The 55126-nt window shown below is 66.7% G+C and carries 56 protein-coding genes (2 of these 56 only partly in view); 37 read left to right on the forward strand and 19 right to left on the reverse strand.

The genetic code is table 11. From position 1 onward, the window contains the following. Positions 1-438, reverse strand: the 5' portion of a protein-coding gene (locus tag AC07OH_RS10330) for a GNAT family N-acetyltransferase (RefSeq protein ID WP_062473207.1). 36 nt of this gene lie to the left of the window's left edge; only the first 438 of its 474 coding nucleotides appear in the window; its start codon is at positions 436-438; its stop codon lies beyond the left edge, outside the window. A gap of 11 nt (positions 439-449) precedes the next feature. Next, on the reverse strand, positions 450-2615 hold the full coding sequence (gene scpA, locus AC07OH_RS10335; protein WP_369646668.1) for a methylmalonyl-CoA mutase: 2166 nt from the start codon (positions 2613-2615) through the stop codon (positions 450-452). A gap of 131 nt (positions 2616-2746) precedes the next feature. Between scpA and AC07OH_RS10340 the strand changes: the two genes are divergently transcribed. After that, a complete protein-coding gene (locus AC07OH_RS10340; protein WP_095947169.1) occupies positions 2747-3394 on the forward strand; it encodes a GntR family transcriptional regulator in 648 nt (215 codons plus the stop codon). Positions 3395-3522: 128 nt separating this feature from the next. Here the strand turns inward: AC07OH_RS10340 and AC07OH_RS10345 are convergent, their stop codons facing one another. Together AC07OH_RS10345 and dusA are read right to left on the reverse strand one after the other, a co-directional pair. Beyond that, entirely contained in the window at positions 3523-4308 is a 786-nt protein-coding gene (locus AC07OH_RS10345) for an IclR family transcriptional regulator (RefSeq protein ID WP_495300534.1), read from the reverse strand. Positions 4309-4473: 165 nt separating this feature from the next. Continuing rightward, positions 4474-5442: a tRNA dihydrouridine(20/20a) synthase DusA gene (gene dusA / locus AC07OH_RS10350; RefSeq protein WP_495300535.1), complete on the reverse strand. Its 969-nt coding sequence runs from the start codon at positions 5440-5442 to the stop codon at positions 4474-4476. Between the two features lie 302 nt (positions 5443-5744). Between dusA and AC07OH_RS10355 the strand changes: the two genes are divergently transcribed. Both AC07OH_RS10355 and AC07OH_RS10360 read left to right on the forward strand, forming a co-directional pair. Continuing rightward, entirely contained in the window at positions 5745-6518 is a 774-nt protein-coding gene (locus tag AC07OH_RS10355) for a site-specific integrase (RefSeq protein ID WP_495300536.1), read from the forward strand. 184 nt (positions 6519-6702) lie between these two features. After that, positions 6703-8430 (forward strand): reverse transcriptase domain-containing protein, encoded by a 1728-nt coding sequence (locus tag AC07OH_RS10360; protein WP_495300537.1) that lies wholly within the window; start codon positions 6703-6705, stop codon positions 8428-8430. Positions 8431-8618: 188 nt separating this feature from the next. Here the strand turns inward: AC07OH_RS10360 and AC07OH_RS10365 are convergent, their stop codons facing one another. Together AC07OH_RS10365 and AC07OH_RS10370 are read right to left on the reverse strand one after the other, a co-directional pair. Further along, a complete protein-coding gene (locus tag AC07OH_RS10365) occupies positions 8619-9434 on the reverse strand; it encodes a helix-turn-helix transcriptional regulator (RefSeq protein WP_495300538.1) in 816 nt (271 codons plus the stop codon). Between the two features lie 46 nt (positions 9435-9480). Then, positions 9481-10275: an acetoacetate decarboxylase family protein gene (locus AC07OH_RS10370; RefSeq protein WP_495300539.1), complete on the reverse strand. Its 795-nt coding sequence runs from the start codon at positions 10273-10275 to the stop codon at positions 9481-9483. A gap of 236 nt (positions 10276-10511) precedes the next feature. Between AC07OH_RS10370 and AC07OH_RS10375 the strand changes: the two genes are divergently transcribed. Further along, positions 10512-10895, forward strand: a complete 384-nt coding sequence (locus tag AC07OH_RS10375; protein WP_062473196.1) for a response regulator — start codon at positions 10512-10514, stop codon at positions 10893-10895. 4 nt (positions 10896-10899) lie between these two features. Here AC07OH_RS10375 and gabT read toward each other — a convergent pair whose 3' ends face one another. Genes gabT through AC07OH_RS10390 form a run of 3 tightly spaced genes read right to left on the reverse strand, consistent with a single transcriptional unit; the run spans position 10900 to position 14427 of the window. Next, complete coding sequence (gene gabT / locus AC07OH_RS10380) at positions 10900-12189, reverse strand: 4-aminobutyrate--2-oxoglutarate transaminase (RefSeq protein ID WP_495300540.1); 1290 nt, start codon at positions 12187-12189, stop codon at positions 10900-10902. A gap of 35 nt (positions 12190-12224) precedes the next feature. Beyond that, on the reverse strand, positions 12225-13463 hold the full coding sequence (locus tag AC07OH_RS10385) for a serine hydrolase domain-containing protein (protein WP_495300541.1): 1239 nt from the start codon (positions 13461-13463) through the stop codon (positions 12225-12227). A 16-nt stretch (positions 13464-13479) separates the two neighbouring features. Continuing rightward, on the reverse strand, positions 13480-14427 hold the full coding sequence (locus tag AC07OH_RS10390) for a GntR family transcriptional regulator (RefSeq protein ID WP_487849427.1): 948 nt from the start codon (positions 14425-14427) through the stop codon (positions 13480-13482). 164 nt (positions 14428-14591) lie between these two features. Between AC07OH_RS10390 and aptA the strand changes: the two genes are divergently transcribed. The 10 genes from aptA to AC07OH_RS10440 all read left to right on the forward strand — a co-directional run bounded on the left by aptA (position 14592) and on the right by AC07OH_RS10440 (position 27224). Next, entirely contained in the window at positions 14592-15950 is a 1359-nt protein-coding gene (gene aptA / locus AC07OH_RS10395; protein ID WP_495300542.1) for an omega-aminotransferase AptA, read from the forward strand. A gap of 53 nt (positions 15951-16003) precedes the next feature. Beyond that, positions 16004-17101 carry a C45 family autoproteolytic acyltransferase/hydrolase gene (locus tag AC07OH_RS10400; RefSeq protein ID WP_495300543.1) on the forward strand — a complete coding sequence of 366 codons (1098 nt, stop codon included), beginning with the start codon at positions 16004-16006 and terminating at the stop codon, positions 17099-17101. A 38-nt stretch (positions 17102-17139) separates the two neighbouring features. Continuing rightward, a complete protein-coding gene (locus AC07OH_RS10405; RefSeq protein ID WP_495300544.1) occupies positions 17140-18738 on the forward strand; it encodes an ABC transporter substrate-binding protein in 1599 nt (532 codons plus the stop codon). Between the two features lie 15 nt (positions 18739-18753). Next, on the forward strand, positions 18754-19698 hold the full coding sequence (locus tag AC07OH_RS10410) for an ABC transporter permease (RefSeq protein ID WP_062473187.1): 945 nt from the start codon (positions 18754-18756) through the stop codon (positions 19696-19698). Beyond that, on the forward strand, positions 19695-20510 hold the full coding sequence (locus AC07OH_RS10415; protein ID WP_159271486.1) for an ABC transporter permease: 816 nt from the start codon (positions 19695-19697) through the stop codon (positions 20508-20510). The genes AC07OH_RS10410 and AC07OH_RS10415 overlap by 4 nt, the downstream gene beginning before the upstream one ends. Continuing rightward, positions 20507-22168, forward strand: coding sequence for an ABC transporter ATP-binding protein (locus tag AC07OH_RS10420; RefSeq protein WP_495300545.1), 1662 nt, complete (start codon positions 20507-20509; stop codon positions 22166-22168). Before AC07OH_RS10415 ends, AC07OH_RS10420 begins: the two co-directional genes overlap by 4 nt. Then, positions 22165-23154: an alpha/beta hydrolase fold domain-containing protein gene (locus AC07OH_RS10425; protein ID WP_495300546.1), complete on the forward strand. Its 990-nt coding sequence runs from the start codon at positions 22165-22167 to the stop codon at positions 23152-23154. Before AC07OH_RS10420 ends, AC07OH_RS10425 begins: the two co-directional genes overlap by 4 nt. Before the next feature lie 10 nt (positions 23155-23164). Beyond that, entirely contained in the window at positions 23165-23803 is a 639-nt protein-coding gene (locus AC07OH_RS10430) for an FMN-binding negative transcriptional regulator (RefSeq protein WP_495300547.1), read from the forward strand. A 23-nt stretch (positions 23804-23826) separates the two neighbouring features. Beyond that, positions 23827-25548: a hypothetical protein gene (locus tag AC07OH_RS10435; RefSeq protein WP_495300548.1), complete on the forward strand. Its 1722-nt coding sequence runs from the start codon at positions 23827-23829 to the stop codon at positions 25546-25548. 440 nt (positions 25549-25988) lie between these two features. Continuing rightward, positions 25989-27224 carry an NHL repeat-containing protein gene (locus AC07OH_RS10440; protein WP_495300549.1) on the forward strand — a complete coding sequence of 412 codons (1236 nt, stop codon included), beginning with the start codon at positions 25989-25991 and terminating at the stop codon, positions 27222-27224. 104 nt (positions 27225-27328) lie between these two features. Here the strand turns inward: AC07OH_RS10440 and ilvB are convergent, their stop codons facing one another. Continuing rightward, on the reverse strand, positions 27329-29116 hold the full coding sequence (gene ilvB, locus AC07OH_RS10445) for a biosynthetic-type acetolactate synthase large subunit (RefSeq protein WP_495300550.1): 1788 nt from the start codon (positions 29114-29116) through the stop codon (positions 27329-27331). Between the two features lie 65 nt (positions 29117-29181). Between ilvB and AC07OH_RS10450 the strand changes: the two genes are divergently transcribed. The 17 genes from AC07OH_RS10450 to AC07OH_RS10530 all read left to right on the forward strand — a co-directional run bounded on the left by AC07OH_RS10450 (position 29182) and on the right by AC07OH_RS10530 (position 43278). Continuing rightward, positions 29182-29676: an Lrp/AsnC family transcriptional regulator gene (locus AC07OH_RS10450; RefSeq protein ID WP_495300551.1), complete on the forward strand. Its 495-nt coding sequence runs from the start codon at positions 29182-29184 to the stop codon at positions 29674-29676. Positions 29677-29759: 83 nt separating this feature from the next. Then, the gene (locus AC07OH_RS10455) at positions 29760-30287 is read left to right on the forward strand and encodes a P-loop nucleotide/nucleoside kinase family protein (RefSeq protein WP_495300552.1); all 528 of its coding nucleotides are present in this window, start codon (positions 29760-29762) and stop codon (positions 30285-30287) included. Between the two features lie 4 nt (positions 30288-30291). Next, positions 30292-30615 carry a hypothetical protein gene (locus AC07OH_RS10460; protein WP_495300553.1) on the forward strand — a complete coding sequence of 108 codons (324 nt, stop codon included), beginning with the start codon at positions 30292-30294 and terminating at the stop codon, positions 30613-30615. A gap of 22 nt (positions 30616-30637) precedes the next feature. Continuing rightward, positions 30638-31171: a GNAT family N-acetyltransferase gene (locus AC07OH_RS10465; RefSeq protein WP_495300554.1), complete on the forward strand. Its 534-nt coding sequence runs from the start codon at positions 30638-30640 to the stop codon at positions 31169-31171. A gap of 124 nt (positions 31172-31295) precedes the next feature. Beyond that, complete coding sequence (locus AC07OH_RS10470) at positions 31296-31544, forward strand: DUF1272 domain-containing protein (RefSeq protein ID WP_495300555.1); 249 nt, start codon at positions 31296-31298, stop codon at positions 31542-31544. 367 nt (positions 31545-31911) lie between these two features. Beyond that, positions 31912-32778: a tetratricopeptide repeat protein gene (locus AC07OH_RS10475; RefSeq protein WP_495300556.1), complete on the forward strand. Its 867-nt coding sequence runs from the start codon at positions 31912-31914 to the stop codon at positions 32776-32778. Further along, on the forward strand, positions 32775-33179 hold the full coding sequence (locus AC07OH_RS10480; RefSeq protein ID WP_495300557.1) for a hypothetical protein: 405 nt from the start codon (positions 32775-32777) through the stop codon (positions 33177-33179). Before AC07OH_RS10475 ends, AC07OH_RS10480 begins: the two co-directional genes overlap by 4 nt. 20 nt (positions 33180-33199) lie before the next feature. Then, positions 33200-33850 (forward strand): hypothetical protein, encoded by a 651-nt coding sequence (locus tag AC07OH_RS10485; protein ID WP_495300558.1) that lies wholly within the window; start codon positions 33200-33202, stop codon positions 33848-33850. A 170-nt stretch (positions 33851-34020) separates the two neighbouring features. Next, positions 34021-34680, forward strand: a complete 660-nt coding sequence (locus AC07OH_RS10490; protein ID WP_495300559.1) for a response regulator — start codon at positions 34021-34023, stop codon at positions 34678-34680. Then, positions 34677-36101, forward strand: a complete 1425-nt coding sequence (locus AC07OH_RS10495) for a sensor histidine kinase (RefSeq protein WP_495300560.1) — start codon at positions 34677-34679, stop codon at positions 36099-36101. The genes AC07OH_RS10490 and AC07OH_RS10495 overlap by 4 nt, the downstream gene beginning before the upstream one ends. Before the next feature lie 34 nt (positions 36102-36135). Next, a complete protein-coding gene (locus tag AC07OH_RS10500) occupies positions 36136-37833 on the forward strand; it encodes a serine hydrolase domain-containing protein (protein ID WP_495300561.1) in 1698 nt (565 codons plus the stop codon). Positions 37834-37895: 62 nt separating this feature from the next. Further along, positions 37896-38312: a VOC family protein gene (locus tag AC07OH_RS10505; RefSeq protein WP_495300562.1), complete on the forward strand. Its 417-nt coding sequence runs from the start codon at positions 37896-37898 to the stop codon at positions 38310-38312. A gap of 55 nt (positions 38313-38367) precedes the next feature. Beyond that, positions 38368-38577: a DUF4287 domain-containing protein gene (locus AC07OH_RS10510; RefSeq protein WP_139703055.1), complete on the forward strand. Its 210-nt coding sequence runs from the start codon at positions 38368-38370 to the stop codon at positions 38575-38577. Positions 38578-38678: 101 nt separating this feature from the next. Then, on the forward strand, positions 38679-39050 hold the full coding sequence (locus AC07OH_RS10515; protein ID WP_495300563.1) for a VOC family protein: 372 nt from the start codon (positions 38679-38681) through the stop codon (positions 39048-39050). A gap of 73 nt (positions 39051-39123) precedes the next feature. Beyond that, positions 39124-39648: a sigma-70 family RNA polymerase sigma factor gene (locus AC07OH_RS10520; RefSeq protein WP_495300564.1), complete on the forward strand. Its 525-nt coding sequence runs from the start codon at positions 39124-39126 to the stop codon at positions 39646-39648. After that, the gene (locus AC07OH_RS10525; RefSeq protein ID WP_495300565.1) at positions 39645-40640 is read left to right on the forward strand and encodes a FecR domain-containing protein; all 996 of its coding nucleotides are present in this window, start codon (positions 39645-39647) and stop codon (positions 40638-40640) included. Before AC07OH_RS10520 ends, AC07OH_RS10525 begins: the two co-directional genes overlap by 4 nt. A 130-nt stretch (positions 40641-40770) precedes the next feature. Next, positions 40771-43278 (forward strand): TonB-dependent siderophore receptor, encoded by a 2508-nt coding sequence (locus AC07OH_RS10530; RefSeq protein WP_495300566.1) that lies wholly within the window; start codon positions 40771-40773, stop codon positions 43276-43278. Between the two features lie 124 nt (positions 43279-43402). Here AC07OH_RS10530 and AC07OH_RS10535 read toward each other — a convergent pair whose 3' ends face one another. Beyond that, positions 43403-44320 carry a LysR substrate-binding domain-containing protein gene (locus tag AC07OH_RS10535; RefSeq protein WP_495300567.1) on the reverse strand — a complete coding sequence of 306 codons (918 nt, stop codon included), beginning with the start codon at positions 44318-44320 and terminating at the stop codon, positions 43403-43405. A gap of 85 nt (positions 44321-44405) precedes the next feature. On the opposite strand from AC07OH_RS10535, the gene AC07OH_RS10540 reads away from it, so the two are divergent. Together AC07OH_RS10540 and AC07OH_RS10545 are read left to right on the forward strand one after the other, a co-directional pair. Next, positions 44406-45500, forward strand: a complete 1095-nt coding sequence (locus AC07OH_RS10540; RefSeq protein ID WP_495300568.1) for a threonine aldolase family protein — start codon at positions 44406-44408, stop codon at positions 45498-45500. A gap of 62 nt (positions 45501-45562) precedes the next feature. Further along, positions 45563-46543 (forward strand): tripartite tricarboxylate transporter substrate binding protein, encoded by a 981-nt coding sequence (locus AC07OH_RS10545; protein ID WP_495300569.1) that lies wholly within the window; start codon positions 45563-45565, stop codon positions 46541-46543. A 93-nt stretch (positions 46544-46636) separates the two neighbouring features. Here AC07OH_RS10545 and AC07OH_RS10550 read toward each other — a convergent pair whose 3' ends face one another. The 3 genes from AC07OH_RS10550 to AC07OH_RS10560 form a co-directional block, all read right to left on the reverse strand. Then, positions 46637-47068: a VOC family protein gene (locus AC07OH_RS10550; protein ID WP_495300570.1), complete on the reverse strand. Its 432-nt coding sequence runs from the start codon at positions 47066-47068 to the stop codon at positions 46637-46639. Positions 47069-47148: 80 nt separating this feature from the next. Next, complete coding sequence (locus AC07OH_RS10555) at positions 47149-48618, reverse strand: ankyrin repeat domain-containing protein (protein WP_495300571.1); 1470 nt, start codon at positions 48616-48618, stop codon at positions 47149-47151. 59 nt (positions 48619-48677) lie between these two features. Then, the gene (locus AC07OH_RS10560) at positions 48678-49187 is read right to left on the reverse strand and encodes a hypothetical protein (protein ID WP_495300572.1); all 510 of its coding nucleotides are present in this window, start codon (positions 49185-49187) and stop codon (positions 48678-48680) included. A gap of 123 nt (positions 49188-49310) precedes the next feature. Between AC07OH_RS10560 and AC07OH_RS10565 the strand changes: the two genes are divergently transcribed. Together AC07OH_RS10565 and AC07OH_RS10570 are read left to right on the forward strand one after the other, a co-directional pair. Continuing rightward, entirely contained in the window at positions 49311-50012 is a 702-nt protein-coding gene (locus tag AC07OH_RS10565; RefSeq protein WP_495300573.1) for a phytanoyl-CoA dioxygenase family protein, read from the forward strand. 153 nt (positions 50013-50165) lie between these two features. Further along, the gene (locus AC07OH_RS10570) at positions 50166-50552 is read left to right on the forward strand and encodes a VOC family protein (protein ID WP_095745770.1); all 387 of its coding nucleotides are present in this window, start codon (positions 50166-50168) and stop codon (positions 50550-50552) included. 31 nt (positions 50553-50583) lie between these two features. On the opposite strand, the gene AC07OH_RS10575 is transcribed toward AC07OH_RS10570, so the two are convergent. Then, on the reverse strand, positions 50584-50895 hold the full coding sequence (locus AC07OH_RS10575; RefSeq protein WP_495300574.1) for a hypothetical protein: 312 nt from the start codon (positions 50893-50895) through the stop codon (positions 50584-50586). Positions 50896-51028: 133 nt separating this feature from the next. After that, entirely contained in the window at positions 51029-51922 is an 894-nt protein-coding gene (locus AC07OH_RS10580; protein WP_495300575.1) for a LysR family transcriptional regulator, read from the reverse strand. 88 nt (positions 51923-52010) lie between these two features. On the opposite strand from AC07OH_RS10580, the gene AC07OH_RS10585 reads away from it, so the two are divergent. Next, a complete protein-coding gene (locus tag AC07OH_RS10585) occupies positions 52011-52832 on the forward strand; it encodes an NAD(P)H-dependent oxidoreductase (protein WP_495300576.1) in 822 nt (273 codons plus the stop codon). Positions 52833-52927: 95 nt separating this feature from the next. Then, entirely contained in the window at positions 52928-53317 is a 390-nt protein-coding gene (locus tag AC07OH_RS10590) for a DUF427 domain-containing protein (RefSeq protein WP_062481469.1), read from the forward strand. Positions 53318-53442: 125 nt separating this feature from the next. Here AC07OH_RS10590 and AC07OH_RS10595 read toward each other — a convergent pair whose 3' ends face one another. From AC07OH_RS10595 to AC07OH_RS10605, 3 genes are all read right to left on the reverse strand, one after another. Further along, positions 53443-53823 (reverse strand): hypothetical protein, encoded by a 381-nt coding sequence (locus AC07OH_RS10595; protein WP_062481471.1) that lies wholly within the window; start codon positions 53821-53823, stop codon positions 53443-53445. A 246-nt stretch (positions 53824-54069) separates the two neighbouring features. Further along, complete coding sequence (locus AC07OH_RS10600; RefSeq protein WP_495300973.1) at positions 54070-54861, reverse strand: APH(3'') family aminoglycoside O-phosphotransferase; 792 nt, start codon at positions 54859-54861, stop codon at positions 54070-54072. A gap of 21 nt (positions 54862-54882) precedes the next feature. Continuing rightward, on the reverse strand, positions 54883-55126 hold the 3' portion of the coding sequence (locus AC07OH_RS10605; protein WP_095947131.1) for an SMR family transporter. It continues 92 nt past the right edge of the window; the window shows 244 of its 336 coding nt (coding positions 93-336); its start codon lies beyond the right edge, outside the window — the gene reads right to left on this strand; the stop codon is at positions 54883-54885.

Below are 55126 nucleotides of genomic sequence, written 5' to 3' on the forward strand. Positions count from 1 at the left end.
GTGCAGGTCGACGCCCTCCTCGCCTTCGAGCACGAAGCCGTGCCGCTGGTAGAAGCGGTTGGCGTCGCTCTGCACGAGCGCGGTGAGCTTGATGTCCAGCTTCTGTTCGCGCGCCTGCGCCTTGGCCCAGCGCAGCGCCCATTCGCCGATGCCGCGCCCCTGGAAGCCGGTGCGCAGGTACAGGTGATCGAGGCGCAGCGCATCCGCGTCCTCGGGCTTGAGCGTGATGAAGCCCAGGCGCTGCTCACCGTCGAGCACGATGTGGTGCATGTACGGCACCACGAAACCGGCCGACAGGCGCTCGCGCGAGCGCGTGAGGTCGAAACGGCCGACGCGCTCCAGGCTCGGACGCATCGCATCGATGCGCACGGCCAGCATGTCTTCGAAATCGCTGGAATCCACGGGCTGCAGCGACAGCCGCGACAAGAGATCGCCCACGTCGCTTCGTCTCAGACTGCGACGGCCGCGCGGATCTGCTCCAGCACGTCCTTGGCGCTGGCCGGGATGGGCGTGCCCGGGCCGTAGATGCCCTTGACGCCGGCTTCGTACAGGAAGTCGTAGTCCTGGCGTGGGATCACGCCGCCGACGAAGACGATGATGTCGTCCGCGCCCTGCTTGCGCAGCTCTTCGATGATGGCCGGCACGAGGGTCTTGTGGCCGGCAGCGAGCGTGCTCACGCCCACGGCATGCACGTCGTTCTCGATGGCCTGGCGCGCGCACTCTTCGGGCGTCTGGAACAGCGGGCCCATGTCGACGTCGAAGCCCAGGTCGGCGAACGCCGTGGCGACGACCTTCGCGCCACGGTCGTGCCCGTCCTGACCCAGCTTGGAAATCATCACGCGCGGACGGCGGCCTTGCGCTTCGGCGAAGTCGTTGATCTCGGTCTTCAGCGCTTCCCAGCCTTCGGCCGAGTCATAGGCGGCAGCGTACACACCGGTCACCTTTTGCGTGTCGGCGCGATGGCGGCCGAAGGACTTTTCGAGGGCATCCGAAATCTCGCCGACGGTGGCGCGCGCACGCACCGCGTCGATGCTCAGCGCCAGCAGGTTGCCGGTGTTGTTCTCGGCGGCGTCGGTGAGCGCGTCGAGCGCGGCCTGCACCTTGGCGTTGTCGCGCGAGGCGCGGATGCTCTGCAGGCGCGCCACCTGCTGGTCGCGCACCTTCACGTTGTCGATCGACAGGCTGTCGATCGCGTCTTCGCTCTTGAGCTTGTACTTGTTGACGCCGACGATCACGTCCTTGCCCGAGTCGATGCGCGCCTGCTTCTCGGCGGCGGCGGCCTCGATCTTGAGCTTGGCCCAGCCGCTGTCCACGGCCTTGGTCATGCCGCCCATGGCCTCGACTTCTTCGATGATGGTCCAGGCGGCGTCGGCCATGTCCTGCGTGAGCTTTTCCATCATGTAGCTGCCGGCCCAGGGGTCGATCACGTTCGTGATGTGCGTCTCTTCCTGGATGATGAGCTGCGTGTTGCGCGCGATGCGCGAGCTGAACTCGGTGGGCAGCGCAATGGCTTCGTCGAGCGCGTTGGTGTGCAGCGATTGCGTGCCGCCGAACACCGCAGCCATCGCCTCGATGGTGGTGCGCACCACGTTGTTGTACGGGTCCTGCTCGGTGAGCGACCAGCCAGACGTTTGGCAGTGCGTGCGCAGCATCAGGCTCTTGGGGTTCTTGGGGTTGAACTCCTTCATGATGCGGCACCACAAGAGGCGCGCCGCGCGCATCTTGGCCACTTCCAGATAGAAGTTCATGCCGATGGCCCAGAAGAAGCTCAGGCGCCCGGCAAAGCCGTCGACGTCCAGGCCCTTGGCCAGCGCGGTCTTCACGTATTCCTTGCCGTCGGCCAGCGTGAACGCGAGCTCCAGCGCCTGGTTGGCGCCGGCTTCCTGCATGTGATAGCCGCTGATCGAGATCGAGTTGAACTTCGGCATCTTCTGCGCCGTGTACTCGATGATGTCGCCAATGATCCGCATGCTCGGCGCCGGCGGAAAGATGTACGTGTTGCGGACCATGAACTCCTTGAGGATGTCGTTCTGGATGGTTCCGCTCAGTTGGTCTTGCGCCACGCCCTGCTCTTCGGCCGCGACCACATAGCCCGCGAGCACCGGCAGCACGGCACCGTTCATCGTCATCGAGACGCTCACCTTGTCGAGCGGGATCTGGTCGAACAGGATCTTCATGTCCTCGACCGAATCGATGGCCACGCCGGCCTTGCCGACGTCGCCGGTCACGCGCGGATGGTCGCTGTCGTAGCCGCGGTGGGTGGCCAGGTCGAAGGCCACGCTCACGCCCTGGCCGCCGGCGGCCAGCGCCTTGCGGTAGAACGCGTTCGATTCTTCGGCCGTGGAGAAGCCGGCGTACTGGCGGATGGTCCAGGGGCGCACCGCGTACATGGTGGCCTGCGGGCCGCGCAGGTAGGGCTCGAAGCCGGGCAGCGTGTCGGTGTACTTCAGGCCTTGCAGGTCGGCTGCGGTGTACAGCGGCTTCACGCTGATGCCGTCGGGCGTGATCCAGTTCAGCGCATTCACGTCGCCGCCGGGCGCCGACTTGGCGGCGGACTTGGCCCAGGCGTCGAGATCGGCCGGCTTGTAGGTGGGTTCGGGTGTGCTGCTGCTCATGGAAGGCGCCGCTCCAGGCGGTGGTCTGACGGGATTCGCAAGGTCGCTTGCACGGATTTGCAAGCCGTTCACAAGTCTAACCCATCCGTAATTATTAATTCAAACGCATTTTTTGAAGTACAGTGCAGCCCATGTCCGCCGTCACCCTGACCCCCCGCGCCCTCTATGAAGAGGTGGCCGAGCTCCTGCGCCAGCGAATCTTCCGCCGCGAGCTGGAGCCCGGCAGCTGGATCGACGAACTCAAGCTGGCCGAGGAATACGGCATCAGCCGCACGCCCCTGCGCGAGGCGCTGAAAGTGCTGGCCGCCGAAGGGCTGGTGACGATGAAGGTGCGCCGCGGCGCCTACGTCACCGAGGTGTCGGAACAGGATTTGGCCGATGTGTATCACCTGCTCTCGCTGCTCGAGAGCGACGCCGCCGGCGTGGTGGCCGAGCGCGCCACCGACGCCCAGCGCGCCGAACTGAAAGCGCTGCACGCCGAACTGGAAGCCGCCGCCGCCCCCGGCAAGGAAGACCGCGAGCACTTCTTTGCGGTGAACGAGCGCTTCCACATGAGCCTGCTGGCCATTGCCAACAACAAGTGGCGCGACCAGATGGTGGCCGACCTGCGCAAGGTGATGAAGCTCAATCGTCACAACTCGCTGCTGAAGGCGGGGCGCATTGCCGAATCGCTGGCGGAGCACCGCGCGGTGATGGCGGCCATCGAGGCGCGCGATGCCGCCACGGCGATGGCGCGCATGCGCGAGCACTTCCTCAACGGCCTAGAAGCCGCTGTATAGGTTCTCCCCCAGGCTGCGCGCACTTCGTGTCGCTTCGCCAACCCCCTTCCGGGGGCGACGCCTGCGGCCCGGCAAAGCCGGTTCCGCGGCGTCTCGCGAAGGGGCCTGCGCCTGCGGCGCGGCCTCGTTCAGTCCAAGGTGAGGGTGCCGGCTTCGGTGGCGATGCGGTGGGCGATTTCCAGCATGCGGGGGGCTACGCGGCTCAGCATGGTCTCCCTTGGCAGCAGGTAGGCGGGGCCGCCGCAGCTCACGCCGTAGCGTTCGCCGCGCGGGCCTTCGAGCGCGAAGCCCAGGGCGTGGATCTGGGGGTTCCATTCGCCGAAGGAGGTGCAGTAGCCCAGGCGGGCGTACTCTTCCAGGCTGGCGATGAGGCGCGGTTCGATGGCGTGCCAGTTCTCGCCGGTTTCGAGCCGGATCTGCTCCAGCAGCGCCGACTGCTCGGCCGAGGGCAAGGCGCCGATGTAGGCACGGCCGGAGGCGGAGGTGGCGATCGACATGCGCGAGCCGACGTCGATGCGGGAGCTGATGAGCGCCGAGCGCGGACGCAGCGAGTCGATGACCAGCATGTCCAGATCGTCGCGCACCGCCATGTGGATGCTGGCGCCCGACAGTTCCGCCAGGTTGCCGAGATGGGGACGCGCCAGCGACCTCAGGTCGAAATTGCGCAGGTAGCGGCTGCTCATGTCGAGCAGCACCGGCCCCAGGCTGAAGCGCTCGCTGTCCTGCGACTGCCGCAGAAACCCCGCCCCCACCAACGTCGCCGTGAGGCGCGACACCGTGGCCTTCGGGATGCCAGTGGTGTCGGCCAATTCCCGGTTTCCGACGGGTGCCGCTGACATCCCGATGACCTTCAGCAGCGACAACCCCCTGGCAAGCGCACTGACTTCTTCCTTGCCGCCCACAGCTTCACTCATAAGACAGAACCTTTTTCTTGTTTCCCTGACCGCCTTATTCTTGAGCAAAAACAGGTGCTTCGCTCACACTTGTTGTTGCATTGTCATGAAACTGTGTTCCATCGAGCGTCAACTTCGCTCAATTGTGTTGACTGTCTACAAAGTCGGTGGCGACGGCGAAGGGAATCAGGCGGCCTGAGCGGCGACGGGTTCGTGCGCCAGCGCCATCACTTCGTGCGGCGGGCGGGTCTTCAGGCGGTGGTCGCTCCAGACCTGGCGCCAGCGGCGGGCGCCGGGCAGGCCGTTGCGCAGGCCCAGCATGTGGCGCGCGATCGACCACCAGTTGGTGCCGTGTTCGGCCGCCTCGCGCACCATGTAGTCGCACATCTGCGCCTCGATGTCCTCGCGCGTGAGCGTCTGCGGGGCGTCGCCGTAGAACTCGGCGTCCCATTCGGCCAGCCACCAGGGGTTGTGGTACGCCTCGCGGCCGATCATGGCCCCGTCGAGCAGCCGCAGGTGCTCGTGCACCTGCGCGTTGGTGGCGATGCCGCCGTTGATCGAAAACTGCAGCGCCGGAAAGTCGTGCTTCAGGCGGTGCACCAGCGCATAGCGCAGCGGCGGAATCTCGCGGTTCTGCTTCGGGCTCAGGCCCTGCAGCCAGGCGTTGCGCGCATGCACGATGAACGTGCCGCAGCCGGCCTCGCTCACCGCGCCGACGAAGTCGCGCACGAACTCGTAGCTCTCGATCTTGTCGATGCCGATGCGGTGCTTCACCGTGACCGGCACATCGACCACGTCGACCATCGCCTTCACGCAATCGGCCACCAGCCGCGGCTCGTTCATGAGGCAGGCCCCGAACGCGCCGCGCTGCACGCGCTCGCTCGGGCAGCCGCAATTCAGGTTGATCTCGTCGTAGCCCCACTCCTGCCCGAGCTTGGCGCAGTGCGCCAGGTCGTGCGGCTCGCTGCCGCCGAGCTGCAGCGCGACGGGGTGTTCTTCTTCATGAAAACGCAGGTGGCGCGGCACGTCACCGTGGATCAGCGCGCCGGTGGTCACCATCTCCGTGTAGAGCAGCGCGTGGCGTGTCATGAGGCGGTGGAAGACGCGGCAATGCCTGTCGGTCCAGTCCATCATCGGGGCCACGGAAAGGCGCATGGCCTCGGTGGCACGGGCTTTACGAGGGAAATCAAGCACTGGCACGGGATTACCGCTCATCTCATTCGGTGTCATTCGGTCTTGTTCATCACTGTTTTCTGGGCTTCGTTGGCACATTTTTGCCACAAGTTCGGCATGTACCAACGAGAGGGACTCCTTGGGCAGCATCACCAAACGCAAGCGCGCGGACGGAAGCGTAGCGCACATGGCTCGAATTCGGATTCAGGACGAAGGCGTCGTCGTCCACACTAAAACGGAAACCTTTGGCCGTGAGCCGACTGCAAAGCTCTGGATGAAGAACCGTGAGGCCGAGCTATCCAAGCCGGGCCTTCGAAAAGCTCAGGGCTCCCGATACGACCTTCGCTGAAGCCATCCAGAAGTACATCGATGAGTCGCGCAAGGCGATCGGCAAGGACGAGGCCCAAGTGCTTGCAACGGTCGCCGGGAGCAGTCTCGCAAAGCAGCGCGGCTCGACCATCACCAGCGCCGACTGCGTTCAGTTCGTGAAGGACCTTGGCGTTCAGCCGCGGACCGTGGGCAACTACCTGTCCCACGTAGCCGCGGTCTACCAGTTGGCCCGTCCGGCCTGGAACTATCAGCTCGACCCCGAGGTGATCAATGACGCCAATGACGCGCGCAAGGTCTGCAAGTCGCCCGGCTTGACGTCGCAATCGCGTGAGCGAGACAGGCGACCGACGCTCGAAGAGCGAGACAAGCTCATGGTTCACTTCGGCCTGGTCAAGCGCAAGGACGCCATTCCGATGCAGCTGATCATCTGCTACGCGATCTTCAGCACGCGCCGACAGGAGGAGATCACCCGACAGGTCTTCGAGGACCTGGACGAGCAGCACACGGAAATCTGGGTGCGGGACATGAAACACCCCGGCGAGAAGTTCGGCAACGATGTTCGTTGCCACCTGGTGCCCGAGGCGCAGGCCATCATCGTGAATCGCCGCACCTCGACCGAGCGGACCGGTCGCATCTTCCCGCACAACCGGGAGTCCATCAGTACCTCGTTCACCAGAACCTGCGCCCTGCTCGGCATTGAGAACCTTCGCCCGCGCCGAAAAAATTAGTTACGCCTTAGAATCAACTTGTCGCCTCGCTCCGAGACTTAAAGTTGCCAGCGTTAACGACTGGCATTGTGATACGGCAACCCCATATGCTTGCCGTACGTTCTATTAACCTTACGATAATCGTTAGGGTATTGGGAAAAGCTAGCGAGGCGACACCTACATCTTTGCATTTGGGAAAGTTCTGATGCCGGCATTAGAAGGAATTATGAATTTAGATTTATCTAAATTCCTCCCAGACTCGATGGCCCAGGAGGTTTTCGGAAAACCCTATACAGAGATTCAAACCCTTCTCTATCCGGGCGTTAAATATCAGACTTTTCTGATAAATAAGAAGAGCGGAGGGCAACGAATCATTAGTGCCCCGAACAAAAAGCTCAAACGCCTTCAAAGAAAACTCCTTGATTACTTGGTCGCCAAAGCGCCGGATTTTCGATCCTGCGTGCATGGATTTGTTGCCAACCGGAGCATTGTGACCAATGCGCAAGAACACTGCAGCCCCAAAACAACGTTTGTACTAAACATTGATTTAAAGGACTTTTTCCCATCAATCACATTCAAAAGAGTGCGTGGCATGTGGATGAAATTCCCTTTCAATTATCATTTCTCAGTCGCAACCGTACTGGCGCAAATGACGTGTTTAGAGGGAGTGCTACCTCAAGGCGCTCCAACCTCCCCATTCATATCCAACCTCATATGCAGAGGACTTGATCGCCAATTGGTCGATCTGGCCAGAAGAAATGGCGCCCGCTACAGCCGCTATTGCGACGATATTACCTTTTCCTTTAAAAAGCCATCACATAACCGGCTTCCTTCGGCCATTTGTGATTTCGATGGCGCAGAGCTTCAACTTGGCGCCGAATTGAAGGCGGCCATCGCAGAGCACGGTTTCACAATCAACGAGGAAAAAGTCCGCATCAGCGGCCCATCTCGCAGAAAAGAAGTCACCGGCTTAACAATCAACCAATTTCCAAATGTTCGACGAAGATTTGTTGACGAAATCAGGGGTGCCTTAAATGCTTGGAAAAAACATGGGTACCCGGCCGCCGAAGAAGTTTGGAAAAATAAACCTTATCACCGGCAGAGACGGGATGGGGGGCGCCCACCCCTTTACAACGTCTTGCGAGGAAAACTTCTATACCTCAAATCAGTTCGCTCCAGCGATGACGTACTTTACAATCGGCTTGCTGAAAAATTCAACGCCCTCTTAAAAGAGTCCGCAATCCAACCGCCTCATTTTAAGATCCAACCACTCCCCGTGGTTTCGGTTGTACGCACAGCAAAAGACGTCAATTCAGCAGTATTTGTTCTAGACCTTGAAGCAATTGATGAGGCCTCAGGCGAAATACTTCACAGTAGAGGCACGGCTTTCTCATTTGGTGAGTACGGAATAGTCACCTGTGATCATGTCTTACGGTATGACGAAATGCTGGCCGCCCCTACTGACGAAGGGCCCTACTATCACTTACTTCCAGGAGCCAAACTTACGCTGAAGCATCCGCCCACGATGGAAGAGTGGCCTGTACGAGTGCTAGCATTTGACAAATACCGAGATATAGCCCTATTAGACTTCGAAAAAGACAAGCCGAAATTTCTTGAGAAATTCTCATCCTTTGGAGCACAGGCACGCAAGCATGACGAAGTTCATTTGCTTGGATTTCCGAATTGGCATATATCAAAACGAGAATACGCCTACGACGAAGGGAAGGTCATCGGGCATCTTAAGAGAAATACTTTTGAGCGCATTGAAATCAACACGCTTATAAGACAAGGCAACAGTGGGGGCCCACTCGTCGATGATTTGTATCGAGTGATCGGAATGGCTCAAATGGGAGCCAAACAGGACTCAGGAAATAATGAGTGCCTGTGCGTGACCGAAATGGAGAAATGGCTTCGAACTGCGGCGGGCGAATAAAATCCCCCCGCACAGCAACCTGTAGCAGAGCTACTTGCGACTAAAGGGAGTCGTGCACTGATTGACGATTACCCTCAACTCGCCCTCATATCCTTCCCGAAGCTCATGGGCGCGACGGAGATGATTTTTCTTTCAGATTCAAGGACTTGTCGTTCATACGCGGGGCGCTCGCTCGGGGGCGTAGTTTCTCACGCGACGGTTTTTGGCGAGCCGCCCACCCGGTAGTTCCCCGGCGTCACGCCGAAGCAGCGGCGGAACCAGCGCGAGAAATGCGCCTGGTCGGCAAAGCCGCATTGCGCGGCCACCTCGGCGGGCGCATGGCCTTCGCGCAGCAGCACCTTGGCGCGGGCGATGCGCGCCAGCCGCGCGTACTGCGCCGGCGCCATGCCGACCGCCGCGCGGAACAGGCGATGGAAGTGCTCGCGCGACACGCCGAGCCGGTCGGCCAGCGACGTGGGTTCGATGCGGCAGGCGTCCTCGGTCGCGAGCAGGTCGCACACGGCCTCGACGCGCGCATCGCCCGCCGCCCGCGCGACCGCCACGAGCGGGGCGGTCGTCTGCGTGCGGAAGATGTCGTCGAGCAGCGCGCCGATGCGCGCACCGTCGTTTGCCGATGCCGCCTGCGCGAGCGCATCGACGCTCGCCTCGTCGCGCCAGACCTCCTGCCGCAGCGCCCCTCGCCGACCAATTGGCCACCCCATTCGTGCCGCCACCCAGGCGTGCGGCACGTACAGCATCGCCATGCGAAAGCCCTGCGCGCTCACGCCGGCCGTGTGCAGCGCGAACGGCGGCATCAGCACCAGCTCGCCGGCCTGTGCGGTGCGAGGCGCGCCGGCGCAGACGAACTCGCAGCGGCCCTCGACGATCGCGCCCACGCTCCACTCCGCATGCCAGTGCAGCGAGAAGTGCGCCTTGGGATCGCCCGCGAACATCACCTCGACCGGCGTGCCGTCGGCCAGCGGCAGGCCGATCACGTGCGAGGTCGTCGGGGCGGGAAGCGTCATGACCCGCCGAGGGTAGCGCAGCTACCTGTCGGAGGCAGCGCCCTCCTCACACCGCGATCGCGCCGCGCACCGTGAGGCCCATCCAGCCCGCGCTGGCCTGCGTCGCCTGCACGGGGCCGAGCAGCGCGAGTTCCTCCACCGGGTGCTCGTGAAAGCGCAGCGTGGCCTCGCCCCGCACCCAGCCCGTTTCGACGCGGTCGATGATGTCGGCGCGCAGGTAGCGCGGCACCGCCACGCTGCCGGCTTGCGTCAGGTCGGGCCAGCCGATGGCGCCGATGGTGGGTGCAGCGAGAAAGCCGAGCGGCCCGCTCGCCTCGCCCGACAGCGTGACCGTGGCATCCACCAGCCGCCGCTCCTTCACGCTGAGGCTCGCGCCGAGCCGGCTGCCGGCCGCCATCGGTGCGGCGGCCGGATGGATCAGCGGCAGGCTGCGCGTGAGCCAGGTCTGGCCGATCTTCTTGGGCCAGCCCTGCAGCCAGCCGCGCAGCATCGAGATGTCCTGGTCGACGTAGATGAGCGGGCAGTAGAAGCAGCGGCGCGACGTGTCGCCGCGCGCCGGCTCGATCTCGAGCACCACGATGGTCTCGCGATACTGCGCGTACACCGGGTCGAGCATTTCGCGCCCGTCGTCACCGCACGATTGCCAGTCGGCGAAATGCACGCAGCCATGGCCCGTGGCCACGCCGACCTCCGGCGGCACCAGCGCGGCGCCGCGTGCGGCATCGAACGAGAAGCCCACATTGACCAGCCAGCCGGCGTAGTGCCACGGCGGCGCCTGCACGAGCGCGCTGCGGCCCGAAGCGGTGAAGGGGGGAGCGAAAGAAGACGAAGAACGCGGCATCGAAGAACCTGTCGTGACGGAGTCAAAGAAGCCCCGCAAGATAGGCACGCCCCGCGCCCGCGTCTTGTACGCCAGTGATGCAATGCACAAACAGCGCTTTGGCGTGCGCGGGGGACGCCATGTGGCGGCGTTGTCCGACTCCGCCCCGCCCTCGCCTCGTGACAATGGACCGGCCCGGCAGACCCGCGCCACAAGCGCAGACGAGCCGACGCATTTCATTTCCAGGCTACGCACCGATGACCCGCATCTACCTCATAGAAGACAACCCCCTGATCGCCACCACCCTGACCGATGGACTGAGGGAATTCTCCGGATGCGAAGTCGTCGCCACCGCCAGCAGCAGCGACGAAGCCATCGACTGGCTCGACGCGAACCCCGACGCCTGGGACGCCGCCGTGATCGACGTGTTCCTCGCGCAGGGCAACGGCCTGACGGTTGCGAACCACTTGAGGGAGCGCAAGTCGCCCGCGCAGCGCACCGTGGTGTTCATGAACCACGCGACCTCCGAGGTGCGTGAAGGCGCGCTGTCGGCAGGCGTCGATGCGGTGTTCGACAAGTCGCTGCAGCTCGAAGATTTCTACGACTTCTGCCGCACGCTCGGCATTGCGCCGCGCCGTTAGTCGTTCAGACGTTGGCCGCCCGAATCGATTCGGCCAGCAGCCCCAGTCCTTCTTCAAAAACCGCTTCCGGAATGGTGAGCGGAAACAGGAAGCGCACCACGTTGCCGTGCACGCCGCAGGTCAGCAGCAGCAGGCCGCGTTCGAGCCCCGCCGCGTGCATGCGCTTCGTGAACTCGGCGTCGGGCTCGCCGCTGTGCGGATCGCGAAACTCCACCGCCACCATCGCGCCCAGGCCGCGCACGTCGCAGATGCGCGGCACCTCGGGGCGCAGCGCCGCAAGGCGTGCCGTCAGCCGCTCGCCGAGCATGCGGGCGCGGGCGACCAGCCCTTCGTTCTCGATCACGCGCATCGTCTCCAGCGCCGCGGCCACCGCCAGCGGGTTGCCCGCGTAGGTGCCGCCGAGGCTGCCGACGCGCGTGGCGTCCATGAGTTCGGCGCGCCCCGTGAGCGCCGACAGCGGAAAGCCGCCGGCCAGGCTCTTGGCGGTCGTCACCAGATCGGCCTCGATGCCGTAATGCTCCAGCGCGAAGAGCTTGCCGGTGCGCCCGAAACCGGTCTGGATTTCGTCGACGACCAGCAGGATGCCGTGGCGGTCGCATTCCGCGCGCAGGTGTTCCATGAGCGCGGGCGGCGCCACGTAGAAACCGCCCTCGCCCTGCACCAGCTCGATGACGATCGCCGCCACGCGCTGCGGATCGACGTCGGTCTTGAACAGCCGGTCGAGCGCCGCGATGCTGTCGTCCACCGTCACGCCCAGCGGCGCGGCCGGAAACGGCACGTGCCACACATCGCCCGGCATCGGACCGAAGCCCGCCTTGTACGGCGCGACCTTGCCGGTGAGCGCCATGCCCATGAAGGTGCGGCCGTGGAAGGCGCCCGAGAACGCCACCACGCCGCTGCGGCCGGTGGCGGCGCGCGCCACCTTCATCGCGTTCTCGATGGCCTCGGCGCCGGTCGTGAAGAGCGCGCTCTTCTTGGCGCTGGGGCCGGGCACGAGGCGGTTCAGCTGCTCGCACAGCGCCACGTACTCCTCATAGGGCGTGACGTGGAAGCAGGTGTGATGAAAGTCGTCGAGCTGCGCGCGCACCGCCGCCACGATGCGCGGGTGGCGATGGCCGGTGGCGAGCGTGGCGATGCCGCTGGCAAAGTCGACAAAGCGCCGGCCTTCCACATCCCACAGCTCGGCGTTGTCGGCGCGGGCGGTGAAGTGCGGCGTGAGCGTGCCGATGCCCTGCGCGCAGGCGGCGTTCTTGCGGGCCTGCAGGCTCGCGTTGGTCGTGACTTGGGTGAGCATGAAGAAAGAGAAATGAAGAGAAGGAGGAAAGGAAATCAGCTGCGCATCAGGTGCTCGGCCAGCGCGCGAAAGGCGGGCATCGAGGTCGGCAGGTGCGCGTTGGCGGCCAGCGGGTGCGAGGCAAAGCGCGCCACCACCATCTCGGCCTCGGGGTCGATGTGCAGCGCCTGGCCATGAATGCCTTGCGCGGTGAAGGTGCGGCGCGCGTCGTGCGCCACCCACCACATGTTTCTGTAGCTCCAGCCGGCCAGCCGCGTGTAGCCCGCGAGCGCGAAGCGCGCCGGATCGGCGCCGCGGCGGATGTCGGCCACCACGGCCTCGGGCACGATCTGCGTGCCGTTGAACGCGCCGCCCAGTCGCATCATTTCGCCCAGCCGCGCCAGGTCGCGCAGGCCGGTGCACAGGCCGCCGCCAGCGAACTCGGCGCCCTGCCCGTCCACGGCAAAGGCCGCGTCCTGCTCGGCGCCCAGGCGCGACCAGATGCGCCCACTCAACACCCGTGCCAGCGGCTGCCCTGCCGTGCGGCTGATGAGCCAGCCCAGCACGTCGGTGTTGACGGTGCGGTAGGCAAAGGCCTCGCCGTGCGTGCCCTGCCCCTGCACGGTCTGCAAGAACTGGCGGTAGCCCTCAGCGCCCGCATAGCCCGCAGGACGCGGCAGCAACTGGCCGGCGCGCGCGTGCTTCCACACGCCGGCCTCGGGGTCGGTGTAGTCCTCCGAGTAGTCGATGCCCGTCGTCATGTCCATCACCTGGCGCACGGTGGCGTGGCCGAAGGCGCTCGTCGCCAGCTCGGGGATGTAGTGCCGCACCTGCGCGTGCTCATCGAGCGCGCCCTCGGCCGCGAGCATCGCGCCGACCGTGCCGACGACCGACTTGGTGACCGACATCGCCATGTGCTGCCCGTGTTCGTCGAGCGCGCCGAAGTAGCGCTCGTAGACGATGCGCCCACGGTGCAGCACCACCGCGCCGTCGGCGCAGATCGCCGCGAGCGCGCTGCGCCAGTCGGTGCGCGAGCCGTCGGCGGGCAAGGTGAAGGCCAGCGTGTCAAGCTCGGGCCGTTCGGCGCGCGGCAGCACCGACACCGGGCCGGTGCCGCGCGACACGTTGCGCGTCGGTTGCAGCTCGCGCAGGTGCGAGAAGGCCCAGCGGTTCTCGGGCGCCTGAAAGATCGAGCGTTCGCGCGGGCGCTGCACCGCAGTGCCGGCCGTGGGAAAACCATCGCGCCAGCCGTCGGCCAGCGCGGCATCGGGAGCCGTCGTTTCTTGGGTGGTCATAAAAGGGTGCGGTGGCTCATTCGCCGAGCGCATCGAGGTCGCCCATCACGCGGCGCTCCAGGATGTCGCTGGCACGGCTCAGGTGGGCGTGCATGTGCTTGGCGGCGACTTCGAGCTTGTTCTCCTCGACCGCATCGAGGATCTGCAGGTGCTCACGGCACGACTTGCGCAGCAGGTCGATGTTCACGAGCGGGTAGTCCGACAGGTCGGAGATGCGGCGCAGCCGGTTCTGCTGCTTCACGGCATCGAGGATGAAGCGGTTGCCCGAGGCGCTGGCCAGCAGCTCGTGGAACTGCGCGTTGGCCTCGAAGAACTCCATCCACGAATGGCGCGAGGCGTGCGTGAGCAAGGTCTGCTGCTGTTCGCGGCAGGCCAGCAGCCGCTCGTGCTCGACCTTGAAGCCCGGCTCGCGCAGCGCCGCGCATTCGACCACCAGGCGAAAGCGGTAGCTCTCGCGCTCGCTCTCGACCGAGTCGAGGGTTTCGGTGAACTCCCAGCGCTGGTAGTGGCGACCGCGCAGCACGCCGTCCTGCAGCAGCGTGGTCATCACGTTGCGCAGCAGCGGGCGCGGCACGCCGTAGGTCTGGGCCAGCTCGAGTTCGTTGACGCGCGTCGGCAGCTTGCCCGCGAGGCGGTCGCGCAGCACGCGGTAGTAGAGCGTCTTCTCCTCGTCTTCCGGCATCTCGCGGCGCGCGCGGTCGAGCGCCTCGCGGTCGGCCACCAGCGTGTAGCCGCGGTTGGGCACGTGCGCCAGCAGCGCACGCTCGTGCAAGAGGCGCAGCGCGGCGCGCACCGGCGTGCGCGAGATGCCGAGCCGGCCGGCCAGGTCGGTCTCGGTCATGTGACGGCCGTTCTCGTAGCCGCCCGCCAGGGCCTGGTCAAGGATGTAGCGGCTCACGCGCTGGGTGAGCGGCGGGACCGACTTGTTGTCCATCTGCGTCTGCATCTGCTGCTGCGGGGCCATCCATGGGTCTCCGGAAACACGGGCTGGGTGCCGATCATCGCGGGTTCTTTGTATTTTTGGCCCTAAAAAACCATGTACATCTCACGCCAAAAATACAATTTGGATTTCAAGATCGGCCCCACGCCGACCCGGACGACGGGTCGTTTCCCAAGGAGAAAAACACCGTGGCTTCCGCCGATACCCTGACAACGCCACCCGGTTCGCTCGACGCGTTCTGGATGCCCTTCACGCCCAACCGCAAGTTCAAGCAGGCGCCGCGCCTCATCGTGGGCAGCGAGGGCCTGCACTACGACCTGGCCGACGGCCGCCGCGTGCTCGATGCCATCGCCGGCCTGTGGTGCGTGAACGCCGGGCACCGCAACCCGCGGGTCAGCGCGGCGATGAAAGCGCAGATCGACGTGCTCGACTACGCCTCCAACTTCCAGATCGGCCACCCCGCCGCCTTCACGCTGGCGCAGCGCCTCACGCAGATGGCGCCGGCCGGCATGGACCACGTGTTCTTCACCAACTCGGGCTCCGAGTCGGTCGACACCGCGCTGAAGATCGCGGTGGCCTACCACCGGGCGCGCGGCGACGCGGGCCGCTACCGGCTCATCGGGCGCGAGCGCTCGTACCACGGCGTGGGCTTCGGCGGCATCTCGGTGGGCGGCATCGGGCGCCAGCGCAGCACCTTCGGGCCGCTGCTCAACGGCGTGGACCACCTGCCGCACACGCTCGACCTGGCGCGCAACGCCTTCTCCCGCGGCGAGCCGCCGCACGGCATCGACAAGGCCGACGCGCTCGAAGCGCTGGTCGCGCTGCACGACGCCTCGACCATCGCCGCCGTGATCGTCGAGCCCGTGGCCGGCTCCACCGGCGTGCTGCCGCCGCCGCGCGGCTACCTGCAACGCCTGCGCGAGATCTGCGACAAGCACGGCATCCTGCTGATCTTCGACGAGGTCATCACCGGCTTCGGGCGCGTGGGCAGCAACTTCGCGTCCGACCTGTTCGGCGTGACGCCCGACCTCATCACCACCGCCAAGGGCCTGACCAACGGCGCCGTGCCGATGGGCGCAGTGCTCATGCGCGGCGCGGTGCACGACGCCTTCATGCACGGCAGCGTGAGCGCGGTCGAGCTGTCGCACGGCTACACCTACTCGGGCCATCCGCTGGCCTGCGCTGCCGCCATGGCCACGCTCGACGCCTACACCGAAGACGGCCTGATCGCCCGCGCCGCCGAGCTGTCGCCCTACTTCGAGGACGGCCTGCACAGCCTGCGCGGCCTGCCGGGCGTCGTCGACGTGCGCAACGTCGGCCTGCTGGCCGGCATCGAGCTGCAAGGCTGGGCCTCGGGCCCCGGCACGCATGCGCAGGCCGTGGCGCAACATTGCCTGGACGACAGCGGCGTGCTGGTGCGCTCGGTGGGCGACACCATTGCGCTGTCGCCGCCGTTCACGCTGGAGCGCCGGCACATCGACCAGATCATCGACAGCCTGCGCGCCGCCATCGCGCAGACCGCACAAGCCGCCGACACGGCAGCCTGAGCACCTCAGGCCGCATCGCACACACAAGACAAGCCCCGGAGACAAGACACACCATGGACATCGAATCGTTCCCCCTGTACGACATCGAAGGCGACGCACAGCAGCGCGGGCGCCAGTACGGCCGCGCCGCCGGCGACCGCATCGACCTCAGCCTGCGCACCTACCGCGCCGCCTTCGAGCGTGTGGGCCTGAGCTGGGAGCGCACGCGCGCGCTGGCGCGCCGCTTCATGCCGCTGGTCGAGGCCTTCGACGCCGGCATGTTGCGCGAGATCGAAGGCGTGGGTGAAGGCGCGGGCGTGCCAGCCGAGGACATCGTGGCGCTCAACGCGCGCAGCGAAATGCTCTACGCCTTCCAGCAGCTCGAAGCCACCGAGCCGCCCGACGGCTGCACCGGCGTGGTCGTCATGCCCTCGGCCGCGCGCGACGGCAAGCTCATCCATGCGCAAAACTGGGACTGGCGCGTCGAGAGCCTCGAACTCGGCGTGGTGCTGCGCATCCAGCCCGCAGAAGGCCCGGCCATGCTCACCTTCGCCGAGGCCGGCACGCTGGCGCGCGCGGGGCTCAACAGCGCGGGCATCGCCGTCACCGGCAACTTCATCAAGGCCGACAACGACGGCAAGCAGCAAGGCGTGCCGCTGGCGTTGATCCGCCGCGGCATCCTGCAGTCGACGCTGTACGCCAACGCGCTGGGCGTGGTGTCCCGCAGCGCGCGCTCGATCTCCAACAACATGATCATCACGCACGCCGAGGGCGAGGCCGTGAGCCTGGAGACCTGCCCCGAGCAGGTGTTCTGGCAGCAGCCCGAAGGCGGCATCCTGGTGCACGCCAACCACTTCAAGACCCCGGCGGCGCTGGCGCGCGTGGTCGACCGCAGCCTGGAGACCACGCCCGATTCGCTCTACCGCGACCGCCGCGTGACCGAGGCGCTGCACAACCGGCGCGCGGCGGGCCTGCTCACCGAGCAGGACGTGCTCGACGCGCTGCAAGACCGCTTCGGCGCACCGCGCGCCGTGTGCCGCAGCCCGAGCGCGGGCCCGGGCGGTGCCTCGTCGGCCACCGTGGCGACCATCGTCATGGACCCGGCGGCACGAAAGATGCGCATCGCGCCGGCGCCCTTCAAGGCGCACCGCTTCACCGAGTATTCCCTCTGATCCGCCCGCCCCGCCCAGCTTTCGCCAGGAGTGTTGCCATGAACCTGCCCACGCCCCCGTCCCTCCCTCCCGCTGCGCGCACCGCCGCCGCGCTGGTCCTCGGCCTCGGCCTGGCCGCCAGCGCGGCCTTCGCCCAGGCCCCGGCCGGCCAGACGATGCGGATCCAGATCAACTCCGACATCCGCTCCACCGACCCCGGCGGCAACCGCGACGACAACACCGACAACGTGCTCATCCACGTGGTCGAAGGCCTGGTCGCGCTGCGCGAGGACACCTCGGTCGGCCCGATGCTCGCGAGCAAGGTCGACACCTCGGCCGACGGCCTGACCTACACCTTCACCCTGCGCGACGGCGTGAAGTTCCAGAACGGCGCGGTGCTCACCGCCGACGACGTGGTGTGGAGCTGGCAGCGCTACCTCAAGCCCACCAGCGGCTGGCGCTGCCTGCCCGAGTTCGACGGCAAGGGCATGACCAAGGTGCTCGCGGTGGAAGCGCCCACGCCGAAGACGGTGGTGTTCAAGATCGAGCGTCCGAGCGCGCTGTTTCTCACCATGATGGCGCGCCCCGACTGCGGCGGCGCCGCCATCCTGCACCGCAGCTCGCTCGGCGCCGACGGCCAGTGGAAGGAGCCCGTGGGCACCGGCCCCTACAGGATCAAGGAGTGGAAGCGCGGCCAGTACATCGAGCTCACGCGCTTCGACGGCTACACCTCGCGCCCCGAGGCGCGCGACGGCCTCACGGGCGGCAAGAAGGCCGAGATCGAGAACCTGCGCTTCGTCGTCATTCCCGACTCGGCCGCGGCCAAGGCGGCGCTGTACAGCGGCGGCATCGACGCCTTCATCAGCCCCAGCCCGGCCGACGTGGTCGAGATGCGCGGGCGCAGCGACGTGCGCGTAGACACCACGCCGGTGATGACCATGGTGGCGCTGCTGCTGCAGACCACCGATCCGCTGCTGAAGGACGTGCGCGTCCGCCGCGCGCTGGCACTGGCGCTCGACACGCCCGAGATCGCCAAGTCGGTCACCGAGGGCCTGTCGGCCGTCAACAACTCGGTCGTGCCTTCGTCCAGTCCGTTCTACAGCCCCGTGCAGGCCGGCGGCTACAAGCGCGACATCGCCGGCGCCAAGAAGCTGCTGGCCGACGCCGGCTACCGCGGCCAGCCGATCAAGCTCGTCGCCAACAAGCGTTACGAGGCGCTGTACTCGGCCGCCGTGCTGGTGCAGGCCATGGCCTCCGAGGCCGGCATCAACGTCGAACTCGAGGTGCTCGACTGGGCCACGCAGCTCGACCGCTACACCAAGGGCCAGTACCAGAGCATGGCCTTCATCTACTCGGCGCGCATCGACCCTTCGCTCAACTACGAGATGGTGTCCGGCGACAAGGCCGCGCAGCCGCGCAAGGTGTGGGACAACGCCGCCGCGCAGACCCGGCTCACCGAAAGCATGGTCTCGCGCGACAAGGCACGTCGCCAGGTGCTGTTCGACGAGCTGCACAAGCAGATGCTGCAGGACGTGCCGATGGTCGTGCTCTTCAACGCCAGCGACGCCACCGCCATGCGCAAGAGCGTGACTGGCTTCAAGGGCTGGGCGCCGGCCAAGCCCCGGTTCTGGAACGTCCGGCTCGACGCGCGCGGCTAACGGGGCGCCGCCGCCATGCTTGCCTACCTCTTGCGACGGATCGCCATGACGGTCCCGACGCTGCTGCTGGTGTCGATTGCCGTCTTCACGCTCATGCGGCTGATTCCGGGCGACCCGGTGCAGCTCATGCTCGGCGAAGGCGCCGACCCCGCGCAGCTCGAACTCGCACGCCAGCAGATGGGGCTGGACCAGCCCCTGGTCACCCAGTACGTCGTGTGGCTGCGCCACGCGCTCACCGGCGACCTGGGCGTGTCGACCACCAACGGCCTGGCCGTGCTGCCGCTGATCTGGGAGCGCTTTCACGTGAGCGCCGTCATCGTGCTCACCGCCGTGGCGCTGGCCTCGCTGATCGCCGTGCCCGCCGGCCTCGTCGCCGCCTGGCGAAAAGACCGGCCGACCGACCTCGCCATCATCGGCGCGGCCACGCTGATGCTGTCGGTGCCGAGCTTCTGGCTCGGCCTGCTGCTGTTGATGTTCTTCGGCCAGTACCTGCACTGGCTGCCGGTGGTGGGCTACGTGCCCATGTCGGAAGACTTCTCGCAGGGCCTGCTCTACGTGATCCTGCCGATCGTCACGCTGGTGCTGGTCGAGACCGGCGTGCTCACGCGCATGTCGCGCGCCAGCACCATCGAGGTGCTGCGGCTCGAGTACGTGACGCACGCGCGCGCCAAGGGCGTGCCCGAGTCGCAGGTGCTGCGCCGCCACGTGCTGCCCAACGCCTTCAACCCCACGCTCACCATGATCGGCCTCATCCTGGGCCATCTGCTGAGCGGCATCGCGGTGCTCGAAACGGTGTTCACCCTGCCCGGCCTGGGCCGCCTGATGATCGATTCGATCTTCGCGCGCGACTACCCGGTGTTGCAGGGCTGCCTGCTGTTCACGGCCTGCATCTACGTGGTCATCAACCTGATCGTGGACATGTGCTATCCCCTCTTCGATCCCCGGGTGTCGGTGCAGTGAAAAAGATCAAGACCCATACCCTCGTGGGCGGCGTGCTCATCGGCGTGCTGCTGGTCCTGGCGCTGGTGGCCGCGCTGTGGACGCCCTACAACCCGCTGGGCATCGACCTGCGCGGCAAGCTGCAGCCGCCGTCGATGGCGCACTGGCTGGGCACCGACGAGTTCGGGCGCGACGTGGCCAGCCGTGCCATGCGTGCGGCCTCCACCAGTTGCCTCATCGCGCTGCTCACGGTGGCACTGGCCACCGCCGTCGGCCTCGTGGTGGGCGTGCTCGCCGGCTTCGTGCGCGGCTGGACCGACCGCGTGCTCATGGCCTTCAACGACACGCTGCTGGCCTTTCCGGGCCTGCTGCTGGCGCTGGGCGTGATGGTGATCGTGGGCGCCAACCAGTGGGGCATCGTGCTCGCGCTGAGCATGGCCTACGCGCCCTCGGTGGTGCGCGTGGTGCGCGGCACCGTGCTGTCGCTGCGCGAGCGCGAGTACGTCGAGGCCTCGCGCATGATCGGCAACGGCGAGATCTACACCATGTGGCGCCACATCCTGCCCAACTGCGTGGCGCCCGTCGCCGTTCTGGCCACCAGCATGTTCGGCTGGGTGCTGCTGTCGGAAAGCGCCCTGAGCTTCCTCGGCCTGGGCGTGCCGCCGCCCGCCCCCACCTGGGGCAACATGCTCTCCAGCGCACGCCCCTACATGGCCTCGGCCGTGTGGCTGTGCCTGGTGCCGGGCCTGTGCATCGCGCTCACGCTGCTGGGCATCAACCTCCTGGGCGAATCGCTGCGCGACCGGCTCGACCCGCGCACGGAGAAGTCATGACCCATTCCTCCTCTTCCTCGGCGCCCGTGCTTTCCGTACGGCACTTGAAGATCGACCTGCACGGCGGCGCCCAGACGCTGGTGCACGACCTCTCGTTCGACGTGCACCCCGGCGAGTTCCTTGCCGTGGTGGGCGAATCGGGCAGCGGCAAGACCATGGCCGCGCGCGCCATCCTGCAGCTGCTGCCGCCCGGCATCGCGCAAAGCGGCGGGCAGATCGTGTTCGACGGCGAAGACCTGAGCACACGCGACGTGAAAGCCATGCGCCCCATCCGCGGGCCCGGCATCGGCATGGTGTTCCAGGAGCCGATGGTCTCGCTCAACCCGGTGCACCGCATCGGCGAGCAGATGGCCGAGGGCCTGCGCATGCACACGACGCTGTCGGCCACCGAGATTCGCGCGCGCTGCCTCGACATGCTGCGCCGCGTGCAGATCGCCGACCCCGAGCGCTGCCTGCACGCCTACCCGCACGAGTTCTCGGGCGGCATGCGCCAGCGCATCATGCTGGCCAGCGTGATGCTGCTCCAGCCGCGCCTGCTGATCGCCGACGAGCCGACCACCGCGCTCGACACGCTGAGCCAGCGCGAAGTGCTCGACCTCATGGTCGGCCTCGCGAAGGACCAGGGCACGGCCGTGCTGCTCATCACGCACAACCTCGGGCTGGTCGGGCGCTATGCGCAGCGCGCCATCGTGCTGGAGAAAGGCAAGCTGGTGGAGACGGGCGACGTGCCCGCCATCCTCGTCGACCCGAAGCAGCCCTACACCCGCAAGCTGGTCGACGCCCTGCCGCGCCGCCAGGCCGCGAAGCCGGCCCCGGCCACGGCGCAGCAGCCGCTGGTGCAGGTTCGCGGCCTGTGCGTGAGCTACCCCGGCCCACGCGCCGGCTTCTTCAAGCGCCATGCGCCGGTGCAGGTCATCGACCGGCTCGACCTGGACATCCACCCCGGCGAGATGGTCGCGCTGGTGGGCGGCAGTGGCTCGGGCAAGACCACGCTGGGCCGCGCCATCCTGCGGCTCGCGCCGTCGCACGCGGGGCAGATCCTGTTTCGCGGCGACGACGTGCGCAGCGCCGACCGCGCCGCGCTGCACCGCTTCCGGCTCGCCTGCCAGCTGGTGTTTCAAGACCCGTTCTCGTCGCTCGACCCGCGCATGCGCGTGCAGGAGATCGTGGCCGAGCCGCTGCGCCACCTGCCCGCGCTCGATGCCGCCGCGCGCGTGAAGCGCGTGCACGAAACGCTCGATGAAGTCGGCCTGGACGGCCTGGGCGCGCGCTACCCGCACGAGCTCTCGGGCGGCCAGCGCCAGCGCGTGGCGATTGCGCGCGCGCTGGTGCGCCGGCCGGCCTTCGTGGTGGCCGACGAGCCCGTGTCAGCGCTCGACATGACCATCCAGGCGCAGGTGCTGCGGCTCTTTCAAAGCCTGCAGGCGCACCACGGCTTTGCGTGCCTGTTCATCAGCCACGACCTCGCGGCCGTCGAGCAGATCGCCGACCGCGTCGTCGTGATGGAGCGCGGCCACATCGTCGAGCAAGGCCCGCGCGACGCCGTGTTCGACCAGCCGAGCCATGCCTACACGCAGGCGCTGCTGGCGGCCACGCCACGGCCGCTCGCGTCGCTGGCCAAACCCGTCCATCGCCCTCCCGAGAAAGTGTTCGCGTGACTGCCAACCCCTTGCCCGCCACCTGGCTGAACCCCACCGCCCCGCCCCCGCTCGATCCGCAGATCGTCGAGTTCATGCGCCTCATGGCGGCCGAGGGCGGCCGCTACCCGAAGCGCCACACCATCCCGATCGCCGAAGGCCGCGCCAATGCCGAGAAGGTGCGCGCGCCGTGGACCGAAGGCGGCCCGACGATGGCGCGCACGGTCGAACAGCAGGTGCCCACGCGCCACGGCAACGTGCGCATCCGCGTGCACTACCCGAAGAACCGATCGCTGCAGGGCGCGCTGGTCTACATCCACGGCGGCGGCTTCGTGCTGTTCAGTCTCGACACCCATGACCGCGTGATGCGCGAGTATGCGGGCCGCGCGGGCATCGCCGTCATCGGCATCGACTACACGCGGGCGCCCGAGGCGCAGTTTCCGCAGCCGCACGACGAGTGCGTCGACGTGATGCGCTGGCTCGCGGCGAACGCGGGCACGCTCGACATCGACCCCGCGCAGCTCTTCATCGGCGGCGACTCGGCGGGCGCGAACCTGTCGGTGGGTGCCTGCCTCGTGCTGCGCGACGCGGGCGAGGCCCTGCCCCTGGGCATGCTGCTGAACTACGGCGCCTACAGCACCGAGCTGTACCGCGAGTCGGTGGTGCGCTACGGCGCGGGCGAGTACGGCCTGTCGCTGCACATGATGGTGTGGTTCTACGGCCTGTACCTGCGCCGGCCCGAAGACTTTCGCGACCCGCGCCTGGCCAGCCTCACGGCGCGCCTCGAGGGCCTGCCGCCCGCGTGCCTGGCGATCACCGAGTGCGACCCGCTGCACGACGACAGCGTGCTCATGGCCGCGCGCCTGCGCGAGGCCGGCGTGGCCGTGACCGATGTGCTCTACCCCGGCACGATCCACGGCTTTCTGGAAGCGGTGTCGATCGCCGACGTGGCGGGCCGCGCCTTCGACGACGCCGCCCGCTGGATGCACGCGCTGGCCGCGCGCTGAAGCCCTCGCCATGTACACGCCCAAGCCGTACATCGAGGACGACCTCGCAACGCTGCACGCCGGCATCCGCGCGTGGAGCTTCGGCACGCTCATCACCGTCGGCCCTTCAGGCGCCAGCGCCACGCACCTGCCCTTCCTGCTCGACGCGCAGGACGACGGCCCCGGCCTGCTCACCACGCACCTGTCGAAGAAGAACCCGCAGTTCGACGAGTTGCGTGCAGGCGCCGAGGTGCTCGCCATCTTCCAGGGGCCGCATGCCTTCGTCACGCCCAGCTGGTACGTGAAGCAGAGCACCTTCCCGACCTGGAACTACACCGCGATCCACGCGCGCGGCATGCCCCGCGTGATCGAGGAGCGCACGGCCATCCATGCCGTGCTGCGCCGCACCGTCGCGCTGTACGACACGCCGATGGGCGGCACCTGGGACTTCGACGCCATGCCCTTCGACTTCGTGGCGCCGCGCCTGGACATGATCGCCGCGGTCGAGATTCCCGTGCGCGTGCTCGAAGGCAAGTTCAAGCTCAACCAGGACCGTTCGGAAGAGGATCGCAAAGGCGTGATCGCCGCGCTGGAGCGGCTGGGCGATCCGCAGGGCGTGGCCGTGGCCGGACTCATGCGGCAGCAGATGGCGTTGACGGTGGCGGGCTGACTCGCGGCGGCACAATCGTCCGCGTGCCACGCCTCCTTCACCTTCTGACCGCCGGCCTCGCGCTGGCATCCTCCTTCGCCCACGCAGCCGACCCGGTGCTGCTCGTCACCTCGCCCGTCGCGCTGCAGGCTGCCGAGAAATCCGGCGCCGGTTTCGGTCGCTGGTTCGACGTGCCCGTGGCTGCCAGCGGCATCGCCACCAACCAGGCGCTCGCGCGCTCGCCGGCCTGGCAATCGATCGCCGACCCGCTGAAGGCCAGCCTCGCCGCCCTGCAGCGCCGCGACCCGCAAGCCGGCGTCGGCATTGCGCGCTACCCGCACCGGATCTTCGACGCACGCTGGCTCGCCAGCCCCGACGCCTTCTTCGAGCTGGTCGGCGTGGCCAACCGCATGGACCGCCGACCGTTCCAGCCCGGTGCCTGCGGCGAGACGCGGCTCGTGTACCGGCTGGCGTACCGCTCGGCTGCGATGCAGTCGCGCCTGCCGATGACCGTCGCCGTCGAACTGCGCGGCGACGCGCCCGATGCCGACGGCAGTTGCGCCAGCGCCGCACGCAGCTGGCAACCACCGCAAGCGTCGATGAACGACGAGGCCCTCGGCCGCTGGCTCGTATCGGCCGACGGCCCGCTCGCGCCGCCGCGGCTCGCACAGGCCCGCATCGCGCAGGTGACGACCAACCTGCAGAGCGTGCGCTGGCCCTCGGCCGTGCGGCCCGACCTCGGCGGCCATGCCGAATACCTGCTGCGCGCCTTCCGCTGGAACGCGGGCACGCAGCGCTTCGACGCAGGCCCGCTCGAGAACACGCCCGATGTCGCGAAGCTCAAGGCCGACGCCCCGCTGCGCAAGGCGCTGCTGCAATGGCTGCAGCAGCCCGACACGCTGCGCGCGCTCGACAACGCCACCGTGCGCATCCCCGATCGCTTCCTGGCCACCGAGTCGGTCTCCGTGGCGCCACGCGGCCTCGAGCGCCTGGCGAACCGCCCCTTCGAACAGCTGTTCGCGCCCGGCGACTGGCAGCCCCTGCCCGGCAGCCGCACGCTGCAGTCACCGCAGGCCGTGCTGCGCCGTCTCGACGACCTGAGCTGCGCGGGCTGTCACCAGAGCCGCGCGGTTGCGGGCTTTCATCTGTTGGGCGTGGACCGGCGCGGCGCCTCGCGCACCTTCACGACCGGCAACGCGCTCGCGCTGCCGCATTCGCCGCATTTGCAGGATGAACTGGCGCGGCGCGAACGCTATGTGAAGGCCGCGCTGACGACACCCCTGCCCGACGCATTCCGCCCGCTGGCCTCGCCGGACGATGCGAACGCCTTGCCCGACAAAGCCACCGTCGGCGCCAGCTGCGAGCCCACGCACATCACCGCCTCGGCCGACCCGTGGCGCGACCGCGCGCAGAAGCTGCCGCGCACCGCCGCCACGACCTGCGAAGGCGCGGATTCGGTCTGCGAGAAAACCTCGGTCGGATTCCCCGGCGGCATGTGCTCGGGCCGCTGCGATCCGAAAGACCCGAACGGCACCTGCGGTGGCATCGCCATCCTCAGCGACTTCAACCAGTGCCTGGCAGCCAAGCAACCCTTCGGGGATTGCCTGAGCAAGCACACGCGGCCCGGCAACCTGCGCAGCTGCTCGGCACAACAGCCTTGCCGCGAGGACTACATCTGCGCGCAAGCCGAAGGGCAGCCCGAAGGACGCGGGGCGTGCATTCCGCCCTACTTCCTGTTCCAGATGCGGGTGGACGGGCACTCGTGAAGGGGGCTCCCGTACGGCTCCCGAATGAATGACTCCCTCTCCCGCTTGCGGGAGAGCTTTGGGTTGAAGGTGAGCAGCGATGAAGGCCGCGCGACGTTGTCAGGTTCCCCTGGCTGGCGGACCAGGGAGCCATTGCTGGCGCCAGATGAGAGGGCCGACCGCGAAAAATACCAAGTTCTAGGGATATCGATAGACACTCTTTTTAACAATGATTGACATTTGGATACCCCCTGCACGCCCGTCGACAGGGGGCTTCTTTTTGTTGAGTCCTACAACCATAAAGAGGGGTCAAGATGCTTTTCAGTCAAGCAAGTTCGGTCGCGCGAATCGGCGCCGTGGCCGGCGCGGTCATGTTGGTGGCATCGTGCGGCGGGGGTGGAGGTGGCGGTACTTTTCTGCCGATGGTCGCACCGCCCCCTCCGGCGACAGTGCCGCCCGTCGTGAAGCATTCCATCGGCGGCACGGTCACCGGCCTTGAAGGCCGCCTGGTGCTGCAAAACAATGCCGGCGACGACCTCCAGCTGTCGGCCGATGGCAAGTTCACCTTTGCAACGACCCTGGTCGAGGGCTCGGACTACAAGGTCAGCATCCGTACGCAACCCCTGTGGCAGCGCTGTACCGTCACCAAGGACACCGGCAAGGCCTCGGCCGACGTGAGCGACGTGACGGTGGCCTGCTCGGCCATGGCGGCCAAGGTCGAGACGCTCGCCGGCACCGGCACCTCGGGCACTGCCGACGGCAAGGGCAGGGCCGCATCGTTCGACCTCCCTTACGGCATCGCCCTCACCAAGAATGGGGGTCTGCTCGTCGGCGACTGGTCAAACAACCTCTTGCGCAAGATTTCGCCCGAGGCCGACGTCACCACGTTTGCCGGCAACGGAAACCCGGCGTCGGTGGACGGCAACGGCCTCAACGCTTCGTTCAAGGACCTCACCGGCTTCACCGTGGACGCGACCGACACCGCCTTCGTCGCGGACGCCCAAGGCCATCGAATCCGCAAGGTCACACCGGCGGCCGATGTGACCACGGTGGCGGGCAATGGCACCAACACCACGACCGATGGCAACGGAACCGCCGCCACCTTCAACACGCCCATCTCGGTGGCCGTGGATGCTGCCGGCAATCTGTACGTTCTGGAGTACTACGGCGGCGTCGTTCGCAAGATCTCCCCCACCGGCGATGTCACCACGCTGGCCGGCAGCAGCCCGCGGGGCTTTGCCGACGGCACGGGAAGCGCCGCGAAATTCGGGCTCGGCTACAACATTGCCATCGACGCGTCAGGCAACCTCTACGTCGCCGACAGCAGCAACCATCGAATTCGCAAGATCACCCCCACCGGCGTGGTCACGACCCTTGCAGGGACGGGAACGCCCGGCGCCACCGATGGACCCGGGAACTCCGCGACTTTCTCCGATCCCCGCGGCGTCGCCGTCGATGCGCACGGCAATGTCTACGTGGCCGATTTCGGGAGCAGCCTGTTGCGCAGGATCACACCGGCAGGGGTGGTCTCCACGCTCGCCGGCCAAGAGGGTGTCACGGGTGGGCAAGACGGCATCGGCGCGGCTGCCACGTTCAATCAGCCTCAGGGGCTCACGATCAACGCAGCGGGCACGCTGTATGTCGCCGACACCTTCGGCAATTTGATCCGCAAGGTCACGCCGGTTCGGGCGCCCTGAGGCATGCTGCGGCGACGTGCGCCGAGCGCGTCGCCGCGTGTCAGGCCCCTGCCCTCCCGCAAAGGGAGAGGGGACAAGACCGCAGAACTCGGGCCAACGCGCCCTCACTCCCCCTCGTACCACCGGTCCTTCGCCAGCATCACCCGGTGGTGCCCGCACCCCGACGGCATCATCGGAAAGCAGTTCTCCTGCGCCGCCACCTGCACGTCGAGAAAAAACGGCCCCTTGCTCTCCAGGCATTCGGCCAGTGCCTCTTCCAGCTCCGCCGGGTCGGACACCCGCCGCGCGCCCCAGCCGAAGGCCTTGGCCAACGCCACGAAGTCAGGCAGCGCCTCGTTCCAGCTGTGGCTCAGTCGGTTGCCGTGGTTCAGCTCCTGCCACTGCCGCACCATGCCCATGTAGCCGTTGTTGCTCAGCACCAGCTTCACCGCCGTGCCGTGCTGCACCGCCGTCGACAGCTCCTGGATGTTCATCAGCACCGACGCGTCGCCGCTCACGCACACCGTGAGCGCGTCGGGGTGGCCGATCTGCGCGCCGATGGCCGCGGGCAACCCGTAGCCCATGGTGCCGGCGCCGCCCGAGGTGAGCCAGTGGCGCGGGCTGTCGAAGCGCAGGTACTGCGCGGCCCACATCTGGTGCTGGCCCACATCGGTCGAGACGATCGCATCGCGGCCCGCGATGGCCCGCTGCAGCGACGACATGAGGTGCTGCGGCAGGATCTCTTCGGTTGACGGCGTGAAGGCCAGGCAGTCTTCGGCACGCCAGCGCTCGATGCGCGCCCACCACGGCGCCAGCCGCTCGGGCGCAAACGCTTCGGGCAGCAACCCCAGCAGCGCTTCGACGATCGCGCCGCAGTCGCCCACCATCGGCACGTCGACGTGCACCACCTTGTTGATGCTGCCGGGGTCGATGTCGATGTGGATCTTGCGGGCGTGCGGGCAGAACTCGTCGAGCTTGCCCGTCACGCGGTCGTCGAAACGCGCGCCCACGCACACCACCAGGTCGGCCTCGTGCATCGCGAGGTTGGCTTCGAGCATGCCGTGCATGCCCAGCATGCCGACGAACTTCGGGTCGGACGCGGGGAACGCGCCCAGCCCCATCAGCGTGAGCGTGCACGGCGCGTGCAGCCGGTGCACCAGCTGCGTGAACGCCTCGCAGGCCGCCGGCCCCGAGTTGATGAGCCCGCCGCCGCCGTAGAGCACCGGCCGGCGCGCGGTCGAGATCAGGTCGGCGGCGCGCTGCAGCATCGCCCGCGGCGGCAGCGGCGCGCGGCCCGTGCGCAGCGCGCGCAACGGGGCCGGCGCGGCGCCGTGCGTGAGGCGCATGAGCTGGATGTCCTTCGGCACGTCGAGCAGCACCGGGCCGGGGCGGCCGGTGGTGGCGATGTCGAGCGCGCGCCGAACCAGCGCGGGCACGTCGTCGGCCGCGCGCACCTGCCGGTTCCACTTGGTCACCGGGCGCGACATGCCCAGCGCGTCGCTTTCCTGGAAAGCCTGCGTGCCGATCACCGCCGTCGACACCTGCCCGCTGATGCACAGCACCGGCACTGAATCGCTCATCGCGTCGAGCAGCCCCGTGATCGTGTTGCCCACGCCCGGCCCCGAGGTGACCAGCACCACGCCCACGCGGCCCGTGCTGCGCGCATAGCCCTCGGCCGCATGCACCGCCGCCTGTTCGTGGCGCACCAGCACATGGCGCAGCCGGGGTTCGCCGTGCAGCGCGTCGTACAGCGGCAGCGCCGCGCCGCCGGGGTAGCCGAAGATCGTGTCGACGCCGCATTCGACCAGCGTGTCGAGCAGCGCCTCGGCGCCGTTGCGCACGCGGGGTGGGGTCTCGGGCATGGCCGGCGAGAGGGAGGGCGAGGATGTGGGGGGAAGGTCGAGCAGTCGCATGCCGTCAATTCTTCCGCTCTTGAGGCAGAATTTGCTTCTTTCTTTTGGCTGTTTAAGCACGAAACATGAAAACCAATCGCCAAACATCGACAGACAACGAAGGATCTTTCGACAAGACCGATCTGGCGATCCTGCGGGTGCTGCTGCTCGACTCGCGCAAGACCCTGCAGGAGATCGGCAACGAGGTCGGCCTGTCGCCCACCAGCTGCTGGACGCGCATCAAGAAGCTCGAGGCCTCGGGCGTCATCAAGCGCTACACCGTCGACATCGACCCGGCCAAGCTGGGCTACCACGATTCGGTCATCGTGCAGGTCACGCTAGAGAGCCACACCGACGAAACCCTGTACGACTTCGGCCACACCCTCGCCACCATTCCCGAGATCCAGGAGGCCTACCTCGTGTCGGGCGACTACGACTACTACATCCGCATCGCCGTGCGCGACACGCGCGACTACGAGCGGCTGCTGCGCGAGAAGCTCTACAAGATTCCCGGCATTCGCCACAGCAAGTCGCACTTCGTGCTGCGCGTGCTCAAGGAAGCGACCGTGCCGCTGATCTGACGGGTCGACGAGCCCGCATGAACGAATGGTGGGTACGATCGCCGACGAACGGCCCTTCGCAGACGCCATCCCCCTCCCCTTCCATGAGATCGACTTCGGAACATCGAGCCCTGATCGTCCTGAGCGGACTGCCCGGCACAGGCAAGACCACCATCGCGCGCGAACTCGTGGCGCGCGTCCCTTCGGTGTACCTGCGCATCGACGCCATCGAACATGCGTTGAAGACTGCGAGCGGGAATGCTGAGGACGTGGGCCCGGCGGGCTACGTCGTGGCCTACGCGCTGGCCCGGTCCAACCTTGCGCTCGGCATGTCCGTGGTTGCTGATTGCGTCAACCCGCTGTCGGTCACGCGTGACGCGTGGCGGGCCGTGGCGGCAGAGACGTCGTCGCATCTGGTGGAGATCGAGGTCGTGTGCTCAGACGTCGTTGAACATCGCAGGCGTGTGGAGAACCGGGAAGCCGACATTGCGGGCTTTGCGTTGCCGAGCTGGGAAGCTGTGCTTCGGCATGACTACGAGGCTTGGGGGACGGAGCGCTTCGTGGTTGACTCGGCGCTAGTGAGTGCGAGCGATGCGGCGGACCTGATCTGGCGGCGCGTGCGTGAGCGGTAAGTCGATGCGCTCCCGTTTCATCGACGCCTTCCTGGGCACCATCGTGCTCGGCCCCTGGGCCGCGATGTTTGCCTATCTCGGCCTTGCACCGCTGGCTGCGTACTGGCTCGACGGCACCAAGCATCGCACGGGCTCCAGTCGCGGCTCTTCCTATTGGTGGAGCTTTTCGGACGCCGTGGCCGCGCAGTACCCGATGCTCACCTGGCTGCTGGAACTCAAGAGCCATGTCGTTGTATGGAGCTGCCTGGCTGGCATGGTGATCGGGCCGGTGGTTGCGTGGATCATGAGCAGCCGCTTGAACCGCATGCGTCGCGGCATCCGCCAATGAATTTAGGAATGAACGATCGTCCATGAACCCGACCGCAGATATCTCGGTGCAACCAGCGAAACCCGATGAATGGAAGACCTATCGAGACCTGCGCCTGCGGGCGCTGCTCGATTCGCCGGACGCCTTCGCAAGCACGTACGAAGCGGAGGCCACGAGAACCGATGCGATGTGGTCCGCCCGCATTTCTGCGGCGACTTCGTCGGGGAAGGACCGTGTGCTTTTCGCGTTCAACCGCAACGACGCCTGCGGCCTGATCTGGTGCAAGGTGTCCGGCGATGAACCGGCTGTCGCCCATCTTTTCCAGATGTGGGTCGACCCTGCCTCACGAGGCATGGGGGCCGGTCGCGCTTTGCTCGAAGCGGCAGTTTCCTGGGCCGCGCGCGCAGGGATGAAACGCGTGGGCCTGGGCGTCACTGTCGCAGAAACGCCCGCGATGCGGCTGTACATGGCGTGCGGCTTTCGCCCCGATGGTGCGTTGGAGCCGCTGCGGGAACACTCGCCCCTGATGGTGCAGCCGATGAGCCTGATACTCGGACCTGCCGGAACGACAGCCTGACTTTCGCGATGCCCTGCACGCAGCCTCGTCGTCCGGCAACACGCGCCAGCCTCCCGTCCTCGCCATGCATCGATCGACACACCTTCGTTTAAGCTCGACCGACACAACTCTCTGAGGTTTCGCCATGCTCCAAATGCGCCCCGGGTGTGAATGCTGCGACCGAGACTTGCCACCGGATTCGGCCGATGCCCGCATCTGCTCTTTCGAGTGCACGTTCTGCAGTGATTGCGCGAGCCAACGCCTTACGGGCACGTGCCCGAACTGCGGGGGAGAGCTGGTCCCGCGCCCGTCGCGGCCAGCGGCCAAACTTGCAAAGTTTCCGGCATCGACCACGCGGGTGTTCAAGCCTGAGGGGTGCGCGGCGGCATCGTGAAGGGCCGTCGTCAGGTATGTCCCGCTGACGATTCAATTGGTCACGGCCAGAGACGCACGCTCGCACCTGAATTCCAAAGCACATGCGCACTGACCACACGACTGACCACAACCGGACTATGAAATGCCAGATCTGTGGGCGTTTGCTTGAGCGAAAGGACGACCCTCTGTCAGTGGACTGCGGCGGCGACTGCTGGGGGTGCGTTGGCGAGGTCGAGGCCACCATGGGGTGGGAGCCGTCGCAGAAGAAGGTGCGAGATGAGCTTGCGCTAGGGCTTCGACCAGAATGGAGTGACCCTTCCACCGGCAACTGACGACCACAAGCAGACAGTCAAAGCCACGCCACAGTGGACCCCGATGCAGCCAACTTGAAGCAACCATCGTCCCTCAATTTCATGTTTCTTCCTCCGCAAGTTTCAGCGATAAGCGTTGACTGCGAATGGCGCTACAAAACGCCCTATCCGCCGTTGGGATTCCGCCCCTTCACAGAGGGAGCACTCGGCAATGGCGATTCATTTGGCCTTTACTGGCCCATCGGGTTGGAAGCACGAGAGCCGCTTGTGGTCGAGACATGGCACGATTCGTGGCAGATTCAGCCGACGTATTCATCGCTGTCCTCCTTTTTGGATGCATTCAAAGACGCGGAGGACGAATACCCCGAACCGCCCACGCTTGAAGAGGATGCGCGTTCTCCACGCGCGCTTTTCTTCGAGGCAAAGCAGAGGATTCGGTCGCAAGCTGTAGATGAGGCCGTCGCGCTCTTGGAGCAGGCACTTGACGTGCTCCCTGAGTACACGGATGCGCTCTGCCTCCTGTGGGCACAGTACGTTCGGCAGGGCCGAATAGACGAAGCACGTGTCGTTGCGGTCAAGGCGATCATTGCACCGCCATCATTTGGCCAGCGTGCGACAAAGCAACTCAGATGGTTGCAAGGGCAAGACGATGCGCCGCAGCTAGCGGACGACCCCATCTGGCAAGCCCGCGCCGACCTCACACTGTCTTACGGAGGCGCGAAGACAAACGGGGACTACGCCATCTACCGGACCGCCACTCAAGCCTACTTGAGTGCGTCGCGATTCATCGAAGCGTGCACTCTCATGCAGACCTATGGTGAGCTGATGCATGCAGAAACCGTTTCTTTTCAGGAGCGCGAAGGCTTCGTGCGCCTCGACTACGTAGCGGAACAAATCGCTGCGAGCGGTAAGTTGCCGAATGGGCCAAGGGCTGAACCATGAAATTTGAAGGTCAAAATTTCGCCTCTTTGACCGCACCTTCCGACCGTGTGTTGGAAAGCAGGCTGCTCGCGCTTCGCAGCTACGGTCGGCATTCGTATGCTTCGCTGACCGACGATCAGGGCAACTATCTTCAAGTGGCTGGCGGCGGCGTCACCTGCATGGTTGAACGCTTCGACGCTTCATCCTCGACCAGGGTGCGTGCATTCCATGACAAACCAAGCCCGATATTTCCCGACGGCACCGTGCTCTCCTTCGGCGCTGGAGAACTGAGGTTGATGGCCGATGAATGGTTTCAGGCCAGCGCCGTCGTAGAAATCTTTCTCTGCTTCAAGCACTGTCGAAAGTATGCGGACAACGTCCACTGGCGTCCGGCACTCTCCCCAGGCGCCTTTGCAACTTGACCCGCGAACGACGCTCCCCAATGACAAGCTTCTCCAGCGCTCGAGACCTTCTCGAAGAAGTGGCTTCGCGATACCGCGCCATAGACTCCTATGCCGATTCGGGCTTCGTCCAAGAGCTGGATCGACCGAAGTCTTCGCCGATGTCATTCGAGACAGCTTTTCGGCGCCCTGCAGACTTCAAATTTCGCTTCAGCAGCTCGCATCCCTACGGGCCGAAACGGCACTTGATCTCACTCTCGCAAGTTGGCTTGGATGCAGGAAAGCCGTACTACTGGAGCCAGCACTACAACTCGCCCGCGGAACTGGAACAGGAGGAATCTCTCCTCATGGCCGTTGCTGGCGCAACCGGCGTATCCAGGGGGTCCGCTTTCACCATCTGGTCTCTCCTGTTCCGCGAAGAAGGTGATGACCTGTTTTCGGCCCTCGCGCGGCCACGCTTTCGCAAATTTGCATGCGTCGATGGTGTGAGGTGTCATCGGGTGACCGCTATACACCGAGGTTTTCGTCAGATCGATATCTATATCGGCGTCGATGACCTCTTGCTCAGGGGATGGGTGAATAGATTGGGGCGATTCCCACATGCAGAGATGCGCACAAATATCAAGGTGGGCCGCGAGTTCAGCATCTCCTTCTTTTCGGCAGCGAATGCGGCCACCGCGTCTGCAAACTAGGTTTCGATCCCGATCCACCCTGCGAATTTGGGCCAGAGGGAGCGCACCGACATCGCCCCTGACGAGAGACGAGGAACGGCGCCGCATCTGGCCCGAGTCCAAGCTTAAGGCCAGCCAAAGGTGCACCTTCATCCCCATGCCGGCGCACCCCGCTTCGCCACAATAGGCCCATGCACCTGCTGCTCATCGAAGATGACCTGGACCTCGGCCGCGCCTTGCAGTCCGCACTGAAGGTCGAGGGGCTCTCCAGCGAGTGGCGGCGGCGGGCGGCCGATGCACCGGCTGTGCTCGACAACGAGGCCTTCGATGGCGTGCTGTTGGACCTGGGCCTGCCCGACGGCAGCGGCTTCGATCTGCTGGCACGGTGGCGCGAACAAGGTTGCACCGCGCCGATCATCGTGATCACCGCGCGAGGTGCGGTGGAAGACCGCTTGCGCGGGCTCAACGGCGGCGCCGACGACTTCGTCATCAAACCCTTCGTGACTTCGGAGCTCATCGCGCGCATCCATGCCGTGCTGCGCCGCGCTGCACGGCAGGCCAGCGAGCGCTGGGTCATCGGCGAGCTTGCCATCGAGCCGCGCGGGCACCGTGTGCAGCGGGCCGGCCAACCGGTGATGTTGTCGCCGCGCGAGTTTCAGATCCTGGTCGAGCTGGCGCGCGAGCCCGGCGTGGTGATGGCGAAGCATCTGCTGGCGCAGCGCATGACGCCGCTGGGCGAAGCGCTCGACTCCAGCGCGCTCGAAGTCCACATCTCCAACCTGCGCCGCAAGATCGGTGCCGACTGCATCCGCACCGTGCGCGGGGTGGGCTACCTGCTGGTGACGCCATGACGAAGGCCCGCCCCTTGCCGGCGATGCTTCACGCACTGCGCACTCGCATGACCGAGCCCACGCTGCAGCGTCGGGGCGCGGCCTCGGTGTTCGTTGCCTTCTTCGTCGTCTGGGTGGTGTTGCTGGGCTACCTCTACGTGCAGGCCCAGCGCATCGAGACCAACGCACCCGGCCTCGATCGGTTCAGCAACGACTTCAGCGACGCGCTGGCACCGATCACCGACACCGCCCAGGCGCAGGCCGTGATGGCCGCCACCAGCCATTGGCTCAATGCGCGACGCCAGGCTGAAGGCCGCTTGCCCGGTGTGCGGCTGTTCGAGTTGCTGGACAGCCAGGACCGGCGTGTGTGGGCATCGCCTGCACTGCGCGACAAGGTGTTGCCTGGCGCGCTTCGCACCCTGGTGCCGGTGGAGGTGGGCGGCCTGGCCCACAATGTGTACGAAGCACGCTCCAACCGCTGGACGCTGCGCGTCGTCGAGCCGGTGCGCACCGATGCCGCCTTTCTTTCCTACAACAGCCGCTCCTTGCTGCCCTACCTCGTTCTGGCGCTGCCGATCATCCTCGGCGCGGTGTGGTTCGCGGTGCGCAACGGCCTCACGCCGCTGCAGCAACTGACCCGAAGCATCGCCCAGCGCGCGCCGGACGATCTCTCGCCGCTGGCAGTGCGCGTGCAGCACCGCGAACTCAAGCCGCTGGCCGAAGCGCTCGATCATCTGCTGGCACGCCTGAAGCAGAAGGTCGACCGCGAGCGCTTCTTCGTGCAAGACGCGGCGCACGAGATTCGCACGCCGATGGCCGTGATCACCACGCAGGCCCACGTGCTGGCGCGCACCGCCGACGCGCAGGTGCGCGAAGACGGGCTGCAGCACCTGAACCATGCCGTTGCCCGCGCCTCGCACCTGGCCCAGCAACTCCTGCTGCTGGCCTCGCTGGACGAAGGCCGGCGCGCTGCACCCCAACGCGCCGACATGGCGCAGGCCGTGCGCCAATGGCTCGCACCGATGGCAGACCTGGCCATGGCGCGCGGCATCGAGCTGGAGCTGGAGTCGCCAGACGCGCTGATGGCCTCGGTCAACCAGCCCGCGCTGGGATCCATCGTCGACAACCTCGTGGACAACGCCATCCGCTACGGTCGGCCCCATGGGCGCGTCGTCGTGCACCTGCTGGACGAAGGCGAACGGCTCACGCTGCTGGTGCGCGACGACGGCCCGGGCATTGCCCCGGCTGATCGGGCGCACGTGTTCGATCGCTTCTGGCGCGGCAGCGGACACGGCGACGTGGCAGGGTCGGGCCTGGGCCTGTCCATCGTGCAGCAGGCCGCGCGCAGCATGGGCGGCAATGCGAGACTCACCACAGGCCTCGGCGACCACGGCGTCGGGTTTCTGGTGAGCGTGCCGAACACGGACTTCCGGGCCGGCTGAACACTGCCATGCAGGAATGGCGAAGGACTCGCGCATGAAGAAGAAGGCTTCTGACACCCTGGGGCTCACGCTGCGTTGCGGCGCGCTGCTGCTTTCGGGCCTGCTGGCCTTCGGCACCGCATGGGCACAGCCCCCCAGCTTCGCGACCGACCCCGCCGAGTTGGCGCGCCTGGCACTGCGCGATGAACGCGGCTCGGTCTCGGTCGGTGTGCTGCACGCGGGCCAGGCACGCTTTGCCTTCCTGCAGAACGACGGCGGGGTCATTCCGCCCAATGGCGATGCGGCAGATGCAGTCGACGCCAGTGCCCAGCCTCTGTACGAGATCGGCTCGATCAGCAAAGTCTTCACCGGCCTGCTGTTGGCGCAGAGCGTGGAGCGCGGCGATCTGGCGCTGGACGACAACCTGGGCGCGCTGCTCCAGGGCAAGGCCGGGCTCTCGCCGACGGTCGCCGCCATCACGCTGCGCCAGCTCATCACGCACAGCGCCTGCCTGCCGTGGGACCCACCGGACTTCGAGGGCTACGCCTCGGGCGATCCCTTTTCGAGATTCAGCCACCGCCGCTTGTTGGCTGCCTTGTCCAACCAGCCCATGGCCGCCGCGCCGCCCTGTGCGGCGGCGTACAGCAACTTCGGCTTGGGCGTGGTGGGCCTGGTGCTCAGCGAGCGTTACGGCAAGCCATGGCAGCAGCTGGTGCGCGAGAACATCACGGGCCCGCTCGGCATGCAGGACACGGTGCAAGACCTTGGCGACAAGGCGGCGCGCGTGGCGCCGGCCTTCAACCACAAGGTCGCCGCCCCGCTGTGGGACTTCGATGCCCTGGCCTCCGCAGGTGCGTTGCGCTCCACACCCTCCGACCTGCTGATCTTCAGCCGCGCCTTGATGGCCGGCCGCAGCGGCCCACTCGGCCCCGCCGTCGAACGCCTGCTCACGCCGCTGGGCCGCTACCGCGAGAGCGAGATCGGCTACGCCGTGATGATGCGCGGGCCGCCGGGCAAGCGCACTTACTTCCACTCCGGCATCACCGGCGGCTTCCGCGCGCTGTGGATGATGGCGCCCGACACGCAGGAGGCCGTGGTGGTGCTCGCCAGCAGCGCGCATGCGCAGCCGGGGCGGGTCTTCACTGCCCTCGCGGCCAGCCGGTATCCGGTGGCCCTGTCGCCTGTCACGCTCGATGCGACGTTGCTGGGCACTTACGCGGGCGCGTACCAGGTCGACCGAAACATGGCCTTCACCTTCGTGCCGCAGAACGGAAACCTCTACCGCCGCGCCATTGGAGGTGGTTACCGACCACTGCGGCCGGCCGGCAACGACACCTTCATCGACACCGAGGTGGGCGCGGTCTACGTCTTCGCCCGCGAGAACGGCGCGCTGGCCCGCGTGGACATCACGCAGGGCGGCGGTCGCCTGCGGGCCACGCGCACCGACAAGGCCGCGCCGACCGTGGCGGTCGTGGCGCCTGATCTCGAGGCGGACTACGCAGGCCGCTACCACCTCGCCCGGACCTTGCGGCGCAACCTCGATTTCGACGTGAAGGTCGAGGGCGGCCAGCTCGGCGTGCGATCGGGCAACTGGGAGCGCAGGCCCGTCTTCCCGATGGCGGATCGGCCCGATCGCTTTGCCTATGAGAACGTGCGCAGCCAGCTGCAGTTCGAACGCGATGCCAATGGCAAGGTGGTCGCGCTCGTGCTGTACGAAGGTGGCGAGTTCCGCATGCGGCGCTCGGCGGACTGAGTCCAGCCCTCGCGCGCGGTGGCCCGGCGATTTACCATCGCTGATTTTTGCGATCGCCCCCCATGCATCAATCACTTGGCCTGGTGTCCCTCGTGGTCCCCGACTACGACAAGGCGCTCGAATTCTTCGTCGGCACGCTGGGCTTCGAACTCGTCGAAGACACGCCCGTGCCTGCGCAAGGAAAGCGATGGGTCGTGGTCAAGCCGCAGGGCGGAACAGGGGCGTGCCTTCTCCTGGCGCAAGCGTCGGCGCCAGAACAGCAACGCGCCATCGGCGACCAGGCTGGCGGCCGCGTATTCCTGTTCCTGTACACGGATGACTTCTGGCGCGACTACGAAAAGTACAAGGCCGCAGGCGTCGAGTTCGTCCGCCCGCCTGAGGAACAGCCGCACGGGATCGTGGCTGTCTTCAAGGACCTGTGCGGGAACATGTGGGACCTGATCCAGCCCAATGCCAGCAACAGGAGCTGGCAGCTGTAAGAATGCCCTCCCACCGTTGCACGAACCACACTCTCCACCTGCGAAAGAACCGCCCATGACCGAGACCACCAAGGTAAAAGGACCCGCCTCGTACTTCCCCTCCATCGAGAAGACCTACGGCCAACCGATCGCGCATTGGATGGACATTCTTCAGGCTGCGGGCCCCCTCAAGCACATGGAGCTCGTGAGCCAACTCAAGACCCAGCACCAAATGGGCCACGGGCATGCGAATGCCTTGGTTGCCGCGTTTCTTGCGAAGAAGTAGCACGCGCCATCGGCGCCAAGAATGCGGACCTTTGGCGCACGGAGGTGCGAATGGCCAACGATGCGTTCCCTTTTCGTCGAGCAGCTCACCCAGGAGACACCATGCAGCTTCACACCGCCCGCATCTTCGTCCAGGACCTCGCCCTCGCCTCCCGCTTCTATGAACAGATCCTCGGCCTGCCACTGAAGGCCGACGGACGCGAACAGGGCTTTTGCGTGTTCGGCGCAGGTCCGATGAGCTTGGTGGTCGAACGTGTCGACGAGGATGCCCCGGCAGAAGACCAAGCCCTGGTAGGCCGCTTCACAGGCCTGTCTTTCGACGTGGAAGATATCCAGTCGAAGTACACCGAACTCTCGTCACGCGGCGTCGCCTTCAGCGGCCTCCCCGAGCCGCAGTCATGGGGCGGCATCCTCGCCACATTGCGCGACCCCGCCGGCAACGAGCTTCAACTGGTGCAGCAGCCCCGAACGTAGCCATTGGTGCACAGTCGTCATACAATGAGAATAATTCTTATTTGGATGGCCTGGCCACCGCACTACGTCCGCCATGGCCGCCGATCCCGCTCTGCACCCGCACATCCACACCCTCTATAGCGAGCACCACGGGTGGTTGCAGGGCTGGTTGCGCAGGAAGCTCGGCAATGCCTTCGATGCGGCAGACCTCGCACAGGACACCTTCCTGCGCATCCTCACCGCGCCAGACCACACGCCCGAGAAGCAGTGCGACTGGCAATTGCGGGAGCCGCGCGCCTACCTGACGGTCGTTGCCAAGCGGCTGCTGGCCAACCTGTACCGGCGGCGTTCGCTGGAGCAGGCGTACCTCGATGCGCTGAGCGCGTTGCCCGAGCCGCTCGCGCCCTCGCCCGAGCAGCAGGCGATCATTCTCGAGACCCTGCAAGAGATCGACGCGATGCTCGACGGCCTGGCGCCGACGGTACGCCAGGCCTTCCTGATGGCGCAGCTCGAAGGGCTGGGCTATGCGGAGATCGCCGCGAAGCTGGGCGTGAGCGAGCGCACGGTCAAGCGCTATATGGCCGAGGCCATGGCCCGCTGCATCCTGCTGGTCGCGTGACGGTGCAACGCACGATGGCGGTCGGGGTCGACAAGGCCGTCGCCCTGCAGGCGGCGCAATGGTTCGTCCTGCTGCAGTCGGGCGAGGCCACGGCGGCCGATCGCACGCAATGGGCGCGCTGGCGGGCGGCCGACCCCGCGCACGAAGCGGCCTGGCAGCGCGCAGAGCAAGTCAGCGGCAAGTTCGGCAGGCTGCCGGGCACGCTGTCGATGCCGGTGCTGGGCCGCGCGGTGCGAAGCGATCGCCGCACAGCCGTCAAGGCACTCGCCGTGCTGCTGACCGCAGCGCCTGCCGGTTGGCTGGCCTGGCGCGCATCGCCGGCACGCGAATGGCTGGCCGACCACCGCACCGCCACGGGCGAACGCCGCGAACTGCGCCTGGCCGACGGCACGCGTCTGCAGCTCAACACCGCAACGGCCATCGACGTGGCCTACGGCGCGACGCAGCGCGTGGTGCGGCTCCATGCGGGCGAAATACTCATCGAGACGGCACCCGATGCCGTGCCCTCCTCCGACCCCGGCTATCGCCCCTTCATCGTCGAGACCGCGCAGGGGCGCCTGCGTGCGCTGGGCACGCGCTTCGTGGTCCGGCAGCATGAAGGCGATCGCAGCCATCTGACGGTGCTCGACGGCGCAGTCGAGGTTCGCCCCGACAGCGCGCGCAGCCTGCCGACGGTGGTGCGTGCCGGCGAGCAGGCCATGTTCTCTTCGACGGCCATCAGCGAGATCACGGCAGCAGCGCCCGATGCCGACGATTGGTCGCGCGGCGTCCTGCGCGCCAGGAACATGCGGCTGCACGACTTCCTCGCCGAGCTGGGCCGCTACCGGCCCGGCGTGCTGCGCTGCGATCCGGCGGTGGCCGACCTGCGCGTGTCGGGCGTGTTCCAGCTGCGCGACACCGGCCCGGTGCTCGACAGCCTTCCGCAAGCCTTGCCGGTGGACGTGCTCTTTCGCACGCGCTACTGGGTCACGGTGGTCGCGCCGGGCGGTTGAGGCATCGGGTGCCGGCGGCGGTTTCGGCCGTTGCGATTTTTTCTGTCGCGGCCTGTCCCCTTTTCTTTCCTCGCGTGTGAAGCCTTGAGGAACAGCAACTTCACACCCCTTGCAGGAGAGAGAGAAATCCATGGCCCGTCGCCGACCGTCCCCCCTTGATTCCGACGCCGTTTCGTTGCGTGCGCTGTCGCTCGCCGTGCATGGCGCGTTGTTCGCCATGGCGTGCACTGCCGCCGGGACCGTCGCCGCGCAGACGTCGAGCGCGCCCAACGCACCAGCCGTGCAGGCCGAAGCACGCAAGGCCTACAACATCGCGCCCGGCCCACTCGACGAGGCCCTGTCGAGCTTCGCCGCCTCCGCCGGCGTGAGCATCACGATTCCGCCGGCCCTCGCGCAGGGCAAGCGCTCGCCCGGCCTGCAGGGCCAGCACGCCGTGGGCGAAGGCTTCGCGCGGCTGCTGGCCGGCTCGGGCCTCGAGGCGGCGGGTGGCGCGGGCGGCGCGTATGCGCTGCGCCGCTCGAGCATCGGCGGCCCTGCAGACACCGGCGCCGACGGCAGCACCACGCTCGCACCGGTCACCGTCACGGCCGAGGCCGAACGCAGCGCCACCACCGAAGGCACGCGCTCGTACACGGCGCGCGCGTTGACGCTCGGCAAGGGCGAGCAGGCGCTCAAGGACATTCCCCAATCGGTGAGCGTGATCACGCGCCAGCGCATGGACGACCAGGGCCTCGTCGACCTGCGCGACGCGGTCAACAACGTCACGGGCGTGGTGGGTGTCAAGGGCGTGGGGCCGGGCATGGTCCTCACGTCGCGCGGCTTCCAGATCGACGCCTGGCAGTACGACGGCGTGCCCGTGCCGCGCAACATGTACTCGCTGGGCAACTGGGCCACCGAAGACACGGTGTTCTTCGACCGCGTGGAAGTGCTGCGCGGCGCCTCGGGCCTGCTGCAGGGCACCGGCAGCCCGGGCGGCGCGATCAACCTCGTGCGCAAGCGCGGCCAGCCCGAGAAGACGCTCACGCTCACCGGCAAGGCGGGCTCGTGGGACCACTACGGCGCGCAGCTCGACGCCGGCGGCCCGTTCAATGCCGAAGGCACGCTGCGCGGCCGCGTGGTGGTCGACGAAGACCGCAGCCACTCGTTCACCGACTACGTGTGGCGCAAGACGCGCTCGCTCTACGGCGCCATCGACTACGACATCTCGCCCGACACCACCGTCGGCTTCGGCGTGAGCCACTCGCACGCCAAGGGGCGTCCGATGCTGCGCGGTTTTCCGCGCTACCCGGACGGCACTGACATCGGCCTGCCGCGCTCCGTGTTCACCGGAGCCCTGTGGAACCACAGCGACGTCGAGCAGACCACGGTGTATGTCGACGCCGAGCACCGCTTCAACGACAACTGGAAGCTGAAGTTCTCCGCGCTCGGCATGAACGAGAAGAACAGCGCGCAACACCAGCGCATGCACGGCGACGTGCAAGCCGACGGCAGCGGGCTGAACTTCGCCGACTGGGACACCCGCTTCGATTCGCGCAAGCTCGGCTTCGACGTCTACCTGCGCGGGCGCTTCGACGCGCTGTCGATGCAGCACGACCTGACCATCGGCGCCAACTATTCGAAGTTCGAGTCGACCGACCGGTATGCGCGCCGGTTCAGCGGCGGCGGCAACATCTTCGCCATCGACCACAACCGCCCGGCGCAGAACTACGACACCATCATGGCGGCAGGCGGCGGGAAGAGCCACACGCACTACGACGTGCGGCAAAAGGGCATCTACGGCAGCTGGCGGGCCCAGCTGGCCGAGCCGCTCACGGCCATCGTCGGCGCGCGCCTGAGCTGGTACGACTACCTTTATTCGAGCCAGTCCGCGGGCTTCACGAGCACCGTCTCCACGTCGGGCGAAGTGACGCCCTACGTCGGCCTCGTGTTCGCGCTCAACAAGCAATGGTCGGCCTACGCGAGCTACACCGACGTGTTCGAGCCGCAGACCGAGCGCACCGTCTCGGGCGACGGGCTCAAGCCCATCATCGGCAGCAACTACGAGGTGGGCCTCAAGGGCGAGCTGATGGACGGCCGCCTGAACACTTCGCTGGCCGTGTTCCGCTACGACCACACCAACCGCGCCGTGACCGACCGCGACGGCGGTTTTGCCTGCGACGGCTGGTACTGCTCCAAGTCGTCGGGCAAGGTGCGCAGCCAGGGCTTCGAGGCCGAGGTCAGCGGCGAGGTCGCGCCGCGGCTGCAGCTCACGGCGGGCTACACCTACAACACCACCCGGTTCCTCGAAGACCCGGACAACAAGGGCAAGATCTTCAGCCAGTGGACGCCCAAGCACATGCTGCGCGTGTGGACCAACTACCAGTTGCCCGGCGACTGGAGCCGGCTCAGCGTGGGCGGCGGCTTCAGCATCCAGAGCCACACGCTGGGCTACGACCGCACGTACAAGGTGCCCGGCTTCGCCGTGTGGAGCGCGCGCCTGGCCTACCAGCTGACGCCGGAGGTGGCGCTGGCCGTCAACATCAACAACATCTTCGACAAGCGCTACTACATCCCGGCCTACAGCGAGGCCAACGGGAACAACAACTACGGCGATCCGCGCAATGTGCTGTTCACGGTGAGGTACACGCCGAAGCTGTGAGTTGTGGGGAAGGGGCGCGCAGGTGACGTGGTCCCTTTTTCGTTTTCGATGGCCGGAAATGGGAGGAGCGCTGATTGCCCCCCGGCGACTCGGCATGCGACAGCGCAGCGAACCGTCGCTGCGCTCAGCTGCGGTACGGGCGAACGTGATCCAGTTCAGTTTCGATGACGCCGCGCACGACATCCTTGAACGCCGGCACAAGCCGGGAACCAGGAGCATCGGGCGCAAGCAGGAGCGCAAGGCGCACCGCTATTGCGGGTTTGAACGTTCGCACCTCGAAGTCGAAATTGCGCTGCTCCTCAAGCGCTGCAAGCGGATTGATCACGCTCACGCCCAGACCCGCAGCAACCAGTGAACATACGGAGGTGCCCAAGTCGGACTCCAGCACCGTGCGGGTTCTCACTCCCGCGGCAGCCAACACCTGATCGACGCGCTCCCTGGGGCCGCTGCCCAGTGGGAACGAGATGAAGGCTTCGCCGTCGAGGTCCGATGCCCGGACGAACTTGGCCCGCGCCAGACGGTGGTTGCGGGGGAGCAGCGCAACGCAGTCCATGCTGAACAGTGACTCGACCTGCATGCCAGGTGGATCATCGCCATACAGGATGGCAAGGCCCAGATCGCACAAGCCCGAAGTCACCCAGGTGTTGACGGTGGTGGCTGCTCCTGAGTGAATGGTGACCAGCGTCTCGGGGTGGTTGCGCTTGAAGCCGGCGACCGCGTCACTGAGGATGCCCCCGGCGATTCGCGCCATGGCTGCGACGGCAAGGCGATCGCCACCGAACGTGCGAATGTTTGAAGCCGCGGACTCCAGGCTTTGCAGGCCGGCGAATGTCTTCTCGACTTCCTGGAAGAAGCGCTTCCCGTCCAGCGAAGACACCAGACGGGTGCCACTGCGCTCAAAAAGCGGAAAGCCCGTAATCGCCTCCAGCTGAGAAACGAGACGGCTCACCTGGGGCTGCGACGTGTGAAGCCGTCGTGATGCTTCGGTCATCGAGCCGGTCTGCATGACGACACGAAACGCCTCAATGTGCTTCAAGGTCATTCGGTGACTGCTCATATCAATATTGTATGAGGCACTCCGAGATACGCATTTGCAGTATCAGGCGCCAAAAAGAATACTTGCGTCCATGCCAGACAAGACCACGCAAGTTGTTGACCCGCAGTTGCCGCGCAGCCCGTACCTGGGTGCGCCCATGGTGGATCTGCGCAGCGACACCGTGACACTGCCCACACCTGCGATGTACGACCGCATGCGAACGGCCGCGCTAGGAGACGACGGCCTGGACGGTGACCCTACCGCGCGCGCGCTCGAGGTACTGGTTGCCAAGACGCTGGGCAAGGCGTCCGGTCTGTACGTGCCGACTGCCACGATGGGAAATCTCCTGGCGGTACTGACGCAGGCTGAGCGCCAGTCGCAGGTGGTGCTGGAGGCATCTGCGCACATGCTCGTCTCGGAGCGCGGAGGCCCCTTGTTCGGCGGCGTGACCTACACCGGTATTCCTGGCGTCGCCGGTGCGATGGACCTCGAGCAGCTGACGTTGGCGCTCAAGCCATCCGGCGCGTTGCGCACAGAACTGGTCTGCATGGAAACCACGCACGTCAACGCGGGCGGGGCCGTGCTTCCGCTTGATCACATGGAGGCAGTTTGGAACGCCTCTCGGCGCGCCGGGGTGCGCGTACACCTCGATGGCGCCCGGCTCTTCAATGCAGCTGCGGCGCTGAATGTCGATCCCGCCGCGATCGCATGCCATGCCGACACGGTGTCCATCTGTCTTTCCAAGGGCCTCAGTGCGCCTGCGGGCGCGGTACTCGCTGGGCCGTCTGACACGATCGTCCATGCCAAGCGGTTGCGCAAGATGCTCGGGGGCACACAACGCCAGATTGGCGTGGTTGCTGCAGCAGGCCTGGATGCGGTCGCAACGATGGCCGGCCGGCTGGCCCAGGATCATGCGTTGGCATCGCTTCTGAGTGAAGCATTGCGGGGCGTGTTGCCCGAGTCGGTCGTTGTCAGCACGCCGGCGACGAACATCGTCTTCGTCGACCTGCCCGAGGCCGTCGCAGACAGCGCCGCCTGGGCTGAGGCGCTCGAAAAAAACGGGGTCCTCATCCGGCCGTGGGGCGTGCGGCGGATCCGCCTTGTCACGCACCGTCACATCGACGCGAACGCCGTGAGTACCGCAGCGGCCGGATTCCGGCGTGCCGCGCAATCGCTGTTTGCCTGAACGAGTCCTCGCGAAAACGCACATCCCATCGAACACAGTGATTGCCAAATAGGAGTTTGACCATGCCGTACCTCTGCCGCCGTGAATTCATCGCCTCCACCTTCTTGATGACCACCGCTCTGGTGAGTGGCAAGGCATTGGCCAATGGCTTTCCCAATCGCCCCATTCGCTTGATCGTGCCGTATGGCCCCGGAGGCGGTTCCGATTTTGTCGGGCGCCTGATCGCGCAAAAGCTGACTGAAACGGCCGGATGGAATGTCGTCGTGGACAACAAGGCGGGTGCCGCTGGACTGATCGGCACGGATGCTGTGGCCAAGAGCGCTGCGGATGGATATACGTTGTTCCTTGCCGACGCTGCGCACGCTACGAATGCGGCGGTGCAGCCCAAGCTCTCGTTCGATCCAGTCAGCGATTTCGCGCCGCTGACGCTCGTGGGATCTTCGCCGCAACTGTTGGTGGCGCACCCTTCGCTTCCAGCCAACTCCCTTCGAGAATTGCTGGCGCTCCCGCGTGATCAGGTCCGCCAATTCGGCGTGGGCACACCAGGCCAGGGGTCTGTACCCCACCTGCTGTACGAGACGCTGAAGCTCAAGACCGGGATGGAACTGGTGCATGTGCCCTACAAGGGCGGCAGCCTCGCCTTGACCGATGCCGTCGGTGGACAGATTCCCATGGTGATCAACTCCGTGCCCGCTTGCATGCCGCACATCGAAGCGAAGCGGCTGAAGGTACTTGCCATCGCCAGCGCTGCGCGGCATCCGAAACTGCCCGCCGTGCAGACCTTCTCCGAAAGCGTTCCAGGTGTTGAGGGAAGTGCCTGGTATGGCGTGATGGCACCTTCCAAGGTCCCCGCAGGCTTGCTGCAACAGTTGAACGCAGCCATCGACAAGGTGCTGGATCTGCCTGAAGTCAAAGCCAAGCTGGGAAGCTCTTTCGTAGACCCCATGCCCCGAGGGCCTCAGGAATTTTCCAAGTTCTTGAACGAAGAAATTGCACGCTGGAAATCGGTTGTCAAACAGACGGGGGTCACGATCAGCAGCTGAGGTCGTTTCGCTTTGGCGTCGCCGCCATTCGGACAAGACGAACCGCCCCCACGTCGGTAGTTGCAGTCACTTTGACGAAGCACCTCGAACGGATCAGAACCTGATCCGCACCGAAGCCGCACTGCGATCGGCCTCGCCGTGAAACACGGCCTCGATGTTGTTGCCATCCGGGTCCAGCACGAACGCCGCGTAGTAGCCCGGGTGGTAGGGGCGCTCACCTGGCGGGCCGTTGTCCCGCCCGCCGTGCGCCAACGCGGCCTTGTAGAAGGCATCCACCATGGCCCGGTCTTGCGCCTGGAATGCGATGTGGTGGCGTCCGGTCAGCGCGCCCTGCACTTCCTCGCTGCCGGGCGCCGAGACGAAGAGTTCATCGGCCCAGAAGTTGTGTTCGTCGGAGCCGCCCATCGGGATGTTCAGCACCTCGAAGACGGCACTGTAGAAAGCCTTGCTGGCCGCCAGATCGCGAACGACCAGTCCGATGTGGTCGATCAGGCGGCCGCGATGCAGTTCTTTTTGTGTACTCATGAAGCGCTCCTGTCGGTGGAGGTCGGAGTGGCGGAATCTACCAAAGCCAACCTCGGATATCGAGCGACAGGGTTTGCATCTCAGGGCCGACTCAGCTTCAGCAATTTCTTCCATGCGGCCAGCGACGCACCATGCGATGGCGGGTGCGCCTGCAGCCATGCCTGCGCCGATGCGTGCGGCGGGTAGTGGCTTCGCTGCGCCGGATCGGCACCGGTGGCCACCAGCAACCGCGCGATCTCGAAGTTGCCGCGCTCCACGGCGCGCATCAAGGCGTTGTCCGTCCAGAACCCCGGCGACGGCAGGAAGCTTCCGGTGGCGTGCGGCAACGCGCCAGCAGACAGCGTGGCCTGCGGCACCGCCGCCAAACCCGGCCTCAAGGCAGATGACGCGTCGTCGCAAGGAGGCGGAAGCACATGAACCAGACGAGGCAGCCCCGACGACGTGTGCGGCTGCGGCACCAGTTCGCTGCGCAACGGCGCCGGGGTCTGGTGGTTCACGTCGACGCCCAACGCCAGCAAGGCCCGCACGGCCTCCGCGTTGTTGGCATCCACCGCGGACGCCAACGGCGTCATGCGTCCGCAGGCGACGGTTTCGAAGGCGCGATAGGCGACCAGGGCTTCTTGCGGCTTCTGCTGAAGGATGAGCGTGTAGACCCGCGCCTCGACCGGTGCATCTGCTTCGAGGATCGGCCAGTGCGATTGACCCATGGCCTGATGCAGCAGGCGCGCCGTCTGCAGATGCCCCTGCGCTGACGCTGCGCGCAAACCGCCCTCGGTGGCCGGCAGGCCCTTCGCCAAGAGAAGACGAACGATCCTGGCATCGCCTCCTCTGGCCGCCGCATCGAGCGCGTTGTGCCCATCGGCATCGGTGCCCCGCACCGCATCCGGCGCCATGGCCGCCAAAAGCTGCCGGACGCTTGCCAGGCTGCCCTTCTCCGCCGCCACTGCCAGCGCCGACGCGCCCTGCGCATCGCGCACATCCGGCCGCGCGCCGGCGGCCAGCAGCAGCCGCACGCGGGCCGGGTCGTGCGCATGCTCGATCAGCGGCGGGTTCGAACTCGCGGCGTTGGGGTCGGCGCCGGCGGCCAGCAGCGCCTGGATGGCCCAGGTCGTGGGCGCGAAGAACAACGGAAGGCTACCGTTGCGATCGGGCGTGTCGGGGTTCGCGCCCGCTTTCAGCAGCAGCGACAGGGTCTGGCGGTGGTCGATGGCGTGCGTGTCGCTGATGCCGCCGGAGCCCGCGAACTTGGCTGCGCGCAGCAGCGCCGTCTCGCCGTCGTTGGCGTTGCGGTAGTTCACATCGGCATGGCGGCGCAGCAGGAACTTCACCATCTGCGCGTTGCCTTGCTGCGCAGCCTTCATCAGCGGCGAGTCGCCGAGATTGAAACCGTAGCCCTGCACATCGTTGACACCGAAACCCTGCGCGAGAAACGCTTCGACCTCGCGCAGGCGACCGCGCTCCACGGCATCGAAGAACGCGATCTGTGCTTGTGCGGACGTCGTGTCGCGCGCGGGTTCGGCGTCGGCCGGGTGTGCGGGCATGTGGAGCATGAAAGCTGATGCGAGGGTGATGCACCAACGAAGGGACGGGTTTCGTGGGAACACTGGGGTCAGGCCTCGCTGGCCTGTCGATCGATGTCCGCCACCAGGCCTTGCAGCCACAGGCGGTGATCGCTGAAGGTGCCCAGTCGCTCCTCGGCCGCTTCCCTCGCGGCCAGGTGCTGATCCAGATACCGGAACCCGACCCGGTGTGCGGCCTCGTGCAGAACGCCCTCGGGCACATCGTTTTCATACAGCGCGTCGAACCGGGTCGCCCAGAGCCCTTGCTCGGTCAACGCGATCCGCTCGAACGCGCGAGGGTCTTCCACGCTGAACTCGACGAACTCCAGGCCATCCGGATGCGCGCGCAGGCCCGTCACCCGGCTGCTGCGATCCCACAGCGGAACCCATGGCGGCCCGTCGGGTGCGCGGGCACCGTGGTACGCGAGGAACGGCGGCCCCAGGCAGACCGTGCGGAACACTTCGTGGAGGCACTCGCCCATCGCCAGCTGCACCAAGGGCGCGGACGCCCCGAGCCGCTGCAGCGTCGCCACCCGCAAAGTCTCTGCAACCACCGTCATCCTGCATCCTCCTTGATGTGCTTTCGGCCGATGTTAGCCATGCCCGCGCTGCCCGACCGCTCTTGTATTCTTGCCTCCACGCCGCGCCGCATTCATTGACCGACTGCGCGGCCACTTCAAGCCATGACTCCCTCTCACACCGACTTCTTCACCGACAAAGGCTATGTGCGGTTAGAAGGCTTCCATCCGCACAAGCAGATCGCGGGCCTGCGGCAGAAACTGCGCGATGAGATCAAGCGCCTGAAAGCCTTGTCCGGTGGAAAGAGCCTGCCCGGCGCACTGCAAAAACTCCCCGTCTTCCAGCAGATCGGCAAGCTGTCCGCGCTCGTCAAGGTGCCCGGCGTGCATGAAGCGCTGGTGACGCCGGCGCTGATCGACTGCGTCACCCGCTTGGCCGGCCGCGCCCCGACCGCCATCCAGGACACGCAGCTGCTGCTGTCCCCGCCCCTTCAAGGCGCCTCGACCCTCACAGGTTTGAACTGGCATGTCGACGTCTCGACCCGACCGCAAGATCCGCTGCCGGGAATCCAGGCCTTCTTCCTGATCGACGACGTGGCGCCCGGCGGCGGCGCGACGCTGGCGTTGGCCGGCTCGCATCGCGTCGGCACGCCGGGGCGGGTTGCGGCCTCCGAGCTGCGGCAGCTTCTGAAGACGACCGGTGACCTGGCGCAAAGCCTTCGCCCGCTGGGCATCGGCCTCGTCGAGATGTCAGGGCGCGCGGGCGATGTCTTCCTGATGGACCTGCGCCTCTTGCACACGCCCTCCGTCAACGCGACGAAGAACGTGCGGATGATGGCGACCACGCGCTGCTTCCTGAACACCTGAGGCGAGCGCGCGAAGAGGCCTCGCATCACCGAACAGGGTACCCACCGCACTGGCATCGCACCCGCCGCAGGCGTAAGCTGACCACCGCCCGGCCAGCCAAGGCCATGCCGCCTGGCGGCACCCGCTGCGCCGCACTGTGCGAAAGGACCCACCATGCTGTCCGACTCGTCTGTCACGACCATGCTTCCGGTGAAGGACATGGACCGCGCGCGTGCTTTCTACGAAGGCTGCCTGGGCTTGAAGGCCGGTGGCTTGCGGCCCGACGGCAAGTTCGTCTACACGGTGGGCGGCAGCACGCTGGCGCTGTTCCCCAAACCCGAGGGCACCAAGGCCGACCACACGGCGATCAGCTTCCAGGTGCCGGACATCGCCGCCAGCATCGACAAGCTCAAGCGCGCCGGCGTGGTGTTCGAGGACTACGACTTTCCCGACCTGAAGACGGTCGACCATGTCTGCGTGCTCGGTTCGGAAAAGGCGGCCTGGTTCAAGGACACGGAAGGCAACTTCCTGTGCATCCACGAGGACCTGGCGCCCGCGTAGCTAGGTCGCCGTGAAAGGCGCATCCGGCTACTTAGTCCCACGCAGGCAGCTGCTGCAAGGCATCGGTGGGACGATCCAGGATGTCGACGCCAGCAAAGGCGGTCCCACCCGGCAAGAGCCGGGCGTCGCAAATGACTTCCCAGCCGTGGTTTTCGGTGCGCCGGGCCAGGCACACCTCCTCGCCGGCCGCAAGCAGCCTGACGCATTCGCCGACGCTGATGCGCTGCGCCGTGCCAAGAGAAAACTCCGTCGAACCGAACTCCTTCTCCACGACCGGGTGAATGGCGACGAGGTCCACCTTTGCGTCCTTGAAGTGAACCGCGGTAATTGCGTGCTGGGCCATCTTCGACCTCCATTCGTGCAGAGAGAGCCTCGACAGGCCCACGCTTCGACTGTACGCCCGCAGCGGCAAGTTCCCCGTCGTCGTGGCGAAAAGCCGATGCCGGCGAAGGGGGCGGCCGGCGCGTCAGCAGACGCTACAAGCTGCGAGCGATCTGCTCGCGCAGCCACCGATGCCCCGGGTCGCGATGCCGGCGCTCGTGCCACAGCATCGCCATCTCGTAGCCCGGCACGTCGAGCGGCGCTTCCACCACGCGCAGCCCCGGCGCGCCGCGCGCCAGGCGCTCGGGCAGCATGGCCACCATGTCGGTGCTGGCGAGCACGGACATCATGAACAGGAAGTGCGGCACCGACAGCGCCACGCGCCGCGTGAGGCCCTGCGCCGCCAGCGCCTCGTCGGTCGGCCCGGCAAAGCCGCCGCCGCTGGGCGACACCACCACATGCTCCAGCACGCAGAACTGCGCGAGCGTGGGACGGCGCTTCAGGCGCGGGTGCCCTGCCCGTCCGGCCAGCACGTAGCGCTCGTGGAACAGCACGCGCCGGTGCAGGCCGGGTGGCGCACCCACGCTGGTGTGGAAGAACAGGTCGATCTCCGCCTGCTCGAGCTGGCGCGCCATGCGCATCGGCACGGCCTCGACCACGGCCAGCCGGGTGTTGGGCGCGGCCGAGCGCAGGCCGGCCAGCGCGGGCAGCAGGATGGCCGACTCGGCGTAGTCGGCCGCGGCCACGCGCCAGGTGGTGGTCGCCCGGGCCGGGTCGAAGGGCTGGCTGGGCGCCACCGCGCGGCCCAGCGAGGCGAGCGCTTCACGCAGTGGCTCGCGCAGTTCGTCGGCGCGCGCGGTGGGCCGCATGCCGCGCTGCGCGGGCACGAGCAGCGGGTCGTCGAAGAGCTCGCGCAGCTTGGCGAGCTGCACGCTCACCGAGGGCTGCGAGAGGTTCAGGCGCTCGGCCGCGCGGGTCACGTTGCGCTCGGCCAGCAGGGTGTCTAGCGTGACCAGCAGGTTGAGGTCGATGCGGCTGAAATTGTTCATGGCGATACCTGGCATTCAAACTATTCATTTCCAATATAGCTTGGCAATCCCTAACCTGAGGGCATCTTCACTCGAACCCTTTGACACCGTGAACATCCTGCTGGTCCTTGCCCATCCCGAAGCCGCCTCCTCGCTGAACGGCTCGCTCCATCGCTTCATGGTCGAACGCCTCACGAGCGCGGGCCATTCCGTGCGCGTGTCCGACCTGTACGCGATGCGCTGGAAGCCCGCGCTCGACGCCGACGACTTTCCCGCGCGCGACACCGCCGCGCCCTTCGACCCCGTGCTCGACTCGCTGCGCGCCTTCGAGGGCGGCACGCAGACCGCCGACATCGCCGCCGAGCAGGAGAAGCTGCTGTGGGCCGACGCGGTGATCCTGCAATTCCCGCTGTGGTGGTACTCGATGCCCGCCATCCTCAAGGGCTGGATCGAGCGCATCTACGCCTACGGCTTTGCCTACGGCGTGGGCGAACATTCCGATACACACTGGGGCGACCGCTTCGGCGAAGGCACGCTGGCCGGCAAGCGCGCGATGCTGGTGGTGACGACCGGCGGCTGGGCCTCGCACTACGCCCCGCGCGGCATCAACGGGCCGATGGACGAGCTGCTGTTTCCCATTCACCACGGCATCCTCTACTACCCCGGCTTCGACGTGCTGCCACCCTTCGTGGTGCACCGCACGGGCAAGGTCGACGCCGCCGCCTATGCGCGCATCACCGGCGAGCTGGGCGAGCGGCTCGACACGCTGTGGACCACCGACCCGATTGCGTTCCGCCCGCAGAACGGCGGCGACTACGAAATTCCGGCGCTCACGCTGCGCGAACACATCGCGCCGGGCCGCGCGGGCTTTGGGGTACACCGCAAAAACAGCGAATCTGAAACTTTGGTTTTCGAGACCGGCCGCCTTTAACCACGCCGGGAACAGGTGGATTCGCGGGAGACTTCAAATCGTCGCGACAACGCAGCAAGATGCGCATCCGCCGATTCGTCCGAAGGAGCTTGTCCATGTTCGCTACGCCAGAACGCACCGTCAAGATTCCGGGCCCCGACCATGCGATCACCATCACGCCGAATCCGTTGCGCGTGGTGGTGTCGGTGGGAGGCCATGTCATTGCCAGTTCACGCGAAGCACTGACCTTGCGCGAATCGCATTTCGGCACGGTGCACTACCTTCCGCGCAAGGACGTGCGCATGTCGCTGCTGGAGCGCACCACGCATGCGACCTACTGCCCGTACAAGGGCGAGTGCGCCTACTACAGCATTCCAGCCGGCGGCGAGCGCTCGGTGAATGCCGTGTGGACCTACGAGTCACCCTACGAATCGGTCGCGCCGATCAAGGACTACGTGGCCTTCTATCCGGACCGCGTGGGCACGATCGAAGAACGCTGCTTCTGACGACCGCCCCACCCCGTTCGTGAAAAAACCGGCCCTTGCTTTCGCAAGGCCGGTTTTTCTTTCCCTGGCCCGCCGACACCCGCCCCGTGGGGCAAGGTGCGCGCACCAGTCATCGCGTCGATGAATTACAGCGGCAGTGCATCGCCACGTGCGGCGGCACGGGCCTCGGCGCGCACGCTGGCGCGGTCCAGGCCGCTGGCCAGCACCGGTGCCACGCGGGAGGTCACGGCTTCGCTGTAGGGGTTCTCGCTGCGAGCGGCCACCACGGCCTGGGCGCGCACGGCGTCGCGGCTCACGGTCGACACGAACACCTGGGCGGGGCCTGCCTCGGCGCCGGTGGCATAGGGGTCGGCGCTGTGCGCGGCCACGACGGCTTGGGCGGCGACGTCGGCGCGGCTGGCGGCCGAGGTCAGGCGATGCACACCTTCGTAGGTTTCAGCGTGGGCGGCACCGGCGACGGCCATCAGGGCAACAGCAACGGCGGAGAGGATCTTCGAGGCGTTCATGGCGGTTTCCTTCTTCAATTCAGTTCAGTAGTACAAGTGTTGGCTTGGATGGTTTGAACCGGTCTGGGGTGGGTCACCGTCCCTCTTCTTGAAGGGCGGCCAACTCGCTCGGGGCCTGTTCATCCGGACCGGCTTTGGGGGCCGGTCCGTGAGATGAATTGTGCGCGGCGATCTAGGTAAAAACCCGCGGCAAAAAGAACCACGGCGTTCCCGAAAAGGAAACAATGCGGCGCGCCAACGCCGCCATCAGCCCCAGGTCAGCGGGTCGAGCCGAAGATAGAACTCGAGCCGGCCGTCGTCGAGCGCGTCGATGCCCAACTGTGCGAACAGCAAGGCATGTGCGGCACGCGCGTCGGCCGCATCGCGCCAGCTCTCGCGCGCATTGCCCAGCAGCAGCGACAGGTCGACATACCGGTCCGCCGTGCCGAGCCGCCCCACGTCGATGAGGCCCGAGCATTGCAGCGTCTGCGGATCGACCAGGAAGTTCGGCAGGCAGGCATCGCCGTGGCACACCACGAGGTCTTGCGCCTCCTGCGCGAGTCGGTGCGGCAGGTCGGCGTGCAGCCGTGCCAGCAGCAATGATGGGGGAACATCCTGCTGGTCCGGGTCGAGGAACTCCGGGTTCACCGCGCCGCGCGCGACGACATCGGCGGCACGGTCGAACATCGCCGACAGCGGGCGCGCAAACGGGCACTCGCCCGCCGGAATCTCGTGCAGCGCGCGCAGGCGCCGCGCCATCGACGGCCAGGCGCGCAGCAAGTCAGCCGCCGGCAGGTCGCTGGCCGGCACGCCCGGCACCGCGGCCGTGACCAGGCAGGCACCCTCGGGCGTCGCGCGCCAGTCGAGCACGCGCGCGGAGCCGACGTTGTACGGCGCGAGCCATTCGGTGCGGCGGCGTTCCTCGTCGAGCTGCGCGGCGCCCGCACCGAGCGACACCTTCGCGAAGGCCGCGCCATCGCTGCGGCGGAACACCGCATCGCCCGACTCGCCCTCGCTGGCCGGCGCCCACGTCGTGCCGACGGGCAACCGGGGCAGCATCTGTTCGATCGTGCCCATGCCTCAGTGCCCCACCGACTTCGAGAACACGTTGACCACCACCACGCCCGCGATGATCAGCCCGAGCCCGACGATGGCCGGCGCATCGAGCGTCTGGCCGAACCAGAGCCAGCTCACCACCGAGATCAGCACGATGCCCACGCCCGACCAGATCGCATAGGCGATGCCGGTGGGCAGCACGCGCAGCGCGAGCGAGAGAAAGTAGAACGACACGGCGTAGCCCACCACCGTGGCCACGCTGGGCCAG

It is taken from the genome of Variovorax sp. GW821-FHT10C12 (genome assembly GCF_059415405.1).

Excerpts from the sequence above, each read along its gene's own strand:
- gabT (WP_495300540.1), bottom strand. The coding sequence starts at position 12,189 with ATGCTCACCCAAGTCACGACCAACGCGAGCCTGCAGGCCCGCAAGAAC.
- AC07OH_RS10545 (WP_495300569.1), top strand. The coding sequence starts at position 45,563 with ATGCCGTACCTCTGCCGCCGTGAATTCATCGCCTCCACCTTCTTGATG.
- AC07OH_RS10390 (WP_487849427.1), bottom strand. The coding sequence starts at position 14,427 with ATGGCCCCGCAGCAGCAGATGCAGACGCAGATGGACAACAAGTCGGTC.
- AC07OH_RS10385 (WP_495300541.1), bottom strand. The coding sequence starts at position 13,463 with ATGACCACCCAAGAAACGACGGCTCCCGATGCCGCGCTGGCCGACGGC.
- AC07OH_RS10565 (WP_495300573.1), top strand. The coding sequence starts at position 49,311 with ATGACTCCCTCTCACACCGACTTCTTCACCGACAAAGGCTATGTGCGG.
- AC07OH_RS10600 (WP_495300973.1), bottom strand. The coding sequence starts at position 54,861 with ATGCTGCCCCGGTTGCCCGTCGGCACGACGTGGGCGCCGGCCAGCGAG.
- AC07OH_RS10570 (WP_095745770.1), top strand. The coding sequence starts at position 50,166 with ATGCTGTCCGACTCGTCTGTCACGACCATGCTTCCGGTGAAGGACATG.
- AC07OH_RS10495 (WP_495300560.1), top strand. The coding sequence starts at position 34,677 with ATGACGAAGGCCCGCCCCTTGCCGGCGATGCTTCACGCACTGCGCACT.
- AC07OH_RS10520 (WP_495300564.1), top strand. The coding sequence starts at position 39,124 with ATGGCCGCCGATCCCGCTCTGCACCCGCACATCCACACCCTCTATAGC.
- ilvB (WP_495300550.1), bottom strand. The coding sequence starts at position 29,116 with ATGCGACTGCTCGACCTTCCCCCCACATCCTCGCCCTCCCTCTCGCCG.
- AC07OH_RS10550 (WP_495300570.1), bottom strand. The coding sequence starts at position 47,068 with ATGAGTACACAAAAAGAACTGCATCGCGGCCGCCTGATCGACCACATC.
- AC07OH_RS10405 (WP_495300544.1), top strand. The coding sequence starts at position 17,140 with ATGAACCTGCCCACGCCCCCGTCCCTCCCTCCCGCTGCGCGCACCGCC.
- AC07OH_RS10410 (WP_062473187.1), top strand. The coding sequence starts at position 18,754 with ATGCTTGCCTACCTCTTGCGACGGATCGCCATGACGGTCCCGACGCTG.
- AC07OH_RS10375 (WP_062473196.1), top strand. The coding sequence starts at position 10,512 with ATGACCCGCATCTACCTCATAGAAGACAACCCCCTGATCGCCACCACC.
- AC07OH_RS10560 (WP_495300572.1), bottom strand. The coding sequence starts at position 49,187 with ATGACGGTGGTTGCAGAGACTTTGCGGGTGGCGACGCTGCAGCGGCTC.
- scpA (WP_369646668.1), bottom strand. The coding sequence starts at position 2,615 with ATGAGCAGCAGCACACCCGAACCCACCTACAAGCCGGCCGATCTCGAC.
- AC07OH_RS10450 (WP_495300551.1), top strand. The coding sequence starts at position 29,182 with ATGAAAACCAATCGCCAAACATCGACAGACAACGAAGGATCTTTCGAC.
- AC07OH_RS10365 (WP_495300538.1), bottom strand. The coding sequence starts at position 9,434 with ATGACGCTTCCCGCCCCGACGACCTCGCACGTGATCGGCCTGCCGCTG.
- AC07OH_RS10510 (WP_139703055.1), top strand. The coding sequence starts at position 38,368 with ATGACCGAGACCACCAAGGTAAAAGGACCCGCCTCGTACTTCCCCTCC.
- AC07OH_RS10345 (WP_495300534.1), bottom strand. The coding sequence starts at position 4,308 with ATGAGTGAAGCTGTGGGCGGCAAGGAAGAAGTCAGTGCGCTTGCCAGG.
- AC07OH_RS10505 (WP_495300562.1), top strand. The coding sequence starts at position 37,896 with ATGCATCAATCACTTGGCCTGGTGTCCCTCGTGGTCCCCGACTACGAC.
- AC07OH_RS10485 (WP_495300558.1), top strand. The coding sequence starts at position 33,200 with ATGACAAGCTTCTCCAGCGCTCGAGACCTTCTCGAAGAAGTGGCTTCG.
- AC07OH_RS10480 (WP_495300557.1), top strand. The coding sequence starts at position 32,775 with ATGAAATTTGAAGGTCAAAATTTCGCCTCTTTGACCGCACCTTCCGAC.
- AC07OH_RS10490 (WP_495300559.1), top strand. The coding sequence starts at position 34,021 with ATGCACCTGCTGCTCATCGAAGATGACCTGGACCTCGGCCGCGCCTTG.
- AC07OH_RS10540 (WP_495300568.1), top strand. The coding sequence starts at position 44,406 with ATGCCAGACAAGACCACGCAAGTTGTTGACCCGCAGTTGCCGCGCAGC.
- AC07OH_RS10515 (WP_495300563.1), top strand. The coding sequence starts at position 38,679 with ATGCAGCTTCACACCGCCCGCATCTTCGTCCAGGACCTCGCCCTCGCC.
- AC07OH_RS10370 (WP_495300539.1), bottom strand. The coding sequence starts at position 10,275 with ATGCCGCGTTCTTCGTCTTCTTTCGCTCCCCCCTTCACCGCTTCGGGC.
- AC07OH_RS10400 (WP_495300543.1), top strand. The coding sequence starts at position 16,004 with ATGGACATCGAATCGTTCCCCCTGTACGACATCGAAGGCGACGCACAG.
- AC07OH_RS10575 (WP_495300574.1), bottom strand. The coding sequence starts at position 50,895 with ATGGCCCAGCACGCAATTACCGCGGTTCACTTCAAGGACGCAAAGGTG.
- AC07OH_RS10470 (WP_495300555.1), top strand. The coding sequence starts at position 31,296 with ATGCTCCAAATGCGCCCCGGGTGTGAATGCTGCGACCGAGACTTGCCA.
- AC07OH_RS10465 (WP_495300554.1), top strand. The coding sequence starts at position 30,638 with ATGAACCCGACCGCAGATATCTCGGTGCAACCAGCGAAACCCGATGAA.
- AC07OH_RS10580 (WP_495300575.1), bottom strand. The coding sequence starts at position 51,922 with ATGAACAATTTCAGCCGCATCGACCTCAACCTGCTGGTCACGCTAGAC.
- AC07OH_RS10430 (WP_495300547.1), top strand. The coding sequence starts at position 23,165 with ATGTACACGCCCAAGCCGTACATCGAGGACGACCTCGCAACGCTGCAC.
- AC07OH_RS10590 (WP_062481469.1), top strand. The coding sequence starts at position 52,928 with ATGTTCGCTACGCCAGAACGCACCGTCAAGATTCCGGGCCCCGACCAT.
- AC07OH_RS10340 (WP_095947169.1), top strand. The coding sequence starts at position 2,747 with ATGTCCGCCGTCACCCTGACCCCCCGCGCCCTCTATGAAGAGGTGGCC.
- AC07OH_RS10420 (WP_495300545.1), top strand. The coding sequence starts at position 20,507 with ATGACCCATTCCTCCTCTTCCTCGGCGCCCGTGCTTTCCGTACGGCAC.
- AC07OH_RS10460 (WP_495300553.1), top strand. The coding sequence starts at position 30,292 with ATGCGCTCCCGTTTCATCGACGCCTTCCTGGGCACCATCGTGCTCGGC.
- AC07OH_RS10530 (WP_495300566.1), top strand. The coding sequence starts at position 40,771 with ATGGCCCGTCGCCGACCGTCCCCCCTTGATTCCGACGCCGTTTCGTTG.
- AC07OH_RS10455 (WP_495300552.1), top strand. The coding sequence starts at position 29,760 with ATGAGATCGACTTCGGAACATCGAGCCCTGATCGTCCTGAGCGGACTG.
- AC07OH_RS10500 (WP_495300561.1), top strand. The coding sequence starts at position 36,136 with ATGAAGAAGAAGGCTTCTGACACCCTGGGGCTCACGCTGCGTTGCGGC.
- AC07OH_RS10555 (WP_495300571.1), bottom strand. The coding sequence starts at position 48,618 with ATGCTCCACATGCCCGCACACCCGGCCGACGCCGAACCCGCGCGCGAC.
- AC07OH_RS10595 (WP_062481471.1), bottom strand. The coding sequence starts at position 53,823 with ATGAACGCCTCGAAGATCCTCTCCGCCGTTGCTGTTGCCCTGATGGCC.
- dusA (WP_495300535.1), bottom strand. The coding sequence starts at position 5,442 with ATGCGCCTTTCCGTGGCCCCGATGATGGACTGGACCGACAGGCATTGC.
- AC07OH_RS10360 (WP_495300537.1), top strand. The coding sequence starts at position 6,703 with ATGCCGGCATTAGAAGGAATTATGAATTTAGATTTATCTAAATTCCTC.
- AC07OH_RS10535 (WP_495300567.1), bottom strand. The coding sequence starts at position 44,320 with ATGACCTTGAAGCACATTGAGGCGTTTCGTGTCGTCATGCAGACCGGC.